Source organism: Marichromatium sp. AB32, assembly GCF_003718675.1.
Lineage (GTDB): Bacteria > Pseudomonadota > Gammaproteobacteria > Chromatiales > Chromatiaceae > Marichromatium > Marichromatium gracile.
The window spans coordinates 1-54,594 of sequence record NZ_RHFJ01000023.1 but is presented as its reverse complement, the minus strand read 5'-3'; the positions used below and the strand labels follow the sequence as shown (position 1 = coordinate 54,594).

The following is a 54,594-nucleotide window of genomic DNA, read 5'->3' as shown; positions in this document are numbered from 1 at the left end:
CGCCCGCCGCTGGTGCTGGCCGGCTGAGCGCGGCCGCACCACGCTGGGGGGCGTCCGTCTATCCCCGCTCGAACCCGATCTCGCAGCTGTCGGGGTGCGCCGGCGGCGCGTCCTCGAGGATGCGCCGCTTGCCTTCCAGCAAGAAGTCGATCGCCCGTTGCAGGTCGGCCTGGGCGACGCGCTGCTCGGACTCGGGACGCATCGCCGCGTAGGAGGCGGCGAGCAGTACCGCGTTCTGGATGTCGCCACCGGCGGCGCCCTCGGAGTGCGCGGCCAGATCCTGATGGTCGACGTCCGCGGCCAGCGGCAGCTCGGCGGGGATGTGTGCGGCCCAGAGACGCGCGCGCTCGTCGGGGCCGGGGAGCCGGAACTCGACATGGGCGAGCATCCGTCGCAGGAAGGCGGTGTCGTAGTTGCCGACCAGGTTGGAGGCGAAGATCACCGCGCCCTCGAAGTTGTCGAGTTCGATCAGGGTGGTGCTGCGCGCGACATTGATGCTGTTGTCGGCCGATTGCGAGATGTCGCGCAGCCGTCGCCCGAGGATCGAGTCGGCCTCGTCGAAGAACAGCAGCGCGCCGCTCTCGCGCGCGCGGGCGAAGGCCGCCTGGATGTTCTTCGGCGTCTCGCCGACATACATCGACTCCAGCTCGGCATAGCTCACCCGCAGGATCGGTCGGTCGAGCAGATCGGCGATGGCATCGGCGGCGAGGGTCTTGCCGGTGCCCGGCGGGCCGTAGAAGTTGAGCGCCAGGCGTCGCCCGGTGCGCGCCACCGCCGCCAGGTTCCAGGTGTCGTAGATCAGCCCCTGGGCGAGCAGCACGTTGGTCGCCTCGCGGATGCGGGTGAGGGTCTCGGGGTCGAGGATGAGTTGGTCGAGGCGGTGACGGGGGCGCTCCGGGGTGATCCAGTCGAGCCGTGGCCTGACCGTGGGGGCGGCGCTTGCCGCCTCGGGCGCGGCCGGTTCGGTCGCGCGCGATTCGGCGAGGGCCTCGGGCTCGGGCGTGAGCCCGGCGGCGCGGGCGATCTCGGGGTCGATCGGCGCACCCTCGGGGTTGGCGTGGGCGCGGCGCGCGAGGGTGGCCTGCCAGGGGTTGAAGTCGATGCGGACCTTGGGGCGCAGCAGTGCGCCGGGGAAGCGGCTGCGCGCGAGGGTGCGCCCGAGCCGCTTGATCAGCGCGTTGGTGGCCGCCGGTTCGGCCTCGATGGTGTAGGGCTCGCCCTGCTCGCGACAGCGCGGGCAGTCGTACATGGGCACGCCCACGGCCTCGATCAGCGGGTGGCCGGGGAGGCGCTTCTCGCCCTGGAGGACGAGTTCGAGCGGGCAGTCGTGGGTCGGGCAGCGTGGGGTTCGGTTGATCAGTGACATGGTCGCGGGTCTGGGCGCCGGCCTGGTGTGGCCGGCGCGACTGTGGGCCGTGGATCAGGGATGGTGGGTGAACACCAGGTTCAGCATGGTCAGCGAGACCACCAGGAACAGCACCGTCATGATACCGCCGGCGCGCAGGAAGTCGGCCACCCGATAACCGCCCGGTCCCATCACCAGGGCGTTGACCTGATGGGTGGGGATGAGGAAGGAGTTGGAGGTGGCGATGGCCACGGTCAGCGCGAACAGCGCCGGATCGGCGCCGACCCCGAGCGCCATGTTGACCGCCAGCGGCACCAGCAGCACGGTGGCGCCGACGTTCGACATCACCAGGGTGAAGGCGGTGGCGAGGATCGCGAGCACCGCCTGCACCACCCACACCGGCACCGTGCCGAGCGCCCCGAGCGCCCCGAGCGCCTGATCGGCGATCCAGGCGGCGGTGCCGCTCTGCTCCACCGCCAGCCCCAGCGGGATCAGCGAGGCGAGCAGGAACACCGTCTTCCAGCTCACCGCCGCGTAGGCCTCCTCGATCGACAGCACCCCGGTGAGCACCATGCCCACGGCGCCGGTGAGCAGTGCGACCGACAGGCGCAGGTCGGTGAACAGGATCAGCCCGAGGGTGAGCACGAACAGCGCCAGCGCCACCGGGACCTTGTGCGGGCGCAGCGCCTCGTGCGGGTACTCGGTGGTGACGACGACGAAGTTGCGGTCGCGCTCGAGCCGCGCCAGATCGGCCCAGGTGGTGTGCACCACCAGCGCGTCGCCGGCGGCGAAGGGGGTGTTGCGCACCCCGCCGGTGGTGTAGTTGATGATGCTGCCGCCGCGATGGATCGCCAGCAGCGACAGCCCGTAGGTCTTGCGCAGCCACAGATCGCGCGCGCTCTTGCCGATCAGCGCCGAGCCCGGCGGCACCACCAGCTCGGCGATCCCCGCCCTGGACTCCGAGACGACCTCGGCGAAGTGGTCGAGTTCGGCACTGCGTTCGAGCCGGTTGGCGGCGACGAAGGCGTCCATCGCCGGTGCGGTGCCGATCAGCGCCAGGCGGGTGTCGGCGGCGATGCCGAGGGCGCGGTTGACCCCGTCGGCGCCGACCCTGAGCCCGTCGCCCTTGTCGAGCGCGACCACCCGCACCGTCCAGGTGCGCTCCATGTCGTCGACGCTGGTACCGACCAGCGGGCTGTCTGCCGGTACCCGCAGCTCGTGGACCGCGCAGCCGTCGAGTTGATAGGTCTCGGCGAGATAGGCGCGGGTGGTCGCGGCCTCGTGCAGCTCGGTCTCGCCGCTCCCGCCGCGCGGCAGCACCAGGCGCCCGGCGATGACGAAATAGAGGATGCCGGTGATCAGCAGGGCGATGCCGATCGGGGCGACGTCGAACAGCGCGAAGGTGCGCAGCGGTGCGCTGTCGGCGGGGAGGGCGTCGTTGGCCTGGAGGATGAGGTCGTTGAGCAGGATCAGCGGGCTCGAGCCGACCATGGTGATGGTGCCGCCGAGGATGGCGCAGAAGCCCATCGGCATCAGCAGTCGCGAGATCGGTAAGCGGGTGCGCGCGGCGATGCGCCCGACCACCGGGATGAACAGCGCCGCGGCGCCGACGTTCTGCATGAAGCTCGAGATCACCCCGACGGTGCCCGAGACCAGCGGGATGATGCGCGTCTCGGTGGCGCCGCCGAGACGCATGATCAGCCCCGCCACCCATGACATGATGCCGGTGCGATCGAGTCCGGCGCCGACGATCATCACCGCGATGATCGAGATCACCGCGTTGCTGGCGAAGCCGTCGAACAGGCGCTCGGGCGCGACCAGTCCCTGTTCGAGTCCGATCCAGGGTGCGACCAGGCTGCTCAGGCCGAGCAGTACCATCACGCTGATCGCGGCGACGTCGACGCTCACCACCTCGAAGGCGAAGAGGAAGACGGTGAGCAGCAACACGGCGCTGACCCAGGCGATCTCGACCGAGGGGACGATCCCGGCGAGATAGATGGCGAGCAGGGTGAAGAGTGCGGCGGCCAGGTGCTCCCTGGGCAGGGCGCGGATGGCGTCGGTCATCGGGGGTCCTCCTCTCGGCGCGGGCGATGGGTGTGAACCGGCGATCGATCATACATTAACGTTTGCTTATATTTTTCGCTTTTTTCGTCGGCCTGTTAGCCTTGCCGCGATGAAGCGACATGCCCTGATGCTGGTGGTGATGGCCGTGCTGGCGAGCGCGGCGGGGGGAGGCGCGCGCGCCGCGCCCGAGGTCGAGGTGGCGAGTGCGCTCACCCGGCTGGCCGCACGGCACGACTTCACGGTGAGCGGGATCGAGCAGGCGCGCGGACGCCACGGGCGGCTGCGCGAGGGCGCGCTGGAGCGACGCCTGCGCCATCTGCTCGCCGGGATCGATCATGTCATCCTGCGCACCGCCGATGGTCGCGTGCAGCGGGTCATCCTGCCCGGCGGTCGGGGGGCGGTCGCGACGGCCTCGGTGGCATTTGCGCCGGCGCCGCGACCGCCGGCGGTGCTGGCGCTGCGCCGCAAGGGCGCGGCACTGGTGGTGGTGCTGACGCTCGAGTCCGCCGAGGGGCGGCCGAGGCCGCAGCCGTTGCTGGTCGATTCGGGGGCCGTGCGCACCCTGCTGCCGGCGCCGCTGTGCGCCGAACTCGGGCTCGACCTGGAAGGGGTGGCGCCGGTCGCGATCGCGCTCGGCGACGCCGAGGTGCGGGCGCTGCCGGGGCGGTTGGCCGCGGTGCGCGCCGGTCCCAGGCGTCTGGTCGAGGTCGAGGTGGGCTGTGTCGAGGGGCGCGCGCTCGGCGGCAACGCATTGCTCGGCGAGGATCTGCTCGGTCGGCTCGGCGCTCGGCTCGATCGCGACGGCGCGCGTCTGGTGCTCGATCCCGCGCCGGGCGACTGAGTGGTCTCAGAGGATGCTCGGTCCCGCCTCGGTCTCGTCCTCGGGATCGAGCGCGACGCGATACTGCTCGACGGCCTCGACCGCGCTCTCCAGGGCGCCGAAGCGGGCGATGTGATAGAGCGCCTCGCCCTCGGTGACCAGCGGCAGGTTGGTGCGACCGATGACGATGCCGCTGCAGGGCGCGCGCACCGGCTCGTCGGCGGGGCGGAAGGGGTCGGTGAGCACCCCCAGGGTGTCGCCGCGCTCGACCTGGGCGCCGAGCGCGGTGAGCGAGAGCAGCACGCCGCTCTGCGGGGCGCGCACCCACAGGCTCGAGCGCGCCACCACCGGGGCGCGCACCCGGGCGCGGCGCCCGCCCGAGGCGCGGATCATCCCCAACCGTCGCATCACCCCGAGGATGCCGCGCACCCCGGCGCGGATCGAGAACTCGTCGAAGCGCAGCGCCTCGCCGGCCTCGAACAGCAACAGCGGGATGTCGTGCTCGGCGGCCACCGCGCGCAAGGAGCCCGGGCGTGGGTCGGCGTCGAGGATCACCGGCGCGGCGAAGGCGCGCGCCAGCTCCGAGGTCTCGGGGCTGGCGTCGAGGGTGGCGCGGATCTGGGGCAGGTTCTCGCGATGCAGCGCACCGGTGTGCAGGTCGATGCCGTGGGTCGCCTTGGTGACCACCTCATTGATCAGGGTGGCGGCCAGGCGCGCGGCCAGCGAGCCGGTGTCCGAGCCGGGGAAGCTGCGGTTGAGATCGCGTCGGTCGGGGAGGTAGCGCGACTGGCGGACATAGCCGTAGACGTTGACCACCGGCACCGCCAGCAGGGTACCGCGCAGGTGACGCAGCGCCGGATGGGCGAGCAACCGGCGGATGATCTCGACGCCGTTGATCTCGTCGCCGTGGATCGCCGCGGTGATGAACAGCCGCGGGCCGTCGCGCCGCCCGCGCAGCACGTGCACCGGCATCGCCACCGGGGTCTGGGTGTAGAGGTTGGGCAGGGTGAGGTCGATGCGGGTGCGCTCGCCCGGCGAGATCTCGTGCCCGGCGATACGCACTGGCTCGGTCATGAGCGCTGCTCAGCCCTGCCCACGGGTGCGGGTCTTGCCGGCGGCGGCGTTCTTCTCGATGAAGGCGATCACCTGGTCGGCGACGTCCTTGCCGGTGGCCGCCTCGATGCCTTCCAGCCCGGGCGAGGAGTTGACCTCCATCACCACCGGGCCGTGGTTGGAGCGGAGGATGTCGACGCCGGCGACGTTGAGCCCCATGATCCGCGCCGCGCGGGTGGCGGTGGAGCGTTCCTCGGGGGTGATGCGGATTAGCGAGGCGCTGCCGCCGCGATGGAGGTTGGAGCGGAACTCGCCGGCCTTGGCCTGACGCTTCATCGCCGCCACCACCTTGTCGCCGATGACGAAGCAACGGATGTCGGCGCCCTTGGCCTCGCGGATGTACTCCTGCACCAGGATGTTGGCCTTGAGTCCCATGAAGGCCTCGATCACGCTCTCGGCGGCCTGCTGGGTCTCGGCGAGCACCACGCCGATGCCCTGGGTGCCCTCGAGGAGCTTGATCACCAGCGGCGCGCCGCCGACCATCTTGATGAGATCGGCGATGTCGTCCGGGGCGTGGGCGAAGCCGGTGATCGGCAGCCCGATGCCCTTGCGCGAGAGCAGCTGCAGCGAGCGCAGCTTGTCGCGCGCGCGGGTGATCGCCACCGACTCGTTGAGCGGGTAGACGCCCATCATCTCGAACTGGCGCAGCACCGCGGTGCCGTAGAAGGTCACCGAGGCGCCGATGCGCGGGATCACCGCGTCGAAGCCGGTCAGCTCCTCGCCCTTGTAGTGGATCGAGGGGGCGTGCGAGGTGATGTTCATGTAGCAGCGCAGCACATCGAGCACCTTGGTCTCGTGGCCGCGCGCGCGCGCCGCCTCCACCAGTCTGCGGGTGGAGTAGAGCGAGGGGTTGCGTGACAGGATTGCAATCTTCATCGCATTCACTGGTCCCTGATGAAGAAAAAGGACCGGGGCGTTGTTCCCCGGGTGGACGACCCTCCCTGGTCGTTGCCGGACACGCCGGCGTCAGTCCAGGTGGCGCGGTTCGGGCTGCTCGAACAGGGTAACGATCAGCAGGATGACGACCCCGATGCTGATCGCGCTGTCGGCGACGTTGAAGGCCGGCCAGGGGTTGAACAGGTCCATCGGCAGGAAGGGCAGATAGACCTGGACGAAGTCGATCACATGACCGAGCACCACCCGGTCGATCAGGTTGCCGAGCGCACCGCCGAGCAGCAGCGCCAGTGCCGCGGCGCTCCAACGCTGGTCGCGGCGCAGCCGCCCCAGCCAGATCACCAGCGCGACGCTGACGGCCACGGCGATCAGCGCGAACAGCCAGCGCTGCCAGCCGCCGGCACCGGCGAGCAGGCTGAAGGCCGCGCCCTCGTTGAACACCAGGGTGAGGTGCAGGGTCTCGGTCAGCGCGATCACCTGGAAGGGATCGAGCAGACCGTAGACCAGCCACTTGCTGGCCTGGTCGAGGACCAGCACCAGCAGCGACAGCCACAGCCAGGAACGGGCGCCGGACTCAGCCATAGCGGCGGGTCTCGCCGGCGCCGGCGACGTTCTCGACGCAGCGTCCGCACAGCTCCGGGTGCTCGGCATCGGCGCCGACGTCGGCGCGGCGGTGCCAGCAGCGCACGCACTTGGGGTGGCTGCTCGGCGCGACCATCACCCGCAGCCCCTCGAGCTCGGTGTCCTGGGCCTCCGCGGGCGCCCGGTCGAGCGGCTCGAGCCGCACCGCCGAGGTGATCAGTACGAAGCGTAGCTCATCCTCCAGCCGCTCCAGGGTGGCCAGCAGCTCGGGCGCGCAGTAGAGGGTGAGTTCGGCGTCGAGGGCGGCGCCGATCGCGCCGTCCTTGCGCGCGGCCTCCAGCGCCGGGCCGGTGGCGGCGCGTACCGCGATCACCTGATCCCAGAAGGCGCGGCCCAGCGGCTCGTCCTCGGCGAGGGTGAACAGCCCCGCATACCACTGCTCGATGAACGGGGTCTCGCCGCGCTCGCCGGGGATGTGGCGCCAGATCTCGTCGGCGGTGAAGCTCAGGATCGGTGCCATCCACCGCGCCATCGCCTCGATGATGTGATACATCGCGCTCTGACAGGAGCGTCGCGCCAGGCTGTCGGCCTGGGTGGTGTACTGACGGTCCTTGATGACGTCGAGATAGAAGCCGCCGAGATCGACCACGCAGAACTGCTGCAGCTTCTGGCAGATCAGGTGGAACTGGTAGTCGTCGTAGGCGGCGACGATCTCCTGCTGGAGACGCGCGGCGCGATCGACCGCCCAGCGGTCGAGGGCGAGCATCTCGGCCGGGTCGATCAGGTCGCTGGCCGGGTCGAAACCGTTGAGGTTGGCGAGCAGGAAGCGCGCGGTGTTGCGGATGCGCCGGTAGCTGTCGGCGGTGCGCTTGAGGATCTCGTCGCTGACGCTCATCTCGCCGCGATAGTCGGTGCCCGCGACCCACAGCCGGATGATGTCGGCACCGAGGTTCTTGACCACCGTCTGCGGGCTGACCACGTTGCCCTTGGACTTCGACATCTTCTCGCCCTTGGCGTCGACGGTGAAGCCGTGGGTGAGCACCTGGCGATAGGGCGCGTGACCGTGGATCGCGGTGGAGGTCATCAGCGAGGACTGGAACCAGCCGCGGTGCTGGTCCGAACCCTCGAGATAGAGATCGGCCGGGCGACCGAGTTCGGCGCGGCGGTCGAGCACGCAGGCGTGGGTCACCCCGGAGTCGAACCAGACGTCGAGGGTGTCGTGCACCTTGTCGTAGTGCGCGGCCTCCTCGGCGCCGAGGAGTTCGGCCGGATCGAGCGCGAACCAGGCCTCGATGCCCTCGCGCTCGACGCGCTCGGCGACCTGCTCGATCAGTTCGGCGGTGCGCGGGTGCAGCGCCGCCGTCTCCTTGTGGACGAACAGCGGGATCGGCACGCCCCAGGTACGCTGGCGCGAGATGCACCAGTCGGGACGGCCCTGGACCATCGCCTCGATGCGGTTGCGACCCCACTCCGGCAGCCACTCGACCTTGGCGATCTCGCCGAGTGCCGCGGCGCGCAGTCCGGCCTGCTCCATGCTGACGAACCACTGCGGGGTGGCGCGGAAGATGATCGGCGTCTTGTGGCGCCAGCAGTGCGGGTAGCTGTGGGTGATGCGGGTCTCGAGCAGCAGCGCGCCGCGCGCCTTGAGCACCTCGAGCACGTGCTCGTTGGCCTTGAACACGTGCTCGCCGGCGAACAGCGCGGTGTCGGGCAGGAAGCGCCCGTCGCCGCCGACCGGATTGTCGACCGGCAGGCCGTAGCGCTGACCGACGAGATAGTCGTCGAGACCGTGGCCGGGGGCGGTGTGTACCGCGCCGGTACCGGCGTCGAGGCTGACGTGCTCGCCGACGATCACCGGCACCTCGCGATCGTAGAAGGGGTGGCGCAGGCGCAGCCCCTCGAGATCGATGCCGCGGGCATAGCCGAGCACCCGGTAGCGCTCGATGCCCCAGCGATCCATGGTGTCCTTGAGCAGGCCCTCGGCGACGATCAGCCGCTCGCGCCCGCCCGGGGCGTCATCGTGCTCGGCCTCGACCACCACGTACTCGAGCTCGGCGTTGAGCGCAACGGCCTGGTTGGCCGGCAGGGTCCAGGGCGTGGTGGTCCAGATCACCACCGCCGCCGGGCCGCTGCCAGCACCGTCGGGGGCGGTGTGACAGCGACCGTCGAGGGCGTCGGGGTCGACCAGCTGGAAGCGCACGTCGATGGCGATCGACTGCTTGTCGGCGTACTCGACCTCGGCCTCGGCCAGCGCCGAGCCGCAGTCGACGCACCAGTGCACCGGCTTGAACCCCTTGTGGACGTGCCCATTGTCGATGATGCGGCCGAGCGCGCGGATGATGTCGGCCTCGAAGCCGTAGTCCATGGTGAGATAGGGGTTGTCCCAGTCGCCGAGCACGCCGAGACGCTTGAAGTCGGTGCGCTGACCGTCGACCTGGCGCGCGGCGTAGTCGCGACAGGCGCGACGGAACTCGGCGGCGCTGATCTTCTGACCCGGCTTGCCCTTCTTCTTCTCGACCTGGAGCTCGATCGGCAGACCGTGACAGTCCCAGCCCGGCACGTAGGGGGCGTCGAATCCGTTCAGGGTGCGCGACTTGACGATGATGTCCTTGAGCACCTTGTTGACCGCGTGGCCGATATGGATGTCGCCGTTGGCGTAGGGCGGGCCGTCGTGCAGCACGAAGCGCTCGGCGCCGGCGCGGGCCTCGCGGATACGCGCGTAGAGATCCATCGATTCCCAGCGTTTGAGCATCTCGGGCTCGCGCTGCGCCAGGTTGGCCTTCATCGCGAAGCCGGTCTTGGGAAGATTGAGCGTCTGTTTATAGTCTGTCACGTCGATCTCAGCGGGTCGGAAAGAGTGGGGCGCGCCGTCCCGGGGCGCGCGTTCGGGGCAAGCTACAAGTCGCCCCGATGATAATCAAGCGGGGGCGTCAACCGTCGGTGGCGCGCCTGGGCCCTGTGTTGACCGCCCGGGTCCCGGTCGCTAGCTTACGGCCACGCCGGAGACCGGCGCAGGTGTGGCGCGCTGTGTGGTGTCGGTGCCGTGCGCGACACGAGATCGTCGGTGAGTCGGCGTGACGCGAGCGGGCCGGTTCGAGTGTCGGGTCCAGTGTCGGTCAATGCAGGTTGCGCCGTGAGCGATAACACACAACACAAACCCAGGCTGCGGATCGGGATGTTCGTGCATCTCGATCTGCCCTGGATGGCGCACCCCTTCTTCACCAGCAGTTTCAAGATCCGCACCCGCAAGCAGCTCGAGACGCTGATGCAGCTCGATCTCGGGCGGGTGCGGGTCGATCTGGCGCGCAGCGACCCGGAGCCGGAGGACCTGCCGGCGGACGACGAGCCCGAGGGCGACGGTGACGCCGAGGTACGCGATCAACTGCGCGCCGATCTCGAGGCCTCCCTGTGGGAGGAGAAGAACGCGCGCATCCGCGTGCTCAAGGAGCGGCGCAAGCGGCTCAACCTCTGCGCCAAGCGCTACCGCCAGTCGGTGGTGCTGGCGCGCAAGCTGATGTCGCACCTGCGCTCGGCCCCGGCGCAGGCGGCCGAGGAGGCCGACGCGCTGGTCTCGCAGATGGTCGAGGACCTGACCGCCGATCACGAGGCCACGGTGCAGCTGGTCAACCTCAAGAGCCAGGACGAGAACACCTATCATCACGCCATCAACGTCATGGCGCTGGCGCTGGTGCTCGGGCGCAAGCTCAAGCTCGATCGCGAGAACCTGCGCCTGCTCGGGCTCGGCGCGCTCTTCCACGACCTCGGGCTGCAGCGCATCCCTTCACAGATCCTGCACAAAAAGGGCGACTGGAACAAGCCGGAACGCGCCCTCTACGAGCAGCACCCGCGCTACGGGGTGGAGATCGCCCAGGCCATCGGCACCCTGCCCGATGCGGTGATCGAGGTCATCGGCCAGCATCACGAGCACCTCGACGGCAGCGGCTACCCGGACGGGCTGAGCGGCAAGGCGCTCGGCGCGCTGACCCGCATCGTCAGCGTGGTCAATCGCTACGACAACCTCTGCAACGGTACCTATAGCGGACGCGGACTGTCGCCGCACCAGGCCGTCTCGAGCATGTATACCAAGGACCGCGCGCGTTACGACCCGCGGGTGCTGACCACCCTGATCACCAATCTCGGGGTCTATCCCCCGGGCACCGTGGTGCGGCTCGAGGACGAGCGCGTCGCGGTGGTGATCTCGATCAACCCCGACGACCTGCTCAGGCCCAACGTGCTGGTCTACTCACCCGAGATCCCCAGCGATCAGGCGCTGATCCTCGATCTCTCGGAGGAGGAGGGCGCGATCCGCGAGAGTCTGCACCAGTCCGAGCTCACCGAGGACATCATCGAGTATCTCAACCTCTCCGACAAGCTGAGCTATTACGTCCAGTCGAGTCCGGCGAAGGGGCGCTGAGCCGTGCTCGGTGGTGCGCGACTCCGGGTTGGCGTAAGTTGAACTCGAACCAGGGGGTCCGCTCAGCGGCGCCGGGCACCTGTCCGGGCGCCCGCGATCTGGCACAATGCGCCGCCTGCGCGTCGGGCCTGCGCCGGTTCGAACCCATCCCGCCCATCGGTCACGGTAACGAGAACATGTCCTATCCGACCATCGAAGACTTCGTCGGCAACACGCCGCTGGTGCGTCTGCAGCGTCTGCCCGGCGAGACCTCCAACCTGATCCTCGCCAAGCTCGAGGGCAACAACCCCGCCGGCTCGGTCAAGGACCGTCCCGCGCTCAACATGATCCGTCGCGCCGAGGAGCGCGGCACCATCCGCCCCGGCGACACCCTGATCGAGGCCACCAGCGGCAACACCGGCATCGCGCTGGCGCTGGCGGCGGCCATCCGCGGCTATCGCATGGTGCTGATCATGCCCGAGAACATGAGCTCCGAGCGCCGCGGGGCGATGCGCAGCTATGGCGCCGAGATCATCCTCACCCCCGCCACCGGTGGCATGGAAGCGGCCATCGATCTCGCCCTGGAGATGGAGGCGCGCGGCGAGGGCGTGCGTCTCGACCAGTTCTCCAACCCCGATAACCCCGAGGCGCACACCCTCGGCACCGGCCCCGAGATCTGGCGCGACACCGAGGGGCGGGTGACCCACTTCGTCAGCTCGATGGGCACCACCGGCACCATCATGGGCACCGGGCGCTATCTCAAGGCGCAGAACCCGGCGGTGCAGGTCGTCGGCGTGCAGCCGGCCGAGGGGGCGAGCATCCCCGGCATCCGCCGCTGGCCCGCAGCCTATCTGCCCAAGGTCTACGATCCGGCCGGGGTCGATCGCATCATCGACGTCACCCAGCAAGAGGCCGAGGAGACGATGCGCGCGCTGGCCGCGCGCGAGGGCATCTTCGCCGGCGTCTCCTCGGGCGGTGCGGTGGCCGCGGCGCTGCGTCTCTCCGCCGAGGTCGAGGACGCGGTGATCGTGGCGATCATCTGCGACCGCGGCGACCGCTATCTGTCGACCGGGGTGTTCCCGGCCTGAACCCAAATCATCCATAAACGAACGAGTATCCAAGTCCGTGTCGAGAAGAAAACGCAAGCCGCTCCCCCAGGACCCGGTCGAGGTCGAGATCGAGAGCCTGACCCACGAGGGTCGGGGCCTCGCCCACCTCGACGGCAAGGCCGTGTTCGTCGACGGCGCCCTGCCCGGCGAGCGCGTCCGCTTCCAGTACACCCGGGTGCAGCGTCGCTACGACGAGGGCCGGGTGGTCGAGGTGCTGCACGCCTCGCCCGAGCGGGTCGAGCCGCGCTGCGCGCACTTCGGGGTGTGCGGCGGCTGCTCGCTGCAGCACCAGGACACGGCGGCGCAGATCCGCGCCAAGCAGGCCAGTCTCGCCGACGTCTTCACCCGCATCGGCAAGGTCGAGCCCGAGCGTTGGCTCGATCCCCTGGTGGCCGATCATTGGGGCTACCGGCGCAAGGCCCGGCTCGGGGTGCGCCGGGTGGAGAAGAAGGGACGCACCCTGGTCGGCTTCCGCGAGCGTGGCAACGCCTTCCTCGCCGATCTCGAACGCTGTCCGGTGCTGCATCCGGCCGTCGGCGAGCGGCTGGTGGAGATCGGCGCGGCGATCGACGCGCTGAGCATCCGCGACCAGGTGCCGCAGATCGAGGTCGCCGTCGGCGACAGGTCGTGCGTGCTGGTGTTCCGCGTGCTGCAGACCCCGACCGACGCCGACCTGGAGGTGCTGCGCGCGCTCGGCGAGCGCGAGGGCTACCACATCTATCTCCAGGAGGGCGGCCCGGAGACGGTGCGCCCGCTGCCCGGGCACGAGATCGACCTGTCCTACAGCCTGCCGCGTCACGGCCTGACCCTGGAGTTCCTGCCCAACGACTTCACCCAGGTCAACCTCGAACTCAACCGCGCGATGATCGACCAGGCGCTCGGTCTGCTCGACGTCCAGCCCGACGAGACCGTGCTCGACCTGTTCTGCGGGCTCGGCAACTTCACCCTGCCGCTGGCGCGCCAGGCCGCCAGCGTGGTCGGGGTCGAGGGTGACGCCGGGCTGGTGGCGCGCGCCGAGCGCAACGCCGCGCGCAACGGCATCGACAACACCCGCTTCCACACCGCCGACCTCTACGGCGAGCTGGAACTCGAGCCGTGGATGCGCGAGCGCTTCGGCAAGGTGCTGCTCGACCCGCCGCGCAGCGGTGCGCTGCAGGTGCTCGACTGGCTGCCGCGGCTCGGTGCCGAGCGTATCGTCTATGTCTCCTGCTACCCCTCGACCCTGGCGCGCGACGCCGATCGCCTGGTCAACGGGCTCGGCTATCGGCTGCGTGCCGCCGGGGTGATGGACATGTTCCCGCACACCGGGCACGTGGAGTCGATGGCGCTGTTCGAGCGCGCCTGAACGGACGCGGCGGGCATTGCCCGCCGTGCATCCTGGAGGTCAGTCATGGCAATCGAGATCGAACGCAAGTTCCTGGTGCGCGACGCCGGCTGGCGCGAGGCGGTCAGCCGCAGCACGCGCATGGTGCAGGGCTATCTGGTGGCCGAGCCGGGGTTGACGCTGCGGGTGCGGATCGCCGGCGAGCAGGCCTTCCTCACCCTCAAGGGGGCGAGCCGCGGCATCGCCCGTGCCGAGTACGAGTACCCCGTCCCGGTGGCTGACGCCGAGGCGATGCTGCGCGATCTGGCCTGCACCGCACTGGTCGAGAAGGTGCGTCATCTGGTGACGGTCGCGGGCCGGGTGTGGGAGGTCGACGAGTTCGCCGGGGCCAATGCCGGGCTGGTGCTCGCCGAGCTCGAACTCGAGGACGAACGGGCCGTCTTCGTCCGTCCCGACTGGCTCGGCGAGGAGGTCAGCGACGACCCGCGCTACTTCAACGCGCGCCTCGCCCGTCACCCCTACCGCGACTGGTGAGCGGCGCGCGGTCGCTCGCGCTCGGCGCCGCCGCCGTGCTCGGCGGCTGCGCCCGGGGGGCGCGCGAGGACGCGGTGATCCGCTTCGCGGTGGCGCGCCCGCCGCGCAACCTCGATCCCCGTCTGGCCACCGACGCCACCTCCGAGCGGGTCAACCGGCTGCTCTATCGCACCCTGGTACGGCTCGACGCGGCCGCCCGGCCGGTGCCCGGGCTGGCGCGCTGGGAGCAGTTGGAGGCGACCCGTTACCGCTTTCGGCTCGGCGAGCAGGGGCGTCTGTTCAGCGACGGCAGCCGGCTCACCGCGCACGACGTCGTCGCCACCCTGGCCTCGATCCGCGCGCCGGGCTCGCGCTCGCCGCACCGTGCCGCGCTCGCCGGCATCGCGGCGCTGCGGGTGCGCGACGACGACACCCTGGAGCTGGTGCTGCACGCGCCCGACGCGGCGCTGCCGAGCCGGCTGGTGCTCGCGGTGCTGCCGGCGGCGGCGATCGCCCGCGACCACCCCTTCGTCACCGCGCCGATCGGCAGCGGGCCGCTGTGTCTGGTCGAGCGACCCGGCCCCGACGCGCTGCTGCTCGAACGACGCGCCGACGGTCAGCGGATCGCGCTGGTGACGGTACGCGACCCCAGCGTGCGGGTGATGAAGCTGTTGCGCGGCGAGGTCGATCTGTTGCAGGGCGATCTGCCGCCCGAGCTGGTCGATCATCTGGCGCGCGCGCCGGGCATCGCGGTGCGCGCCGTGCCCGGCGCCAACCTCTCCTATCTCGGCTTCAATCTCGAAGACCCGCGCACCGGCTCCCTGGCGGTGCGTCGCGCCATCGCCCAGGCGATCGACCGCCCCCTGCTGATCGACACCCTGCTCGGTGGTCGCGCGCGACTCGCCGAGTCGATCCTGCCGCCCGAGCACTGGGCGGGGCGGGGCGATCTCGCGCCCTGGCCTCATGACCCCGAGCGCGCCCGAGCGTTGCTCGCAGGCGCCGGGTTCGGCCCCGGGAACCCGTTGCGCCTGACCCTGAAGACCTCGAGCGATCCCTTCCGGCTGCGCCTGGCCGGGGCGCTGCAGGCGCAGCTCGCCGCGGCCGGGATCGCGCTGGCGGTGCAGGGGCACGACTGGGGGACCTTCTTCGGCGACGTCAAGGCCGGGCGCTTCAGCCTCTATGCGCTGACCTGGGTCGGGGTGCGAAGCCCCGACATCTTCCGCTACGCGCTGCACTCCGAATCGCTGCCGCCGGGGGGCGCCAATCGGGGGCGTTATCGCAACGCCTCGGTCGACCGGCTGATTGCGACCGCGGCGCGCGCGCCCTCGCTTGCCGCCGCGCGCGCGCCCTATGCCGCGCTGCAGGCGATCGTCCATGCCGAGCTGGCGTTGGTGCCGTTGTGGTACGAGGATCAGGTGGCGGCGCAGCGCGCGACCATTCGCGGCTATCGACCGGCCGGCGACGGCAACTATGATGGGCTGGCGCAGGTCGTGCGCGTCCCGGTCGCAGCAGAGGAGGAGTGATGAGCGAGCGCCGTATCCTGATCGATGTCCCTACCCAGACCCTGACCCTGTCGGCCGGCACGCGCGTGCTCGCCCGCTACCCGGTCTCGACCGGGCGCAACGGGGTCGGTGAGCGCAACGGCAGCGGTTGCACCCCGCGCGGGCTGCACCGGGTGCGCGCACGCATCGGCGATGGCTGCGCGCCGGGGACGGTGTTCCGGGGCCGCCGACCCACCGGCGAGATCTGCGACGCGGCGCTGCGCGCCGCCCACCCCGGGCGCGACTGGATCACCACCCGCATCCTCTGGCTCACCGGCTGCGAGCCGGGGCGCAACCGCGGCGGCGAGGTCGACACCCTGCGCCGCTATATCTACATCCACGGCACCCCGCCGAGCGAGCCGCTCGGCGAGCCGCGCTCGCACGGCTGCATCCGCATGCACGACGCGGCGCTGATCGCGCTCTTCGATCAGACCCCGGTCGGTACCCCGGTGGAGATCCGCGGCTGAGATGGGCGCGCTGCTCGGGCGTCTCGGCGAGGCGGCGGCGAGCCTGCTCGGGGTCTGCACCCTGGTGTTCCTGCTCATCCATCTGGTGCCGGGCGATCCGGTGGCGGCGATGCTGGGGGAGGGCGCGCGCGCCGTCGATCAGGTCGAGCTACGCGCCGCGCTGGGGCTCGATCGGCCGCTGTGGACCCAGTACCTGGACTATCTCGGCGGGCTCGCGCGGCTCGATCTCGGGGTCTCGCTGCACAGCGGTCGGGCGGTGACGGCGCTGCTCGCCGAGCGCGCCGGGCCGACCCTGGAGCTGGCCGTGGCCGCGCTCGCCCTGGCGGTGGTGGTGGCGCTGCCGCTCGGGGTGTTGGCGGCGCTGCATCAGGGGGGATGGATCGATCGCGTCGCGATGGGCTTCTCCATGCTCGGCGCGGCGATCCCCAACTTCTGGCTCGGGCCGCTGCTGATCCTGGTCTGCTCGCTGTGGCTCGGGTGGACGCCGGTGAGCGGGCGCGACGGGCCGCTGTCGCTGCTGCTCCCGGCGCTGACCCTGGGCACCGGGCTGGCGGCGGTGCTGGCGCGGATGGTGCGGTCGAGCCTGCTCGAGGTGCTCGGCGAGGACTATGTGCGTACCGCCCGCGCCAAGGGCGCGGGACCGGTGCGGGTGTTGTGGCGCCACGCCCTGCGCAACGCCTGGTTGCCGGTGCTCACCCTGCTCGGGCTGCAGTTCGGCGCGCTGCTCGGCGGTGCGGTGATCACCGAGACGGTGTTCGCCTGGCCGGGGCTCGGCAGCCTGGTGGTGGAGTCGATCCAGGCGCGCGACTACCCGCTGGTGCAGGGCGCGGTGCTGGTGATCGCGCTCGCCTATCTCGTCGTCAACACCCTCACCGACCTGCTCTATCTCGCCCTCGATCCGCGTATCCGCAGCCGTTGATCACTCCGAGTAGCGTCCGCGCGAGTTGGCGTCGCGCACGTCGCGGGCGTAGTAGCTCAGCTGTCCCATCGGCACCACCGTCACCCCGCCGGGGCTGATCTGGAAGCGTTCGGCGTCGCGGTCGCGGTCGAAGCCGATGCTGTCGCCCGGCTCGATCATGTTGTGACGATCGACGATGACGTTGCGCAGCCGGGCGCCGCGCCCGATGCGCACGTAGTCCATGATCACGCAGTTGTCGAGCTCGACGTCCTCCTCGATCACCGTCTCGCGACGGATGATCGAGTCGCGCACCCGCGCCCCCTCGTGGATCACCGTGGCCGCGCCGAGCAGGGTGTTGCGCACCTCGCCGCCGAGCAGCTTGGCCACCGGGCCCTGGTAGTTGCTGGAGAAGATCGGCCACTCGGGGTTGAACATGTCGAAGGCGGGATCGGCGCCGAGCACGTCCTTGTGGGCGTCGAAGTAGGCGTCGATGGTGCCGACGTCGCGCCAGTAGACCTGGTCCTCGTAGGGTTGGATGCCGGGGATGCGGTTGGTCGAGAAGTCGTAGGCGTAGAGCCTGTGGGTACGCAGCAGACGCGGCAGCACGTGCTGGCCGAAATCGGTCTCGCCGGCGTCGCGACAGGCCTTGAGCGCCTCGAGCAGCACCTCGGTGTCGAAGATGTAGTTGCCCATCGAGGCGAAGGCCATCGCCGGGTCGTGGGGCATCGGGGTGGGGGAGGCCGGTTTCTCCTCGAAGCCCTGGATGCGTCCCTCGGGATCGGCGGCGATGACGCCGAAGCTCGCGGCCTCGGCCAGCGGCACCGGCAGCGCGGCGATGGTGACGTCGGCCTGGCGCTCGCGATGGAAGGCGAGCATCTGGCGCACGTCCATGCGATAGATGTGATCGGCGCCGAACACCGCGACCCGGTCGGGGCGGTGTTCCTCGATCAGGTTGATGTTCTGGTTGACCGCGTCGGCGGTGCCCTGGAACCAGTGCTGCCCGGAGAGCATCTGCGGCGGCACCACGGTGACGAACTGGCTCTGCAGCAGCGGCGAGATGGTCCAGGCCTTGCGCACGTGCTCGATGAGCGACTGCGACTTGTACTGCACCAGCAGATAGATGGTCTGGATCTGCGAGTTGACCAGGTTGCTGAGCACGAAGTCGACGATGCGATAGCGCGAGCCGAAGGGCACCGAGGGTTTGGAGCGGGCGGCGGTGAGCGGCTGCAGGCGCGAGCCCTGGCCGCCGGCCATGACGAAGGCGATGATGCGATCGGTGTTCATAGTGTGCTCTCCTCCGGGCCCGTGCCGGGCGGTCTGTTGTCGTGGCGGTGGTGCTGCATCCCGGCCGGACCGATCGGGGCCGGATTCTTGCGCCGATCATAAACCTGTCACCTTAAGGTTTCTTGATGATCGTCATCGATGCGTCCATCTCTGTGCAAAAGGGGGCATGGAGGTCCGGAATCGGGGCGCGACGGGCGATCGACGACCGTCAGCGGTTAAACTAGACGGTTTTCCAGTCGTGTGGACCCATCCCGGTGCCGCGTCCCCACGAACCCGACCGTGTTCCGAGGAGAGAGCGATGAGCGACCCCATGCAGCAACTGCCCCGTCGTCCGGTGATCCTGATCATCCTGGACGGCTTCGGCGTCAACCCGGCCAAGGCCAACAACGCGGTCGCGATCGCCGACACCCCCAACCTCGATCGCTACTTCTCCAGCCATCCGCACACCACGCTGATGGCCTCGGGGCAGGCGGTAGGGCTGCCCGACGGGCAGATGGGCAACTCCGAGGTCGGTCACATGTCGATCGGCTCGGGCTGTGTGGTGCGTCAGGACCTGGTGCTGATCGACGACGCCGTCGCCGACGGCAGCTTCTACGACAACGCCACGCTGATCGCCGCGGCGCGCGCCGCGGCCGCGGCCGAGCGGCCGGTGCAGCTGATGGGACTGGTCTCCGACGGCGGCGTGCACAGTCACGTCAACCACCTCGCGGCGCTGATCGAACTGTGCCGCCGTCAGGGCGCGCGCGCCCAGGTGCATCTGTTCGCCGATGGGCGCGATACCCCGCCGCGCTCGGTGCTCGGCTATCTCGATGCCTTCGAGCCGGCGTTGCGCGAGGCCGGCGGTCAGATCGCCACGGTCAGCGGTCGCTTCTATGCGATGGATCGCGATAACCGCTGGGAGCGCACCGAGCAGGCCTGGCGCGCCATGGTCGACGGCGAGGGGCGGCGCGCGGCCGACGCGCGCGCGGCGATCGCCGCGGCCTATGAGGCCGGCGAGGACGACGAGTTCATCGTGCCGACGGTGCTCGAGGGCGCCGAGCCGATCCGCGACGGCGATCAGGTGATCCACTTCAACTTCCGCAAGGACCGCCCGCGCCAGCTGGTCGCCGCCTTTGCCGATCCCGCGTTCGCCGCATTCGACCGCCGCGGGGTGACCGGCGTGCGGGTCACCGGGATGATGGAATACGACCCCAAGTACGGCCTGCCCGCGGCCTTTGCCAGCGACGCGCCGCGCACCACCCTCGGCGGGGTGCTCGCCGAGGCCGGGCTGGCGCAGTTCCACTGTGCCGAGACCGAGAAGTACGCCCATGTCACCTTCTTCTTCAACGGCGGCGAGAACGAGCCGCTGCCGGGTGAGGAGCGGGTGCTGATCCCCTCGCCCAAGGTTGCCACCTACGACCTGCAGCCGGAGATGAGCGCTCCCGAGGTCGCCGACACCCTGGTCGAGGTGCTCGGGCGGCGCGCCTTCCCCTTCGTCGTCGCCAACTTCGCCAACGGCGACATGGTCGGCCATACCGCGGTGCGCGAGTCGGTGATCCGCGCCGTCGAGACCCTGGACCGCGAGGTCGGGCGGGTGCTCGACGCCGCCGTCGCCGCCGGCTACTCGGTAATCCTCACCGCCGATCACGGTAACTGCGACGAGATGGTCGACCCGGTCACCGGCGCGCCGCACACCCAGCACACCACCTATCCGGTGCCCTGCCTGGTGATCGACGAGCAGCCCTGGCGGTTGTCGCTCAGTGGCGCACTCAAGGATCTTGCGCCGACGGTGCTGGCGCTGATGGGACTCGATCCCGACCCGCGCATGGACGGGCGCTCGCTGCTGCTCGGTCCGGTGGGCTGAGCGATGCGCGTCTATCTTGATTTGCTGCGCGACGTGATCGACAACGGTCACGATCGCGACGACCGTACCGGGGTCGGGACCCGCTCGGTGTTCGGGCGTCAGGTGCGCTTCGATCTCGCCGCGGGCTTCCCGCTGCTCACCACCAAGCGCGTCCACCTCAAGAGCGTGGTCCACGAGCTGCTGTGGTTCCTCTCGGGCTCGACCAATGCCGCCGACCTGCAGCGCCACGGGGTCAGTATCTGGGACGAGTGGGCCGCGCCGGACGGCGACCTGGGGCCGGTCTACGGTGCCCAGTGGCGCAGCTGGCCGGCGCCCGATGGGCGTCGCATCGATCAGCTCGCCGAGCTGCTCGAGGCGATCCGCGAGCGTCCGCACTCGCGTCGGTTGGTGGTCAGCGCCTGGAACCCGGCCGACCTTCCCGACGAGGGGCTCGGGCCGCAGGACAACGTCGCCGCCGGGCGCATGGCGCTCGCCCCCTGTCACTGTCTGTTCCAGTTCCAGGTGGCCGGCGGACGGCTGTCCTGCCAGCTCTACCAGCGCAGCGCCGACCTCTTCCTCGGCGTGCCCTTCAACATCGCCAGCTACGCCCTGCTCACGGCGATGATCGCCCAGCAATGCGATCTCGAGCCCGGCGAGTTCATCCACACCTTCGGCGACCTGCATCTCTACCGCAATCACCTCACCGACGACATCGTCCATGCCCAGCTCGCGCGCGAGCCCCGGGCGCTGCCGCGGTTGCGGCTGCAGCGGGCGCCGAGTCTGTTCGACTACCGCTATGAGGACGTGGTCATCGAGGGCTATGACCCGCACCCGGTGATCCGCGCGCCGATCGCGGTCTGATGTCCTGTCGCCCGTTGCCCGAGGATCCCCCGCGATGCCGCCATTGATGGAGTTGTTGTTCGACTACGGATTGTTTCTCGCCAAGACCCTGACGCTGCTGCTGGCGTTTGCCGCGCTGCTGCTGATCCTGGCGCGTGCCCGCGGTGCCGGAGATGCGTCCTCCCCGGTGCGGCTCGAGGTCGTCGATCTCGGGGCGCGGTTGCGCGAGCAGGCCGCGCGGCTGCGTGAGGCGACCCTCGCGGGCAAGGCGCTGCGCGCGTACCGCAAGGCCGAGCGCAAGCGCGACAAGGCGCGCGCCCAGGAGATCGCGACCCGCCCCCGACTGTTCGTGATCGACTTCAAGGGGGATATCCGCGCCAGCGCGGCCGCCGCGCTGCGCGCCCAGGTCAGCGCTCTGCTGCTCGAGGCGCGGCCCGAGGACGAGGTGCTGGTACGCCTCGACAATGCCGGTGGCATGGTCACCGAGCACGGCCTGGCCGCCTCGCAGCTGGCGCGGCTGCGCGAGCGCGGCATCCGCCTGACGGTGGCGGTCGACAAGGTCGCGGCCAGTGGCGGTTACCTGATGGCCTGTGTCGCCGATCGCATCATCGCCGCGCCCTTCGCGGTGATCGGCTCGATCGGGGTACTCGCCGAAATCCCCAACTTCCACCGTCTGCTCGAGCGCCACGGGGTCGACTTCGAGCTGCACACCGCCGGCGAGCACAAGCGCACCCTGACCCTGTTCGGCGAGAACACCGAGGAGGGACGGCGCAAGCTGCGCGAGCAGCTCGAGGAGACCCATGCGCTGTTCAAGCGTTTCGTCGCCGACTACCGTCCCGCACTCGACCTCGATCGGGTCGCCACCGGCGAGTACTGGCACGGCGCGCGCGCCGTCGAACTGGGCCTGGTCGACGCCATCCAGACCAGCGACGACTATCTGCTCGCCGCGCGCGACAGCCACACACTGCTGGGGCTGCGCTGGCGCGAGCGCAAGGCCCCGCTCGAGCGGCTGATCGAGGGCGGGCGATCCGTGCTCGAACAGGGCGTGGCGCACTGGTGGCGGTCCGGCGGCTGAGTCCTCGGGAGGCGCGCGCACGCGGTGGGGCGGGAGCTGGCACCGACCGTCACAAAGGCGCAAACTAGCGCACATCGGGTCGGGTACCAATGGAGTTCACCGCTCTGACCCCGCAGGGAATAGCCTGGATGATGCGCGAGGAGAGTCACGAGGAACGCCGAGTCAGGGAGGTTGCGGTCAGCGACCGCCGCGGTCGGGGGCGTCTCGCGTCTTTGCCTGTGTGGTGTTGCATGATTGAAATCAGTGTTGGTGGGGACGTCTCGGTCGATGCGGGGCGGCTCGCCCCCGGGTGTCCCGGGCCGTCGCTCGGCGGGGTGGCCGATGTCCGGGGTTGAGGGCGCAAAGGTGCCGGAGCGTCGGCGTCAGCGCCGCACCCCGGTCGATCTCCCCGCCGAGCTCCGTGCCCCTCATCAGCCCCTGCTCGCCTGCCGGGTCCGTAATCTCTGCAGCGGAGGCGCGTTGCTCGACATGGGCGAGCACGAGGCCGAGCTGCGTGTCGGCGCCGGCGAGCGTTGCGAGGTCCGCTTCAGGGTGGCGCTCGATGGCCGGCAACGCACCCTGCAGGCGGTGGTGGTGCTGGTGCATCGGGCCGAGCACGGGCTGGGCGCGCGTTTCATCCACTTCGCCGCCAATGGCCAGATGCATCTGGAGCGTTTTCTCGCCGGCTTGAGTGCGTCGCCACGACGTGGCGCCGAGGCGAACGGTGCGGCGCGGGCGCGAGGGCTGCTCGAGCAGGTCGGTCGCGCGCGGTTGCCGCCGTTGTTCGATGCCTTGCTCGAGACCCTGATCGATGCGCTGTGGATGCACGCGGAGCGTGCCGCGAACGATGCCCAGCGCGCCCGTTTCGTCGGTGAGCTCGGCCAGCTCGGTCGTACCATCCAGGCCGGGAGCCTGGCGCGGGGTCTGACCGACGAGGTGCTCGATGGCTTGATCTTCGCGCCGACGCAGCGGTTGTCCGAGTCCACCGATGAGGCGCCCGGGCAGGCCGCGCTGTCGCTGGTCGAACCACATGAGTTCGAGTTGTGGCTGGCGCGCTCCGAGCTGGTCAACCGACTCGAGCAGGAGCTTGCCGAGGTGCTGCGATCATTGCGCGGGCATCTCGTCGGGGTCTTCGGCGACGCCCAGGTCGCGCTGGAGCCGGAGCCGTTGGTCGAGGCCCTGGCCGGGGCGCTGCGTCGTGGCGGGCTGGAGGACGAGCTGCTCGGACGCGCCCTGCGGCTCGCCGCCACGCCGCTGGTGGGTAACCTCGGCGCCTTCTATCGCGAGTTGTTGCAGCTGTGGCGCGAGCATGGGCTGCCGGCGTGCGCGCCGACGCCATTGCGGTCACCCCCTCGAGAGCGGGAGGCTGCGCCATCGTCTGTCGCCTCGCCGCTGCCGAGGCCAGAAGGGCAGGCGGATGCGACCGGGGCGCCGGCGCGAGCCAGGTCCGCGGGACTCGGCCTTGGCGAGTTGCTGACCCGGTTGCAGACGGGGGGCGTGGATGGCGAGGCCGGAGCCGACCTCGACGCCATGGCGCGATTGCTGGCCGCGCGCACGACTGGGACCGGCGATCCGGGGCGTCTGCGTGCACCGAGGGTGCGCGAGCGGGTCGAGGTGACCGACCAGATGCTCTCGCAGATCCTCGACGACCCGCACGCCCCCCAGGGCATCAAGGCGTTGATCCGGCGGTTGTCGATCCACTTCCTGGCGATGGCGGTCAGTGACCCCGGCCGACCGGGCGAGCATGACACCCACCCGCTGGTCGGGCTGATGGATCAGCTCGAGCAGCTCTCCTCCTTCCTGCTCAATGGCGAGTCCGATGACCGCGCCTTGAGCGGCGAACTCGAGGAGTTCGTCCATCGTCTGGTGATCACCGACGCCGGTGATCTCGACACCCTGCGTGCCATCTCTTCCGGTCTGCAGTCACTGCGCGAGCGTGTCGGGTCGCGTTATCGCGCCAATGTCTCGCGCTGGGTCGGCGCCAACGAGGCGCGCGAGTGCGAGCGGCGCGCCCATGAGCGGGTGCGCCAGCGTCTGCAGTCCAGCTTCGGCGGTGAGCCGGTGCATCCGCTGTTGCCGACCCTGCTCGATGCCGGCTGGCGGATGCTGCTCGAGTCGGTCTGCAACTATGCCGGGATCGACGGCGCGCGCTGGCGTCATTACTGGATGCCGCTGTGGACACTGCACCGTGCCAGTCGTGGCGAGACCGAGGTCGAGGACATCCAGGCGTTGGTGGCGACCCTGTACGAGGGGTTGATCTATATCGGTCACGATCCGTTCGGGGCCGAGTCGCTGGTCGAGCGGGTCGAGCAGGTGCTGCGTCGGGCCGCGCGCGGGGCGCTCGATCGCGAGGACTGGGTGGTGTTCGCCATCGATCCGCCGGAAGAGGCCGAGGCGGCGCTTCAGGAGCCCCCGAGCGGGGTGTCCGAGGCCGACTGGCAGGCGGCCCGTGAGCGGATCGAGCAGCTTGCCCTGGGCTCCGTGGTGTGGCTGACCGAACAGGGTGGCGAGCGCGCCTACCGGCTGATCTGGCGCAGCGAGGACGGGCGCCGTCTGGCGCTGAGCGACCCGATGGGGCGGCGTGTCCGCACCTTCACCCCCGAGCGTCTGGCCGCCGCCCTGGCCGAGTCGCGGGCGCGGGTCGAGGCGCCGCCGCGCCAACCGCTGATGCAGCGCGCCACCGAGGCGACCCTGAGCGAGCTCGGCGAGCAGGTGCGCGCGCAGACCGTGGAGGACTCGCTGACCGGGCTGCCCGGCCAGCGTTGTCTGGTCGGGGTGCTCACCGGGCTGCTGAGCCGCACCGCCGCGCCCTGTCCGCATCTGCTCGGTTTTCTCGAACTCGATCGCTTCGATCTGCTGACCGCAGCCCACGGCTATGCCGCCGGCGAGCGGCTGCTGGCGCTGATGGCCGAGCGGCTGCGGGCGCTGCTGCCCGATGCCCCCTGTCTGGCCTATCTCGGCTGGAACCGCTTCGCGTTGATCGCGCCTGCCGAAGGTGTCGAGGCGGCGCAGGCCAGCGCCGAGCGGATACGCGAGGCGCTCGAGGCGGTCTCGCTCACCTGGCTGGGACGGGTCCTGCAGGTCTCGGTGAGCCTCGGGGTGGCTCTGGTCGATGCTGCGTCGGAGAGCCCGGAAGGGGTGCTCTCCGCGGCCAATGTCGCCTGTCTCGCCGCCCAGCACAGCGGCGGTGGTCGGGTGGTGTGCTATGCCGAGGACGATGTCCAGGTCGCCGCGCAGCTCGAGCGCATGCGTGGCTGGGCCCAGGCCGAGGAGGCGATCAAGTCGGGCCGCAAGCGGTTGCGGTTGCAACCGATCGCGACGGTGGGGGAAGGGCCTGAGCACGGTGCCTTTCATCATGGCGAGGTGTTGCTCAGCGTCTATGACGCCGACGATGCCCCGCTACCGCTGGCGGCCTTTATCGCCGCGGCCGAGGCGATGAACCTGATGCACGAGGTCGACCGTCAGGTGATCGAGGAGACGCTGCGCTGGTTGCACGACAACCCCGAGCTGGCGCGCGCCTACGGCGGCGTGGCGATCAACCTCTCCGGTCAGTCGCTGAGCGATCCCGGGCTCGACGCCTTCATCCGTGGGGCCTTCGCGCGTTGGCAGGTGGCGCCGGGACTGGTCGGCTTCGAGGTCACCGAGACCGCAGCCATCGTCCATCTCGATCAGGCGGTGCGGCTGCTCGAGTCGCTCCAGTCGATGGGCTGTCCGATCTCGCTCGACGACTTCGGCTCGGGGATGTCCTCCTACGGTTATCTCAAGCAGTTGCCGGTCGACTTCGTCAAGATCGACGGCTCCTTCGTCAAGGATATCCTCAGCAACCCGCACGACCGGGCGATCGTCAAGTCGTTCAACGAGATCGCGCACTTCATGGGCAAGGAGACCATCGCCGAGTACGTCGAGAACCAGGAGATCCTGGCGCTGCTGCGCGAACTCGGGGTCGACTACGTCCAGGGCTACGGGATTGCGCGCCCCTGCTTCGTCGACGAGCTCGATCCGCCTGCGGCGGTGTGTGCGACGGCCTGATCCCACCTCTATAGATACAGCCGGTCGATCTCGCGGTCGCTGTCGCTGCGCTCCCACATCTGCATGAAGCTCTCGCGGAGTCGTCGTGCCTCGGGGGTGTCGGCGGCGGCCGCGGTCGCGCGCTGGCCGTCGGCGCGGTGCCGATGGACATAGCCCCGGGCATCGACGACGAGAAAGGCGTCGGTACGCGTGCGGTCGTCATCCCCGCTGCGCCGGATGGCGATCCGTGAGGTGAGGCGACGTGCCAGTTCGATCAGGCGATGCCCCTGCTGGAGCGCGTCGCGGGTCTCGTTGACCAGGATGCGCACCGGGAGGTCGGGGCGTTCGAGCGCGAGTCGTCGTATCGCTTCGAGCAAGGCTGGCTGGTCGTAGAGATCGGGCTCGAGGTGGGGGCCGAAGATCAACAGCTCGCGCCGCGCCTGGGTCGCCAGCGCGATGGCGGCGTCGCGGATCGATGCACGTGTCTCGAGAGGGGAGGGCCCGGTGTTGGCGCTGGTCATGAATGCTGCTCCATGGCGAGGGACGATAGGGTGTTGGTTTCCGGACATTTCCGGCCCCGGGGAGGTCGTGGCGATGCGGCGCCGGCGCTGTCAGTAGCTAGCTGTTGTTTTCTGATGACTTTCGTTGTAAATATGTTGCGGTCGGCGAAAAAAGTTGCACTTTTGCGGCGGCTGTAGGCTAGAATGTCTGTGTCCCGAGTGTGGTCCCTGGGGTTCACGGGGTCTGGATCGGATTGAAAACCCGCGTCGGGGGCCAGACATTCAGCATCTGGTGAGATCAACGCACCACGTTGTTGCTTTTTGCTGACATGTGCTACAGCTTGTTAACCTGTCGCCGATCGGACCACTCACCCACCTGAAACAGGAAACCGTGAAGATGCGCAAATTCAAACAGTCCTCCCGCGCCGCGGCCGCCGCTGCCTCCCTGGCCTTGGTCTTGGGCGCCCCGCTGGCGGCCAATGCCGCCGACATGATGGACCACTTCTGGTCGGCCAAGCCGACCGGGACCGCTTGGGTCACCGGTTACGGCGAGTGCTGGCAGAGCACCCAGGGTCCGAACGACCTCGAGCCCTGCGTCAAGCCGGTGCCGGCCGAGTTCGTGGTGCGTCTGAACTTCGAGTTCGACAAGTACCGTATCGAGAACGTGGTCAACGATACCGAGCTGGCGCGTCTCGACGACTACATCGCCGACGTCAACGCCACCCAGTCGCGCGAGCAGCTCACCCTGGTCGGTCACACCGACGCCAAGGGTTCGGAAGCCTACAACGATACCCTGGGGCTGAACCGCGCCAATGCGGTGCGTGACTACATGGTCTCCAAGGGCATCCCGGCGAGCGATATCGTTTCCGTCGAGAGCCGTGGCGAGCGCGATATGCTGCCCGAGTTCGACGTCTACTCGGTCAAGCAGCGTCGCGTGACCATTCGCTCCGAGGTCGAGGGCTGATTCAGCGCCCTCACCGCGCGCCAGGGATCGGCGCCCGCCGCTCCAAGCCGACACGCCGATACGGCCTCACGGTCGGTCGGCGTGTGTGGCGACCCGCCGCGCACTCCGAACTCCACCGTTTTCAGTCGTTCGTCCGGTCTTGCCGGGCGACGCAAGGGTCCAGTTGAGCCCCACTCCCCCCCGACAGGGGCTTGATGGAAGGCCGGTCACGCTCCCCGCGTGACCGGCCTATTTTTTTCGCTGCCCGAGCCCACCGTGGTCGCGCCAGGCGACCACGGTGATCCCGGGTTCAGCTCTCGCGTGCCAGCCGGACGGCGTCGCCGAGATAGCTCGCCGGGGTCAGCGCCTTGAGCTCGGCCTTGGCCGCCTCGGGGATCTCCAGCCCGTCGACGAACTCGGCCAGCGCCTCGGGGCCGATGCGGTGACCGCGGGTCAGCGCCTTGAGCTTCTCGTAGGGCTTGTCGACGCCATAGCGACGCATCACCGTCTGGATCGGTTCGGCGAGTACCTCCCAGTTGTCGTCGAGGTCAGCGGCCATGCGCTCGGGGTTGGCCTCGAGCTTGCCGATGCCCTTGAGCGCCGACTGCAGCGCAATGGTGACGTGGGCGAAGCCGACGCCGAGGTTGCGCAGTACGGTCGAGTCGGTGAGGTCACGCTGCCAGCGCGAGATCGGCAGCTTGCCGGCGAGGTGCTCGAGGATGGCATTGGCGATGCCGAGGTTGCCCTCGGCGTTCTCGAAGTCGATCGGGTTGACCTTGTGCGGCATGGTCGAGGAGCCGACCTCGCCGGCGACGGTGCGCTGCTTGAAGTAGCCGACCGAGATGTAGCCCCAGACGTCACGGCAGAAGTCGATCAGCACGTTGTCGAAGCGCACCACCGCGTCGAACAGCTCGGCCATGTAGTCGTGCGGCTCGATCTGGATGGTGTAGGGGTTCCAGGTCAGGCCCAGCGACTCGACGAAGCCCTGGGCGAAGCCCGGCCAGTCGACCTCGGGGTAGGCGACACGGTGGGCGTTGTAGTTGCCGACGGCGCCATTGATCTTGCCGAGCAGGGCGACCTCGGCGCAGCGTGCACGCTGCCCCTGCAGGCGCCGTGCGACATTGGCCATCTCCTTGCCCAGGGTGGTGGGCGAGGCCGGCTGGCCGTGGGTGCGCGAGAGCATCGGCTGCTCGGCGTAGCGCTGGGCGAGCTCCTGGATCGCGCCGATGACCTGGTCCATCTCGTCGAGCAGTTGCGCGCGCCCGCGCGCGAGCATCAGCCCGTGGGAGAGGTTGTTGATGTCCTCGGAGGTGCAGGCGAAGTGGATGAACTCACCCACGGCGGCGAGCTCGGGCAGCTCGGCGGTGCGCTCCTTGAGGAAGTACTCGACGGCCTTGACGTCGTGGTTGGTGGTGCGCTCGATGGTCTTGATGCGCTCGGCCTCGGCGAGGCCGAAATCGGCGACGATGGCATCGAGGTGCTGATTGGCCGCGTCCGAGAAGGCGGGGATCTCGGGGATCTGGGGGTGCGCGGCCAGTGCCTGCAGCCAGCGCACCTCGACCTGCACGCGATGGCGGATCAACCCATACTCGCTGAAGATCTCCCGCAGCGCGGTGGTCTTGTTGCCATAGCGGCCGTCGACGGGGGAGATGGCGGTGAGTGAGGATAGCTCCATCGGCATGAGTGACTCCGGGTGGTGATGTTCGGTGTCCGGCTGGCTCTGCGCAGCGACGGACGGGTTGTTGGGTGGGGGCGACGTCGTCAGTGGCGACGTCCTCATCCGTGATGCGCGGCTGACGGGTTGCGGCCCGCGCGCGGCGCTGGCGGCGCCTCGTCGTGGCGCGGTGCTGTGTCCATTATGGCGCGCTCGTCAGCGCAGCGCTCAGGGCGCGCGGCGAATTTCGCCTGCACACAACGCAGATCGCCCGAGCCCCGGACGGGGGACTCGGGCGATCGTGCCGGGGCGCCGCGCGCGGCGCCCGTGGGGTCGGCCTCAGCCTGCGGCCAGCTTGCGCAGCACGTAGTGCAGGATGCCGCCGTTGCGATAGTAATCGACCTCGTTGGGGGTGTCGATCCGCACCTTGGCGGTGAAGCGCTTGACGCTGCCGTCGGCGGCGGTGGCGGTGACCTCGACCTGTTTGGCCTCGCCGTTGTTGAGGCCCTGGATGTCGAAGGTCTCGGTGCCGGTGAGGCCGAGCGACTCGGCGCTGTCGCCGTTGATGAACTCCAGCGGCAGGATGCCCATGCCGACGAGGTTGGAGCGGTGGATGCGCTCGTAGCTCTCGGCGATCACCGCGCGCACCCCGAGCAGACGGGGACCCTTGGCCGCCCAGTCACGCGAGGAACCCGAGCCGTACTCCTTGCCCGCGACCACGATCGCCGGGGTGCCTTCCTCCTGATAGCGCATCGCGGCGTCGAAGATCGACATCTGCTCGCCGCTCGGCTGGTGCAGGGTGACGCCGCCCTCGGTGCCGGGGGCCATCAGGTTGCGCAGGCGGATGTTGGCGAAGGTGCCGCGCATCATCACCTCGTGGTTGCCGCGTCGCGAGCCCAGGCTGTTGAAGTCCTTGGGATCGACGCCCTTCTCGATCAGGTACTTGCCTGCCGGGGAGTCGGGCTTGATGGCGCCGGCCGGGGAGATGTGGTCGGTGGTGATGGAGTTGCCGAGCAGCGCCAGACAGCGCGCGCCGGTGATGTCGCCGACCGGGGCGACGTCGAGCGACATGCCCGCGAAGTAGGGCGGGTTCTTGATGTAGGTCGACTCGGGCCAGTCGTAGGTGTCGGTCTGCGGCGCCTCGAGACCCTGCCAGCGGGCGTCGCCGGAGAACACGTCGGCGTAGGCGGCGGTGAACTCCTCGGCGGTGACGAAGTCGCGGATCGCGCCGCTGACCTCGGCCTCGCTCGGCCAGATGTCCTTGAGATAGACCGGGTTGCCCTTGGCGTCGGTGGCCAGCGGATCGTTGAACGGGTCGATGTCGATGCGTCCGGCGATGGCGTAGGCGACCACCAGCGGCGGGCTGGCGAGGTAGTTCATGCGCACCTCGGCGTGCACCCGGCCCTCGAAGTTACGGTTGCCCGAGAGGATCGAGACGGCGCACAGGTCGTTGTCGGCGATCGCCTTGGAGATCGGCGCCGGCAGCGGGCCGGTGTTGCCGATGCAGACGGTGCAGCCATAGCCGACGTTGTGGAAGCCGAGCGCCTTGAGCGGCTCAGTGAGCCCGGCGCGGTCGAGATAGCGGGTGACCGCCATCGAGCCGGGACCGAAGGCGGTCTTGACCCAGGGGGCGCGCTCGAGACCGAGCGCGGCGGCCTTCTTGGCGACCAGACCGGCGGCGATCAGCACGCTCGGGTTCGAGGTGTTGGTGCAGGAGGTGATGGCGGCGACCACGATGGAGCCGTCGGAGAGTTCGAACTGCTTGCCGTCGAGCTCGACCTTGGCCGGACCCTTGGTGGGGATGCCGCGCTCCTCCTTGAGGGCCGAGAGGGCCTTGGGGAAGTGCTCGGTGATGGTGTCGAGGGCGACGCGGTCCTGCGGGCGCTTGGGGCCGGCGAGCGAGGGCACGACGTCGCCGAGATCCAGCTCGAGGGTCTCGGAATAGTCGGCCTCGGCGGCCTCGGCGGTGTGCCACACGCCCTGCGCCTTGCAGTAGGCCTCGACCAGGGCGATCTGCTCCTCGCTGCGACCGGTCAGGCGCAGGTAGTCGAGGGTGATCTGGTCGATCGGGAAGAGACCGCAGGTGGCGCCGTACTCGGGACCCATGTTGGCGATGGTGTTGCGCTCGCCCATCGGCAGCACGCTGATCGCCGGGCCGTAGAACTCGACGAACTTGCCGACCACGCCGTGCTGGCGCAGCCGCTCGACGATGGTCAGCACCAGATCGGTGGCGGTGACGCCCTCGCGCAGCTTGCCGGTGAGCTTGAAGCCGACGACCTTGGGCACGAGCATCGAGATCGGCTGGCCGAGCATCGAGGCCTCGGCCTCGATGCCGCCGACGCCCCAGCCGAGCACGCCGATGCCGTTGACCATGGTGGTGTGCGAGTCGGTGCCGACACAGGTGTCGAAGTAGGCCTGGGTGGCGCTGCCGGCATCCTTGGCGAAGATCAGGCGCGAGAGGTACTCGACGTTGACCTGGTGGACGATGCCGGTGTCGGGCGGCACCACCTTGAAGCCGTCGAGCGCGTTCTGGCCCCACTTGAGGAACTGGTAGCGCTCGCGGTTGCGCTGGAACTCGAGCTCGGCGTTGAGCGCGAAGGCGTCGTCGGAGCCGAAGTGATCGACCTGCACCGAGTGATCGATGACCAGCTCGGCGGGCTGCTGCGGGGTGATCTTGCTCGGGTCGCCGCCGAGCTTGGCCATGGCGTCGCGCATCGCCGCCAGGTCGACCACCGCGGGCACACCGGTGAAGTCCTGCATCAGCACGCGCGCCGGACGGTACTGGATCTCCTTGGAGGGCTCGGCCTTGGCGTCCCAGTTGGAGAAGAACTCGATGTCCTCGCGGTTGACGGTGACCCCATCCTCATTGCGCAGCAGGTTCTCGAGCAGGATCTTGATCGAGTAGGGCAGGCGCTCGCTGCCGGGGACGGCGTCGAGACGGTAGATCTCGTAGTCCTTGCCGGCAACACTCAGGGTGGACTTGGCGTTGAAGCTGTTGGTCATGCAATGGCTCCGGATGTGGCTATCGTCATTTCGCGCAAACGCGAAATTCTAGCGTCCAGGAGGGCGGCGCGCCATACACTGTGCGCTGACGGGGCGCGGCGGATCCCTCCGGGCGGGTGTTGGCGGGGCGTGTTCAAGCCCCGTCGGATGAAGGCGGTTCAGTCTTCGTGACGGTCGAGATAGGTGCGCGCGTCGTCGAGGATCTGGCGGTTGCGCAGCAGCAGGTGCCAGCGCGAGCCGCCGACCTGGCGCCACAGCATGGCGGCGCGGATGCCGGCGAGCAGCAGCGCGCGTACCCGGCTCTGGTTGTCGGGGTTGCCGAGGTGCAGCTCGTTGCCCTGGACCATGACCCGCGGGGTCAGGGTGCTGATGGTCTCGCTGTAGAGGTCGGCGAAGTGACCGAGGATCGCCGGGTGCAGCAGCGGGAAGTGTTCGAGCTTGTCGCGCGCCGCCTCGATGCCCTCGCCGAGTCGGGCGAGTCGTCCGGGTTCGCGCGCGAGCGCACGCTCGAGTCGGATCAGGGTCACCACGTAGCGGGTCAGCTCGAGGTTGCGCTCGGGTTGTCCGGTGAGCTGGGCGATCACCTGGCGCGCGCCGGGCGCGAGCGCGCCGGGCGCGCCGAAGACCGCGGCGGTGCTCTCGGCATCGACCTGGAGCAGGCTGTAGATGCACGGCTCCATCATCTCCACATCGGCGCTGCCGCGGTGGGCGATGCGGGTGACGCAGGCGGCGGCCTGGTGGAGTCCGGCGAAGGCGATGAGCCGGTCGAGGTTGTCGTAAGGCATGGGGCTGGATTCTCCGGTGCGGCTCAGGGCGCGGCGTGCTCGACCACGGCGCCGCCGAGACAGGCCTCGCCCTGATAGAAGACGATCGACTGGCCCGGGGTCACCGCGCGCTGCGGTTCGGCGAAGCGCACCCGGCAGCCCTCGGGGCCGAGGGTCTCGACGGTGCAGCGCTGCAGCGGCTGACGGTGACGCAGTCGCGCCAGACAGTCGAAGGGGGCGGCGGCGGGGGGCTCCCCGGCGATCCAGTGTGGTGGCTGGGCGTGCAGCGATCCGGCCATCAGCAGCGGATGGTGCTTGCCCTGGACGACGATCAGGCGGTTGTGCTCCGGGTCCTTGGCGGCGACGAACCAGGGGGCCTCGTCGCCCCCGGCGATGCCGCCGATGCCGAGCCCCTGACGCTGGCCGATGGTGTAGTAGGCCAGTCCGTGATGCTCGCCGAGCACCTGCCCCTCGGGGGTCTCGATCGGCCCCGGGGTGCGATCGACATAGCGCGCGAGGAACTCGCCGAAGCGCCGCTCGCCGATGAAGCAGATCCCGGTGCTGTCCTTCTTCGCTGCGTTGGCCAGGCCGAGCCGGCGGGCGATGGCACGCACCTCGGGCTTGCTGAGATCGTGCAGCGGGAAGCGGGTGTGGGCGAGTTGGTGCTGGTCGAGCAGATGGAGGAAGTAGGTCTGGTCCTTGTTGGCGTCGGCGCACAGACAGAGTCGATGGCCGCTCGCGCCGTGCTCGACCCGGGCATAGTGGCCGGTGGCGATGGCCTCGGCGCCGAGGTCCAGGGCGTGTTCGAGGAAGGCGGCGAACTTGATCTCGCGGTTACACAGGATGTCGGGATTGGGGGTGCGCAGCGCGCGGTACTCGGCGAGGAAGTGCTCGAACACCCGATCCCAGTACTCGGTGGCGAAGTTGACGGTGTGCAGGCGGATGCCGAGCCGTTCGGCGACGGCGCGCGCATCGGCCAGGTCCTCGGCGGCGGCGCAATAGCCGCCGTGCGGGTCGTCGTCCTCTTCCCAGTTCTTCATGAACAGCGCCTCGACCTGATGGCCCTGTTCGAGCAGACGGTGGGCGGCGACGGCCGAGTCGACACCGCCGGAGAGGCCGATGATGATGCGTTCTGGGCGAGATCGGGCGGCGCGGACGTTCATGGCGCTATCAGGGGTAAGAGGACGGATGGGGCGTGCGTCGGACACGTCCCGTCGGCCTGGGCGACGGCGGGACGCGCTGCCGATGTGGCATCGGGTCTGCGCAACGAGTAAACGAGGATGGTAGCATATTCCTTTTTGATCACCCGATAGAGAAAACTGCTCATGGCCTACGACAAGATTTCTGTCCCCAACGGCGAGAAGATTCAGGTCAACGCCGATCTGTCGCTCAATGTGCCCGACCGTCCCATCATCCCCTTCATCGAGGGTGACGGCATCGGTGTCGACGTCACCCCGGTGATGCGCTCGGTGGTCGACGCTGCCGTCGAGAAGGCCTACGGCGGCGCGCGCAAGATCGAGTGGATGGAGATCTACGCCGGCGAGAAGTCGACCCGCACCTATGGCGAGGACGTGTGGCTGCCGGAGGAGACCCTGGCGGCGGTCAAGGAGTTCGTGGTCTCGATCAAGGGGCCGCTCACCACGCCGGTCGGCGGCGGTATCCGCTCGCTCAACGTCGCCCTGCGCCAGCAGCTCGATCTCTATGTCTGCCTGCGCCCGGTGCGCTACTTCAACGGCACCCCGAGCCCGCTGAAGAAGCCCGAGGACACCGATATGGTGATCTTCCGCGAGAACTCGGAGGACATCTATGCCGGCATCGAGTGGCAGCAGGGCAGCGCCGAGGCCGAGCGTCTGGTCGGCTTCCTGCGCGAGCAGATGGGGGTGACCAAGATCCGCTTCCCCGAGACCTCCGGCATCGGCATCAAGCCGGTCTCGAAGGAGGGCACCGAGCGTCTGGTGCGTCAGGCCATCCAGTACGCGATCGACAACGATCGTCCGTCGGTGACCCTGGTGCACAAGGGCAACATCATGAAGTTCACCGAGGGTGCCTTCAAGGACTGGGGCTATGCCCTGGCCAAGGCCGAGTTCGGTGCCACCGAGCTCGACGGCGGTCCCTGGTGCAGCTTCAAGAACCCCAAGACCGGTCGCGAGATCGTGATCAAGGACGTCATCGCCGACGCCTTCCTGCAGCAGATCCTGCTGCGTCCGAAGGAGTACTCGGTGATCGCCACCCTCAACCTCAACGGCGACTACATCTCCGATGCGCTGGCCGCGCAGGTCGGTGGTATCGGCATGGCGCCGGGTGCCAACCTCTCGGACTCGGTGGCGATGTTCGAGGCGACCCACGGTACCGCGCCGAAGTACGCCGGCAAGGACCAGGTCAACCCCAGCTCGCTGATCCTCTCGGCCGAGATGATGCTGCGCCACCTCGGCTGGACCGAGGCCGCCGACCTGATCATCAAGGGTGTCGAGGGCGCGATCGAGGCCAAGCAGGTCACCTATGACCTGGACCGACTGATGGAAGGCGCCACCAAGCTCAGCTGCTCGGGCTTTGGCCGGGCCGTGATCGAGCGCATGTAAGGCGTGAAACGTGCGAGGGGCGCGACCCTGACGGATCGCGCCCCTCGGCATGATGGTCCGGGGCACGGCGGCTCCGGACCGTGATCAGGTGTCAGCTGAGACGATGCACCTTGGCCGCGTGCAGGCCCTTCGGCCCCTGGTTCAACTCGAATTGCACCTTCTGTCCCTCCCTGAGCGTCTTGTAGCCCTCCATGTCGATCGCCGAGAAGTGGACAAAGACGTCTTCGTCTCGCCCATCGGGTTGCACGAACCCGTAGCCCTTTGCGTTATTGAACCATTTAACGACTCCGGTGATCATTGGCGCAGTCCTCCAGGGTTTGCGGGTCTTGCCTTGGTGGTCGATCATCGCTTTTTGTTGTCAGGCGCCATTGCCTTGAATCGGCTCCCTGGCACCCTAGTTCGCTAGTATAGTGAACTGTTTTCGTTGGTCAAACAGGGCGTCGCGCGGTTCCGCGCCGCCGTTGATCGGTCCCCTCGGGGCGCGCATGTGCAGTGCGTTGACCGGCCTGACGCCCCCTCAATCCTTTGTCTAGAATCCGCAATCATGAGTGACGATATTCCGAGCGAGGACGGCGAGTCCGGGCTGACGTTGCAGGAGGCCCGCCCGCAGTTGCGCCGTCCCCCACAGTTCAAGGTCCTGCTGCTCAACGACGACTACACCCCGATGGACTTCGTGGTCGAGGTGCTCGAGGGCTTCTTCGGTATGAATCGCGAGAAGGCGACCCAAGTTATGCTCCAGGTGCATACGCGTGGGGTCGGGGTCTGCGGCGTCTACACCAAGGATATCGCCGAGACCAAGGTCGCCCAGGTCAACGACTACGCCCGTACCAACCAGCATCCGCTGATGTGCACCATGGAAGAGGCTTGAAATCGGCGCCGCGCGCGCGCATGGCGGCACTCAACCACCACGGTTTTCTCAACCCCCTGCTTGGAACAGGTCGATGCTGAGCAAAGAACTCGAATTTTCGCTGAACCGGGCCTTCAAGGAGGCGCGCGAGAAGCATCATGAATACATGACCGTCGAGCACATGCTGCTGTCGTTGCTCGACAATCCCACCGCCGCGCGCGTGCTCAGGGCCTGTGGCGCGGATGCCGAGCGGTTGCGTCGCGAGATCTCGTCGTTCATCGACGAGACCACGCCGCTGATCCCCGAGCACGAGGATCGCGACACCCAGCCGACGCTCGGCTTCCAGCGGGTGTTGCAGCGCGCGGTGTTCCACGTCCAGTCGGCGGGCAAGAAGGAGGTCACCGGGGCCAACGTGCTGGTGGCGCTGTTCAGCGAGCAGGACTCGCAGGCGGTCTATCTGCTCAACCAGCAGGACATCACCCGCCTCGATGTCGTCAACTTCATCTCCCACGGCATCTCCAAGGTCCCCGGCGAGACCCAGGAGGACGAGGTGCCGGGCGAGGTCGACGAGTCGCGCGCCGAGGACAAGGAGAACGCCAGCCCGCTCGAGAGCTTTGCGACCAACCTCAACGAGCTGGCGCGTCAGGGGCGGATCGATCCGCTGATCGGTCGCGCCGCCGAGGTCGAGCGCACGGTGCAGATCCTCTGCCGGCGGCGCAAGAACAACCCGCTGTTCGTCGGCGAGGCCGGCGTCGGCAAGACCGCCATCGCCGAGGGGCTGGCGAAGAAGATCGTCGATGGTGACGTGCCCGAGGTGCTGGAGTCGGCGGTGATCTACTCCCTCGATCTCGGCGGCCTGGTGGCCGGCACCAAGTATCGCGGCGACTTCGAGAAGCGACTCAAGTCGGTGCTCGCCCAGCTCAAGCGTCAGCCGCACGCGATCCTCTTCATCGACGAGATCCACACCATCATCGGCGCCGGCTCGGCCTCGGGCGGGGTGATGGACGCCTCCAACCTGATCAAGCCGGTGCTCGCCTCGGGCGATCTGCGCTGCATCGGCTCGACCACCTATCAGGAGTATCGTGGCATCTTCGAGAAGGACCGCGCGCTGGCGCGCCGCTTCCAGAAGATCGACGTGCCCGAACCGAGTGTCGAGGAGACGGTGGAGATCCTCAAGGGGCTGAAGTCGCGCTTCGAGCAGCACCACCAGGTGACCTACACCAGTACCGCGCTGCGCGCCGCGGCCGAATTGGCCAACCGTCATATCAACGATCGTCATCTGCCCGACAAGGCGATCGACGTCATCGACGAGGCCGGGGCCAACGTCCAGCTCAAGAGTGGCGCCAAGCGGCGCAAGCGCATCGACGTCGCCGATGTCGAGGCGATCGTCGCCAAGATCGCGCGCATCCCGCCGAAGCGGGTCTCGGCCTCCGACGCCGAGGCGCTGAAGAACCTCGATCGCGATCTCAAGATGGTGGTCTATGGCCAGGATCCGGCCATCGAGGTGCTGACCTCCTCGATCCGCATGAACCGCTCCGGGCTCGGCAGTCTCGAGCGCCCGATCGGCTCCTTCCTGTTCACCGGTCCGACCGGCGTCGGCAAGACCGAGGTCACCCGTCAGCTCGCACGCATCCTCGGCATGGAGCTGATCCGCTTCGATATGTCCGAGTACATGGAGCGTCACACCGTCTCGCGGCTGATCGGCGCGCCGCCGGGCTATGTCGGCTTCGATCAGGGCGGGCTGCTCACCGAGGAGGTCAACAAGCATCCGCACGCGGTGCTGTTGCTCGACGAGATCGAGAAGGCCCACCCCGATGTCTTCAACCTGCTGTTGCAGGTGATGGACCACGGCAGCCTCACCGACAACAACGGGCGCAAGGCCGACTTCCGTAACGTGGTGCTGGTGATGACCACCAACGCCGGCGCCGAGGAGACGGCGCGGCGCTCGATCGGCTTCACCGAGCAGGATCACTCGAGCGACGGGCTGGAGGCGCTCAAGCGCTATTTCTCGCCGGAGTTCCGCAACCGTCTCGACGCCGTGGTGCAGTTCTCGCCGCTGGCCGAATCGACCGTCGCCAACGTGGTCGACAAGTTCATCTTCGAACTCGAGCAGCAGCTCGAGGAGAAGAAGGTGGCGCTCAGTGTGGATCAGGACGCCCGTGCCTGGCTCGGTGCCAAGGGCTACGATCCGCAGATGGGTGCACGCCCGATGGCGCGGGTGATCCAGAACCACATCAAGAAGCCGCTCGCCAGCGAGCTGCTGTTCGGCACGCTTGCCAATGGCGGTCAGGTGCGGGTGGGGGTGCGCGACGACGCGCTCGCCTTCGAGATCAACGGCGAGTGGCGTGAGCTATAGGTGCTGGTCGATGGGGTGACGTGGCGGCGAGCAGGTCCCTCGCCGTGGCGGCGCCGTCAGTCTCGGCGATGACCAACCGCGACGCGCAGCCCCGCCGTGCCGACTCGGCCCGATGGCGAGCGGCGAGGTCGCGTGTGACGGTTCGCGCGGTTGCGCGATGAGTCCGGGCGCTCGGCGAGAGCCGGCGCGCGCATGCCCGACGGGCAGGCGTGATCAGCGGGCGCGGTAGACGATGCGGCCCTTGGTGAGGTCGTAAGGGGTCAGCTCGACGGTGACCTTGTCGCCGGTGAGGATGCGGATGTAGTGCTTGCGCATCTTGCCGGAGATATGGGCGGTCACGGTGTGGCCGTTCTCGAGCTCGACCCGAAACACGGTATTGGGCAGGGTCTCGGTGACCGTGCCTTCCATTTGAATGACGTCGTCTTTTGCCATAGTCGAATTACTGAAGACAGCTCCGTTTTTAAAGCCGCCGGATTATACCATATCCATTGTGTCGATCACCGTCGATGCATCGATCCTGTGTTACCTTCCCGCGCACAGGCGAGACCGGCCTCATGGTTGGCGTAGTACGGCGCCGCGCGCGAGCTGTCTCCAGGCGCGCCCATCCCAGGCCTCGAGCGGGCGAAAGCGCGCCTTGTAGGTCATCTTCTCGCAGCCCTCGACCCAGTAACCGAGATAGAGATAGGGCAGTCCGAGCCGCCGTGCCAGCTCGATCTGGGCGAGGATCGCGAAGGTGCCGGGGCCGAGTACGGCGAGCGCCGGATCGTAGAAGGTGTAGACCGCCGAGAGCCCCTGCTCGAGGCGGTCGGTCACCGCGACCCCGAGCAGTCTCTCCTCATCGAGCCAGAACTCGATGAACAGACAGGGGCCACCCCAGGGGTCGACGAGGAAGCGCCGATAACTCTCCTCGCTGGCATCGTCGGCCATGGGCCCGTCGCCATGACGTCCCAGCAGATAGTCGCGATAGAGCGCATAGTGCGCCGGCTCGAAACTGGCGGGGCGCTCGCGCAGTGTGATGCGTGGGGCGTTACGCTGCCAGTTGCGTCGTTGCGAGCGGTTGGGGAGAAAGTCCGCGACCGGGATGCGGAGCGGCACGCAGCGGGTACAGCCACGGCAGGCCGGTCGATAGATGTGGCTGCCGCTGCGGCGAAAGCCAAGGTCGATCAGCAGCTGATAGGTGGCGGTATCGATCCGGGCGTTGGGGTCGACGAACAGGGTGCGCGCGCGCGTGTCCTCGAGATAGGAGCAGTCGTGCTCGCCGGTGAGATAGAGCGCCAGATGGCGTCCCGGCCGGGTGATGTCGTCCTGGTTCATCGGTTGTGCGTCTCGTCGTCCCAGCTGTGATCATGGCCGGGCAGGGCGCAGAACCGCTCGAGCCGAGCGATGAAGTCACGCCGGGGGATCTCCTCCGCGCCCATCCGCTGGAGATGATGGGTGTGCATCTGGCAGTCGATCAGCCCGAAGCCCCACTCGGCGAGGCGTCGGCACAGCTGTACCAGGGCGATCTTGGAGCCGTCGCTGGCGCGGCTGAACATGGACTCGCCGAAGAACGCCTTGCCCACCGCCACCCCGTAGAGCCCGCCGATCAGCTCATCGTCGCGCCACACCTCGACCGAGTGGGCGAGGCCCTGGGCGTGCAGTCGCTCGTAGGCATCGATCATCTCCGGGACCAGCCAGGTGCCGGCCTCGTCGGCGCGTGGCGCGGCGCAGGCGCGGATGACCGCGGCGAAGTCGCGATCGAAGGTGACCCGATGATCGGCGCGCCGCAGCCGCTTGGCGAGGCTGCGCGAGACGTGCACCTGCTCGGGTATGAGCACGCTGCGCGGGTCGGGCGACCACCACAGGATGGGATCGCCCTCGCTGTACCAGGGGAAGATGCCGTGACGATAGGCCTGGCGCAGCCGCGTGGTGCTGAGGTCGCCGCCGACGGCGAGCAATCCGTTGGGCTCGCGCATCGCCTGCGAGACGTCGGGGAAGTGGATGCGGTCTTGCGGATCGAGCAGGGTGAGCATGTCCGGGCTAGTCCGAGGGTGACGGTGACGGCCTGCGGTACGGGCTGTGGTCCTGCATCCGGCGCAGATACTCGCGCATTCCCAGGGTCTCGCGCTCGAGCGCACGGGCGATCGCCGCGCGCAACTCGGGGTCGGCGATCCAGTGCGAGGACCAGGTCGGTGTCGGCAGGAAGCCGCGGCTGACCTTGTGCTCGCCCTGGGCGCCGGGCTGGAAGTGGTCCAGCCCGGTGGCGATGCAGTGCTCCAGGCCCTGATAGTAGCAGGCCTCGAAGTGGAGACTGTGGAAGGCGTCGCTGCATCCCCAGTGGCGGCCGTAGAGGGTTCGGGCGCCGACCAGGTTGAAGGCTGCGGCGACGATTCGCGCTCCCTGATAACAGAATACCACCAGCAGCGACTCACCCATGGTCTCGCCGAGCGCGGTGAAAAACGCCAGCGACAGGGTGGGGACGCCGCCGCGTCGTTCGAAGGTGTCGCAGTAGAGCCGGTGGAGACTGGCCCACTCGGCGGCGTTGAGCTGGTCGCCGCGCAGTCGTGCGATGCGCAGACCGGCCTCGGCCACGCGTCGGCGCTCGCGTCGCACCTGCTTGCGCTTGGCCGAGGTGAACCGTGCGAGCAGGCCGTCGAAGTCGCGCTCGTCGCCACGGCGCCAGTGGAACTGACAGCCGAGTCGTGGCAGCAACCCCTGGCTCGCGAGCGCCTCGCCCTCCTGCTCGGTGTGGAACAGCCAGTGCATCGATGAGACCCCGAGCCGTTCGGCGAGGTGTCGCGCGCCCTCGATCAGCGCTCGGGCGTGGCGTGGGCGCTCGGCGTCGTCGGCGCTGAGGATGCGCGGTGCGACCGCCGGGGTGTAGGGGGCGGCGATCACCAGCTTGGGGTAATAGTGGAGTCCGCGACGGTGGTGCGCCTCGGCCCAGGCCCAGTCGAAGACGAACTCGCCATAGCCGTTGGTCTTGAGGTAGCAGGGCGCGGCGGCGCGCAGCACGCCGTCGGCGTCGCGCAGCGCCAGGTGCAGCGGGATCCAGCCGAACGTTTCGCCGACGCAGCCGTGTCGCTCCAGGGCGGCGAGGAAGCGGTGGTCGAGGAAGGGGGCGTCGTCGCCGACCAGTCGATTCCAGTCCGTGGCGGGGATCTCGTCGATCGCGCCGTGGGTGGTGAGTCTGAGCAAGGGGGGAGATGCATCGTGCATGTCCCCTCAGGTTGGGGCGGGTGGTGACGGCGCAAGCCGGTTGCGCGGTCACCGTCCCGGGGTCAGGACTGGGCCTGCTCCAGGGCCAGGGCGTCGAGATACTTCTCGGCGTCGAGCGCGGCCATGCAGCCGGTGCCGGCGGAGGTGATCGCCTGACGGTAGATCTGGTCCATGACGTCGCCGGCGGCGAACACCCCGGGGACCGAGGCGGCGGTGGCGTTGCCCTGCAGCCCGCTGGCGACGCGGATATAGCCGTTGTCCATCTCCAGCTGCCCGGTGAACAGCTCGGTGTTGGGCTTGTGACCAATGGCGACGAACACCCCGGTGAGGGCGAGTTCGCGGGTGCGGGCGTCCTTGGTGCTCTTGACGCGGATGCCGGTCACCCCGCTGGCGTCACCGAGCACCTCGTCGAGGGTGTGGTCCCAGAGGATCTCGATGTTGCCGTGCTCGGCCTTCTCGAACAGCTGGCGCTGGAGGATCTTCTCCGCGCGCAGGCTGTCGCGGCGATGGATCAGGGTGACCTTGGCGGCGATGTTGGACAGATACAGCGCCTCCTCGACGGCGGTGTTGCCACCGCCGATCACTGCGACCTCCTGGTTGCGGTAGAAGAAGCCGTCGCAGGTGGCGCAGGCCGAGACCCCGCGACCGCGGAAGGACTGCTCCGAGGGCAGGCCGAGATACATGGCGCTGGCGCCGGTGGCGATGATCAGGGCATCGCAGGTGTAGGTCGCCGAGTCGCCCTCGAGGGTGAAGGGGCGGTTGCCGAGGTCGGCGGAGTGGATGTGGTCGAAGATGATCTCGGTCTCGAAGCGTTCGGCATGGCGGCGCATCCGCTCCATCAGTTCGGGGCCCTGGACGCCGTCCGGGTCGCCGGCCCAGTTGTCGACCTCGGTGGTGGTCATCAGCTGGCCGCCCTGCTCGAGGCCGGTGACCAGCACCGGGTCGAGGTTGGCGCGCGCGGCATAGACCGCTGCGGTATAGCCGGCGGGGCCGGAGCCCAGGATCAGCAGCCGGCAGTGCTTGGTGTCGCTCATGTCGATGGTCACTCCAAAGGGGATGGGTCGCCGTGTCTGCGGGGTGTGCGACAACGGGCGCGAAAACAGTGGCGGCCGGGGCTGGCCCCAGGCCGGTGATGAGTCGCCGTAGACTGTAAGGGCTGGTTTGGGGCGCGTAAAGCAGCGTGCTGGCAGGGGGCGTGATCGGGGGCGCTGCGCGGCGCCTCGCGGGTTGTCGGCGAGGTGCTGTCGAGGAGCGCCCCGGTGCCTTCGGGGCGGCGTGTCGAGCGCTACGCGCCGGCCAGCTTGACAAGCATGTCCGGCTTTTCTAGATGTATGTCATACAGCATCTTAGAAGCGATTGTTGCAATCGACTATGAGAAATAAAGCGATCTCTGCCGGTGTGTTCGCCGGGGCCCTCGTGGCGTTCGTGTCGCTCGCTGGCTGTGCGACCACGGGAGGGGCGCGCCAGCAGGTGGTCGAGGCCGGGCTCGCCCAGCTCGGGACGCCTTATCGTTACGGTGGCGAGGATCCGCGGACCGGGGTCGACTGCAGCGGCCTGACCTATTACGCCCATCATGTCGCGGGGATCGACATCCCGCGTGTCTCGGTGGCGCAGCTCGCCCGCGCCCGCCCGCTCGCCAAGGCGCGCGCGCGCGCCGGCGATCTGGTGTTCTTCCGCACCGGGCCGGGGGTGCACCATGTCGGCCTGATGGTCGATGACGAACGCTTCGTGCACGCCTCGACCTCGCGCCGCGAGGTCCGTCTGGCCCGGCTCGACGCGCCCTATTGGCGGGCGCGCTACCTCGGCGCCGGCACCTATCTCGACTGAGCCGGTCCGTCTCGGCGGTCTCTTGCACTCGCCTTTTAGGGACTCATGTTGCACAATGATCGGCGGCCTCCGGGTTTTCCGGGGGTGTCGAGATCACCAAGTGTGCCTTTTTGAAGGAGTTGATCCCATGTCCGATAAGCCAATTTGCAAGAGCCGTCGTGACGCCGTCAAAGTGATGCTGGGTACCGCTGCCGCAGTCCCGGTGATCAACCTCGTTGGCTTCGGTACCGCGCGTGCCGAGGTTCCTGCAAACGCTGTGACCGAGAGCGATCCCACCGCGGTTGCGCTGAAGTATCACCGTGATGCGGCTCAGTCCGAGCGCGTTGCCGCCGCTCGCCCGGGTCTGCCGCCCGAGGAGCAGCACTGCGAGAACTGCCAGTTCATGCTGCCCGACCAGGGTGCTGACGAGTGGCGCGGCTGCAGCCTGTTCCCCGGCAAGCTGATCAACCTCAACGGCTGGTGCGCTTCCTGGACCCTGCGCGCAGGCTGATCCGGGTTGACGTTCCCCTCCGGGGGTGCACTGACGGGGCCGCATGGCCCCGTTTGTCGTTTCAGGACCGCCACTCGTCGGCGACATCTGGGTCCCGGTTCACGTGGGCGCGCTGACATCCCTGCTTTAATCCAGAGACGGCGACCGTATTCTCTGACGGAAGCACGCTCGCGATCGGGTTCCTGCCTCTTGCCCGATCCACTCCAGGCAGCAACAGCGGTAACCCGGTCATGTCTCTATCCCGCCCCCAAGTCTTCTCCTCCCATTATTGCGATGTTCGCGTCCACGACCGCCTCGAGCCCGCGGTGAGTCGTCATGGGGTGCGCTGGCGACTGCTGTTTCTGCGCACCATCGTCTGGTGTCTGATCGGGCTGATCCATGCCCCGCTGTTCATCGGGCTGGTCGAGTTGCTGCGCGTGCACGGCTGGTCGCATTGGGCCTATGTGCCGGCCGCGGCCCTGGCCGGCGCGATCGGCGCGGTGCTCTACGGTGCGCGCGAGATCTCGCTGATGGCCACGGCCATCGGCGGCGTGGTCGGGGTCGGGGCCTTGATCGCGCTCAACGGCACGCTCGGCTTCATCGAGTCGGCGCTGCTCGCCGCCGTGCTGGCCGCGGTGGTCGGGGCGCTGGTGCCCTTCCGCGCGCGCTGTTCGCGCCATGTGCCGGGCAAGACCCTGGCCGGTCTCATGACCGGCGCGCTGGTGGGTACCGCGGTGGCCCTTGCCGATTCACTGCAGCCTGGTGGTTTTGCGGTGTTCGCGGTGTTGCTGTTTCTGGTCAGCGTCAACGGTGTGCTCTATGTCTCGACGGTGCGCGGCTGGGTCTGTCTGTCGCGCCGGTTGCTGCTCGAGTCACGCCCCTGTCAGCTCATCGAGGCACTGGTGATGGCGCTGCTCGCCGGGGTCGCGGCCGGTAGTGTCTGGCTGATCAGCGGGCCGCTGATCGCCGTCGAGCAGGGTTGGTGGATGCAGGCGAGTCTGGCGCTGCACCAGGATCTCGCCCAGGCGGTGGTGGGCGCCGTACTCGGCGGCGCGCTGGCGGGGATGCTGCTCGAACTCTTCCGTTTTCCCTGGGTCCACGAGTTCTGAGCGCGCCTCGATCGGCTCGGCCGGGCGCGCCGGCCATCCCCGGGCTGTGGTTCAATAGCGCATCCATGCGCGCGGATCCCCCGTGCCGCACCAGTCCACCGGTTTTTCGATCCATGGCAAGAAGCAAGTCCAGTCGTCGCTGGCTCGACCGTCACGTCGGCGACCCCTTCGTCAAGCAGGCGCAGCAGGACGGTTACCGTTCGCGCGCCGCCTACAAGCTGCTCGAACTTCAGGAGCGCGACCGTCTGCTCGCCCCGGGGATGCGGGTGGTCGATCTCGGCGCCGCGCCCGGGAGCTGGTCGCAGGTGGCCGCGCGCCTGGTCGGCAAGCAGGGGCGGGTGGTCGCGCTCGACCTGTTGCCGATCGACCCGTTGCCGGGCGTCGAGATCCTCCAGGGCGACTTCCGCGAGCAGGCGGTGCTCGAGCAGCTCGAGGCGGCGCTCGAGGCCGCACCGCTCGACGTGGTGCTCTCGGATATGGCGCCGAACATCACCGGGACCGCGGTGGTCGACCAGGCGCGAGTGATGTATCTGGTCGAACTCGCCCTGGAACTGGCCCGGGCCCGGCTCAAGCCCGGCGGTGCGCTCGCGGTCAAGGTGTTCCAGGGCAGTGGCTTCGACGACTATCTGCGTACCCTGCGTCAGTCCTTCTCGCGGGTGGTCACGCGCAAGCCGAAGTCCTCCAGATCGGCGAGCCGCGAGGTCTATCTGGTGGCCAAAGGCTTTAATCCTTGAGCGGTCGATGCTAGTTTCATCGGCTTGAGTGACGACATTGCCGCGCCGGCAACCAACCAGACTAAGGGCACCAGGCCGTGAGTGACATGGCGAAAAATATACTTCTTTGGGTGGTCATCGCCATCGTGCTGATGTCCGTGTTCAACAACTTCACCACCACCCAATCGACCTCGAGCAAGCTCGACTACTCGACCTTCATCGAGCAGGTCAAACAGGGCGACGTCAAGGAGGTGACCATCCAGGGTCGGCAGATCGAGGGTCTGACCGCCTCCGGGCAGCGCTTCACCACCTTCAGCCCGGGCGATGACGGTCTGGTCGGCGACCTGCTCAACAATGACGTGGTGATCAAGGCCGCGCCGCCCGAACAGCAGTCGGTGCTGATGCAGGTGCTGATCAACTGGTTCCCGCTGTTGATCCTGGTCGGGCTGTGGATCTTCTTCCTGCGCCAGATGCAGGGCGGCGGCGGTGGTCGTGGGGCGATGTCCTTCGGCAAGAGCCGCGCGCGCATGCTCTCCGAGGACCAGATCAAGGTCACCTTCCAGGATGTCGCCGGGGCCGAGGAGGCCAAGGAAGAGGTCGTCGAGATGGTCGACTTCCTCCGCGATCCGGGTAAGTTCCAGAAGCTCGGCGGCAAGATCCCCAAGGGCGTGCTGATGGTCGGCCCCCCGGGCACCGGCAAGACGCTGCTGGCGCGTGCCATCGCCGGCGAGGCGCGGGTGCCCTTCTTCACCATCTCCGGTTCGGACTTCGTCGAGATGTTCGTCGGTGTCGGCGCCTCGCGGGTGCGCGACATGTTCGAGCAGGCGAAGAAGCATGCCCCCTGCATCATCTTCATCGACGAGATCGACGCCGTCGGTCGCCATCGTGGCGCCGGGCTTGGCGGCGGGCACGACGAGCGCGAGCAGACCCTCAACCAGCTGCTCGTCGAGATGGACGGCTTCGAGGGCACCGAGGGGGTGATCGTGATCGCCGCCACCAACCGTCCCGACGTGCTCGACCCGGCGTTGTTGCGCCCGGGCCGCTTCGACCGTCAGGTGGTGGTGCCGCTGCCCGATGTGCGCGGGCGCGAGCAGATCCTCAAGGTGCACATGCGCAAGATCCCCGCCGCCGAGGACGTCCAGGCCTCGGTGCTGGCGCGCGGCACGCCCGGCTTCTCCGGTGCCGACCTGGCCAATCTGGTCAACGAGGCGGCGCTGTTCGCCGCGCGGCGCAACAAGAAGCTCGTCGACATGGACGACATGGAGCAGGCCAAGGACAAGATCATGATGGGTGCCGAGCGGCGCTCGATGGTGATGACCGAGGACGAGAAGCGGTTGACCGCCTATCACGAGTCGGGGCATGCCATCGTCGGCCGACTGGTGCCCGATCACGACCCGGTGCACAAGGTCAGCATCATCCCGCGCGGTCGCGCGCTCGGCGTCACCCTGTTCCTGCCCGAGGACGATCGCTTCAGCTACAGCAGGCAGCGGCTCGAGAGCAGTATCTCGAGCCTGTTCGGCGGGCGTGTCGCCGAGGAGCTGGTGTTCGGTACCGAGAGTGTCACCACCGGCGCGCAGAACGACATCCAGCGCGCCACCGAGATCGCTCGCAACATGGTCACCAAGTGGGGGCTGTCCGATCGTCTCGGGCCGCTGACCTACGGCGAGGACGAGCAGGAGGTCTTCCTCGGTCACTCGGTCACCCAGCACAAGAACGTCTCCGACGAGACCAGCCATCTCATCGACGAGGAGATCCGCGACGTCATCGAGCGCAACTATGCGCGCGCCCGCGAGATCCTCGAGACCCATCGCGACAAGCTCGAGGCGATGACCGCAGCGCTGATGAAGTTCGAGACCATCGATTCGGGTCAGATCGACGACATCATGTCCGGCCGCCCGCCGCGTCCTCCGCGCGACTGGGAGGACGATCAGCCGCAGCGTCCGACCGGACCGGATGCTGCGAATCAGGCCGAGGAGGGGCACGTCGGCGGACCGGCGGGTGAGCACTGAATGCGTAGATACTTCGGAACCGACGGCATCCGTGGGCGGGTCGGCGAGGGCATCGTCACCCCCGACTTCGTGCTCAAGCTCGGCTGGGCGGCCGGGCGGGTACTCGGCAATGGCGGTGGCGGCAAGATCCTGATCGGCAAGGACACCCGCATCTCGGGCTATATGTTCGAGTCGGCGCTCGAGGCCGGGCTGGTGGCCGCCGGGGTCGACATCCGCCTGCTCGGGCCGATGACCACCCCGGCGGTGGCCTATCTCACCCGCACCTTCCGCGCCGATGCCGGGATCGTCATCACCGCCTCGCACAATCCCTATCAGGACAACGGCATCAAGTTCTTCTCGTCCGAGGGCGACAAGCTCCCCGACGCCCTGGAGGCGGCGATCGAGGCCGAACTCGAGCAGCCGCTGCGCACGGTCGACTCCAGCGCCCTGGGCAAGGTGGTGCGGGTGGGGGATGCCGGTGGTCGTTACATCGAGTTCTGCAAGGGCACCATCCCGTCGTCGATCAATTTCCGCGGGCTGAAAATCGTCGTCGATTGTGCCAACGGGGCGACCTATAATACCGCCCCCCATGTCTTCGAGGAGCTTGGCGCCAGCGTGGTACGTCTGGGTGTCGAGCCCAATGGGTTCAATATCAATCGCGACGTTGGATCGACCCGGCCCGAGGCGCTGTGCGAGGCGGTGCTGCGAGAGGGTGCGGACCTCGGTATCGCCTTCGACGGTGACGGCGACCGGGTGCTGATGGTCGATTCGCGAGGTGAGCTGGTCGACGGCGACCAGCTGCTCTACATCATTGCCAAGTCCAGGCTCGCGGCCGGTGCGATGCGCGGCGAGGTGGTCGGTACGCTGATGAGCAACCTCGGTCTGGAGCATGCGCTGGCGCGGCTCGGTACCGGGTTCGTCCGCACCAAGGTGGGCGATCGCTACATCATGGAGGCGCTCAAGCAGGCCGATGGCATCCTCGGCGGCGAGCCCTCGGGCCACATCATCTGCCGCGATCGCACCACCACCGGCGATGGGATCGTCTCGGCACTGCAGGTGCTGGCCGCGCTCAACCGGCTCGACTGCTCGCTCGACGGGCTGTGTGCCGAGGTCGAGCGTTATCCGCAGGTGCTGATCAACGTGCGTCTCGACCGACGTCGGGATCTCGGTGAGCTGCCGCGGGTGCGCGAAGCGGTCGCCGAGGCCGAGCGCGAGCTCGACGGCGGCGGCCGGGTGCTGCTGCGGATGTCGGGGACCGAGCCGCTGGTGCGAGTGATGGTCGAGGGAACCGACGAGGGGCAGGTGCGCCGTGTGTGCGAGCGGCTCGCGGACGTCGTACGCGAACAGATCGCAGTTTAGGAGTTTCGACACATGGCCGTCACTTCCATCCATGGGATGTGGTCCACACGTCTCGCCTTCATCCTTGCGGCCAGCGGTTCGGCCGTCGGTCTGGGCAACATCTGGCGTTTCCCCTATGCCGCCGGCGAGTACGGTGGCGGGGCATTCGTCCTGGTCTATCTGATCTGCGTCGCCGCCATCGGCATCCCGATCATGATGGCCGAGATCATGCTCGGTCGGCGCGGACGCCAGAGCCCGATCAACACCATGCGCACCCTGACCGCGCAGGAGGGGCGCGCCGGTAGCTGGCAGGTGGTCGGCTGGATGGGCATCGTCACCGCCTTCCTGATCCTGTCCTTCTACAGCGTGATCGCCGGCTGGGCGCTGGCCTATGTCTTCCGCGCCGCCGCCGGTGCCTTCAACGGCATCGACGGCGTCGCCGCCGGCGAGATCTTCGCGTCGCTGGTGGGCGATGCCGAGCGTCTGCTCGCCTGGCACACCATCTTCATGGCGATGGTGGTGCTGGTGGTCTCGCGCGGGGTCGCCAGTGGACTCGAGAAGGCGGTGCGCTATCTGATGCCCGCGCTGTTCGTGCTGCTGGTGGTGATGGTGATCTATGCCGCCAGCGCCGGTGACTTCGCCGGGGCGGTCGACTATCTGTTCGCGCCCGACTTCGAGAAGTTCAAGGGGCATGCCGGCGAGGCCATCCTCAGCGCCATGGGCCAGGCCTTCTTCAGTCTCAGTCTCGGCATGGGCGCGATCATGATCTACGGCTCCTATCTCGGTCGCGACGCCTCGATCGCCCGCAACTCGGTGATCGTCGCCTCGATGGATACCCTGGTTGCCCTGCTCGCCGGTCTGGCGATCTTCCCGGTGGTGTTCGCCAACGGTCTGGCGCCCGACAGTGGTCCGGGACTGATCTTCCAGACCCTGCCGATCGCCTTCGGCGAGATGCCGGGCGGGCAGCTGTTCGGCGCGCTGTTCTTCGTGCTGTTGGTGTTCGCGGCCTGGACCTCGGCGATCTCGCTGCTCGAGCCGCTGGTCGCCTGGCTGGTGGAGAACCTCAGCTTCAGTCGGGTGCGCGCCTCGATCCTCGCCGGGCTCACCGTCTGGCTGCTCGGTATCGCCTGTCTGCTCTCGCTCAACGAGTGGTCCGGCTTCACCGTCTTCGGTAAGGGGATCCTCGACCTCTTCGACTTCCTCACGGCCAACATCCTGTTGCCGCTCGGCGGGATCCTCATCGCGATCTTCGCCGGCTGGAAGATGGCTCGCGCCTCCTCACTCGACGAGCTGCGCCTCGGCGAAGGTCTTGTCTATCGGGCGTGGCGGATGCTGATCCGTTATGTCGCGCCGACGGCGGTGATGCTCGTCATGCTCAATGCCCTGGGCATCCTCAAATTGATTGGTCTTGATTAGTTGTGGCTACAGTCAGAAAAAGCGCCCTGGTGCCGTACTCCGCGGCCCAGATGTTCGATCTCGTCTATGATGTCGGCTCCTATCCGCAGTTCCTGCCCTGGTGCAAGAGCGCCCGGGTGATCTCGGAGAGCGCCGAGCAGATCTGCGGTCAGATCGAGGTGTCGCGGATGGGGATCCATCAGACCTTCAGTACCTGCAACCGCTACGAGCGGCCCGCGCGCATGAGCATCAACCTGCTCGACGGTCCCTTCCGCAAGCTCGTCGGTGGTTGGCGTTTCACCGAATTGCGCGAGGACGCCTCCAAGGTCGAGCTGGAGCTGGACTTCGAGTTCTCCGGGCGGTTGATCGACAAGGCCTTCGGCACCGTCTTCAACCAGATCGCCAACACCCTGGTCGACGCCTTCTGCAAGCGTGCCGACGAGGTGTATCGTGACTGATTACCTGCAGGTCTCGGTGGCCTATGTCGGCGAGCAGGGACAGATGCTGCGTGCCATCGAGGTGGCACGCGGTACCCGGCTCGAGGAGGCGCTGCATCAGTCCGGGGTGCTCGAGCGTTTCCCCGAGATCGATCTGGCGCGCAACAAGGTGGGGGTCTTCGGCAAGCTTGCCAAGCTCGATCAGGCGCTCGAGGACGGTGATCGGATCGAGATCTATCGACCGCTGATCGCCGACCCCAAGGCGGCGCGCAAGCGCCGCGCGGCGGGGGCGGGCTGAGTGCCCGTCGCGCCTACTCCTCGGGGTCCAGTCCGACGGCCTTGAGGCCGCGTTCGACCAGCCCCTTGCGTCCCTCGTGGTCGGGCACCTTGACCAGGATCTCCCTGGGCTCGCGTGACTCGGCCCGGGCGGGGTCGGGTTTGATGTCCCCTTCGATCCGCACTAGGCTGTCCTCCGCGAAGTACAGCGTCAGATAGCGGATCTCCATCGGCTGGTGTCCACGCTTGATGGTATAGGTGTAATCCCAGCGATCGTTATGGAAGAAATCGGTCAGCAGCGGGGTGCCGAGCAGGTACTGCACCTGCCGTCTGGTCATGCCCGGCTGGAGCTGATCGATCATCTCCTCGGTGATGATATTGCCTTGCTGCACCGTCATCTTGTAGACGAATGGCAGGTTCTCCAGCATGGAGGATCGGTACTCGTCGGGCCGCTTGTCCCGCGAACAACCGCTCGCGACGATAATCAACAAAGAACCGAGGATCGAAAACGTGAGAATCTTTCGCATTGTTTTGCGTCGATGACTGTGCGAATAACCGTGGCATGATACAGCAGCGCCGGATCCCGATCACCGGGCGGCGCGTGAGCAACGCAGTCCGGGCGGTCGCCGACGCCCCCGGGCTAGACGGGGAGAGCGGTTTTGGAAAATCAACAGATCAAACGTGCGGGCCTCAAGGTCACGGCCCCGCGGGTCAAGATATTGGGCATCCTCGAGAAGAGCCGCAAGCGCCATCTCAGTGCCGAGGACGTCTACAAGCAGTTGCTGAGCCAGGACGAGGAGGTCGGGCTGGCGACCGTCTACCGGGTGCTCACCCAGTTCGAGAGCGCCGGGCTGGTGTGCCGACGCAACTTCGAGGGCGGGCAGTCGGTGTTCGAGCTCAACAGCGGAGACCATCACGATCACCTGGTGTGCGTCAAGTGCGGCAAGGTGGTCGAGTTCGTCGATACCCTGATCGAGGAGCGTCAGTCGCAGATCGCCGCGGACAAGGGCTTCCGTATCCAGGACCACTCGCTGGTGATCTACGGCGTCTGCCCGGGCTGTCAGTCGCAGGACTGAGGCCCGCTCAACGGCCCTCGCCGGTGAGCCGCTCGACGAGCTGTTCGACCTGGCGCAGACGCTGCTCGGGTTCGGGCATCTCGCGATAGAACCTGAGCGTGTCGCCGCCATCGAGTCGATAGACCTTGGGTTGCTCCTGGATCAGCCCGATCAGTCGGGCCGGATCGATCCGCGGGTTGTCCTCGAAGCAGATCCGGCCACTGCCGGCCCCCACCTCGATCTTGACGATCCCCCACGGCTGGACCCGCAGCTTCAGCGCGGTGATCTCCAGCAAACGCTTGGCCGGTTCGGGCAGCAGCCCGAAGCGGTCGATCATCTCCACCTGTAGCTCCCGCAATGCCTCCTTGCTGGTGGCGCTGGCGATGCGCTTGTACATCACCAGTCGGGCGTGCACGTCGGGCAGATAGTCGCTCGGCAGCAGCGCCGGGACCCCGAGGTCGATCTCGGCGCCGTGGCTGAGCGGTCGATCGAGTTCCGGGGTGCGCCCGGCCTTGAGCGCCTCGACCGCGCGCTCGAGCAGCTCCATGTAGAGCGAGAAGCCGACCTCGGCGATCTGTCCCGACTGGTCGTCGCCGAGCAGTTCGCCGGCGCCACGGATCTCGAGGTCGTGGGTCGCGAGGGTGAAGCCCGCGCCGAGGTCCTCCATCGACTCGATCGCCTCGAGGCGCTTGATCGCGTCCGGGGTCATCGCCTTGGTCGGCGGGGTGATCAGATAGGCATAGGCGCGGTGGTGCGAGCGCCCGACCCGGCCACGCAGCTGATGGAGCTGGGCCAGGCCGAGCTTGTCGGCGCGATTGATGATGATGGTATTGGCGCTGGGCACGTCGATGCCGCTCTCGACGATGGTGGTGCACACCAGCAGGTTGAAGCGCTGGTGGTAGAAGTCGCGCATGATCCGTTCGAGCTCGCGCTCGCGCATCTGACCGTGGGCGACCTGGACGCGCGCGCTCGGGATCAGCGCCTCGAGCTTCTGTGCCTGGTTCTCGATGGTCTCGACCTCGTTGTGGAGGAAGTAGACCTGACCGCCGCGTTTGAGCTCGCGCTGTACCGCCTCTTGCACCAGACCGTCGTTCCACGGGCTGACGAAGGTCTTGATCGGGTGGCGCTCGACCGGCGCGGTGGCGATGATCGACAGATCGCGCAGTCCCGACATCGCCATGTTGAGGGTGCGCGGGATCGGCGTGGCGGTGAGGGTGAGGATGTCGACCTCGCTACGCAGCTGTTTGAGCCGCTCCTTGTGACGCACCCCGAAGCGATGCTCCTCGTCGACGATCACCAGCCCCAGGTCGTGGAAGTCGATGCCCGGTTGGAGCAGCTTGTGGGTACCGACGACGATGTCGATGGTGCCATCGGCCAGCCCGGCGAATACCTGCTTCTGCTCGCGCGCGGTGCGAAAGCGCGACAGGCTCTCGACCTTGATCGGCCAGTCGGCGAAGCGGTCGGAGAAGTTCTCGAAGTGCTGCTGGGCGAGCAGGGTGGTGGGCACCAGCACCACCACCTGTCGCCCGCCGTTGGCGGCGACGAAGGCCGCGCGCATCGCCACCTCGGTCTTGCCGAAACCGACGTCGCCACACACCACCCGGTCCATCGGCTTGGTGTCGGCCATGTCGGCGAGCACGCTGTCGATCGCGCGCAGCTGGTCCGGGGTCTCCTCGAAGGGGAAGGCGGCGGCGAAGGCGCCATAGTCGGTATCGGGCGCGGGACTGGCCACGCCCTGACGGGCGGCGCGTCGGGCGTAGACGTCGAGCAGTTCGGCGGCGACGTCGCAGGCCTTCTGCGCCGCCTTGCGCTTGATCCGCTCCCATTGCTCGCCGCCGAGTCGGTGCAGCGGTGCCTGCTCGGGGGTGGCGCCGGTATAGCGCGAGATCAGGTGCAGCGAGCTGACCGGGACATAGAGCTTGTCACCCTTGGCATAGCCGAGGGTGAGGAACTCGGTGCTGCTGCCGCCGACCTCGAGCGTCTGCAGCCCCAGGTAGCGCCCGACGCCGTGCTCCTCGTGGACCACCGGGGCGCCCTCGGTCAGTTCGGTGAGGTTGCGCACCACCGCGTCG

Annotated in this window: 46 protein-coding genes; 26 read left to right on the top strand and 20 right to left on the bottom strand. The window is 68.4% G+C overall.

Annotated elements, in window-relative coordinates; all coding sequences use genetic code 11:
- Window positions 1–58: 58 nt before the first annotated feature.
- Window positions 59–1,366, bottom strand: coding sequence for an ATP-binding protein (locus EBL85_RS09050; protein WP_123142733.1), 1,308 nt, complete (start codon window positions 1,364–1,366; stop codon window positions 59–61).
- 54 nt (window positions 1,367–1,420) lie between these two features.
- Window positions 1,421–3,409, bottom strand: a complete 1,989-nt coding sequence (locus EBL85_RS09045) for an SLC13 family permease (protein WP_123142732.1) — start codon at window positions 3,407–3,409, stop codon at window positions 1,421–1,423.
- Window positions 3,410–3,518: 109 nt separating this feature from the next.
- Between EBL85_RS09045 and EBL85_RS09040 the strand changes: the two genes are divergently transcribed.
- A complete protein-coding gene (locus tag EBL85_RS09040; RefSeq protein WP_190288060.1) occupies window positions 3,519–4,250 on the top strand; it encodes a retroviral-like aspartic protease family protein in 732 nt (243 codons plus the stop codon).
- 6 nt (window positions 4,251–4,256) lie between these two features.
- Here EBL85_RS09040 and EBL85_RS09035 read toward each other — a convergent pair whose 3' ends face one another.
- The 4 genes from EBL85_RS09035 to ileS form a co-directional block, all read right to left on the bottom strand.
- On the bottom strand, window positions 4,257–5,303 hold the full coding sequence (locus EBL85_RS09035) for a succinylglutamate desuccinylase/aspartoacylase family protein (RefSeq protein WP_123141298.1): 1,047 nt from the start codon (window positions 5,301–5,303) through the stop codon (window positions 4,257–4,259).
- 9 nt (window positions 5,304–5,312) lie between these two features.
- A complete protein-coding gene (rimK, locus tag EBL85_RS09030) occupies window positions 5,313–6,218 on the bottom strand; it encodes a 30S ribosomal protein S6--L-glutamate ligase (RefSeq protein ID WP_062273506.1) in 906 nt (301 codons plus the stop codon).
- A 90-nt stretch (window positions 6,219–6,308) separates the two neighbouring features.
- Window positions 6,309–6,818: a signal peptidase II gene (gene lspA / locus EBL85_RS09025; protein ID WP_123141297.1), complete on the bottom strand. Its 510-nt coding sequence runs from the start codon at window positions 6,816–6,818 to the stop codon at window positions 6,309–6,311.
- Window positions 6,811–9,651, bottom strand: coding sequence for an isoleucine--tRNA ligase (gene ileS / locus EBL85_RS09020; protein WP_123142731.1), 2,841 nt, complete (start codon window positions 9,649–9,651; stop codon window positions 6,811–6,813). The genes lspA and ileS overlap by 8 nt, the downstream gene beginning before the upstream one ends.
- Window positions 9,652–9,951: 300 nt before the next feature.
- Here ileS and EBL85_RS09015 point away from each other — a divergent pair, with 300 nt between their 5' ends.
- The 7 genes from EBL85_RS09015 (at window position 9,952) to nikB (ending at window position 17,084) form a co-directional block, all read left to right on the top strand.
- Window positions 9,952–11,232, top strand: a complete 1,281-nt coding sequence (locus EBL85_RS09015) for an HD-GYP domain-containing protein (RefSeq protein ID WP_223806105.1) — start codon at window positions 9,952–9,954, stop codon at window positions 11,230–11,232.
- A 176-nt stretch (window positions 11,233–11,408) separates the two neighbouring features.
- On the top strand, window positions 11,409–12,299 hold the full coding sequence (gene cysM, locus EBL85_RS09010; RefSeq protein ID WP_123142729.1) for a cysteine synthase CysM: 891 nt from the start codon (window positions 11,409–11,411) through the stop codon (window positions 12,297–12,299).
- A 37-nt stretch (window positions 12,300–12,336) separates the two neighbouring features.
- Window positions 12,337–13,665 (top strand): 23S rRNA (uracil(1939)-C(5))-methyltransferase RlmD, encoded by a 1,329-nt coding sequence (gene rlmD / locus EBL85_RS09005; protein WP_123141293.1) that lies wholly within the window; start codon window positions 12,337–12,339, stop codon window positions 13,663–13,665.
- Window positions 13,666–13,710: 45 nt separating this feature from the next.
- Window positions 13,711–14,178, top strand: a complete 468-nt coding sequence (locus EBL85_RS09000; RefSeq protein ID WP_123141292.1) for a CYTH domain-containing protein — start codon at window positions 13,711–13,713, stop codon at window positions 14,176–14,178.
- The gene (locus EBL85_RS08995; protein ID WP_123142728.1) at window positions 14,175–15,680 is read left to right on the top strand and encodes an ABC transporter substrate-binding protein; all 1,506 of its coding nucleotides are present in this window, start codon (window positions 14,175–14,177) and stop codon (window positions 15,678–15,680) included. The genes EBL85_RS09000 and EBL85_RS08995 overlap by 4 nt, the downstream gene beginning before the upstream one ends.
- A complete protein-coding gene (locus EBL85_RS08990) occupies window positions 15,680–16,165 on the top strand; it encodes a L,D-transpeptidase (protein WP_123141290.1) in 486 nt (161 codons plus the stop codon). Before EBL85_RS08995 ends, EBL85_RS08990 begins: the two co-directional genes overlap by 1 nt.
- 1 nt (window position 16,166) lies before the next feature.
- Entirely contained in the window at window positions 16,167–17,084 is a 918-nt protein-coding gene (gene nikB / locus EBL85_RS08985; RefSeq protein ID WP_123142727.1) for a nickel ABC transporter permease, read from the top strand.
- Here the strand turns inward: nikB and EBL85_RS08980 are convergent, their stop codons facing one another.
- Window positions 17,085–18,347 (bottom strand): glucose-1-phosphate adenylyltransferase, encoded by a 1,263-nt coding sequence (locus EBL85_RS08980; protein WP_123142726.1) that lies wholly within the window; start codon window positions 18,345–18,347, stop codon window positions 17,085–17,087. It lies immediately after the preceding gene.
- Between the two features lie 298 nt (window positions 18,348–18,645).
- Between EBL85_RS08980 and gpmI the strand changes: the two genes are divergently transcribed.
- The 4 genes from gpmI to EBL85_RS08960 all read left to right on the top strand — a co-directional run bounded on the left by gpmI (window position 18,646) and on the right by EBL85_RS08960 (window position 26,092).
- Window positions 18,646–20,190, top strand: a complete 1,545-nt coding sequence (gpmI, locus tag EBL85_RS08975) for a 2,3-bisphosphoglycerate-independent phosphoglycerate mutase (RefSeq protein WP_123141287.1) — start codon at window positions 18,646–18,648, stop codon at window positions 20,188–20,190.
- 3 nt (window positions 20,191–20,193) lie between these two features.
- Window positions 20,194–21,030, top strand: a complete 837-nt coding sequence (locus tag EBL85_RS08970; protein WP_123142725.1) for a thymidylate synthase — start codon at window positions 20,194–20,196, stop codon at window positions 21,028–21,030.
- Window positions 21,031–21,064: 34 nt separating this feature from the next.
- Window positions 21,065–22,084, top strand: coding sequence for a protease SohB (sohB, locus tag EBL85_RS08965; RefSeq protein ID WP_123142724.1), 1,020 nt, complete (start codon window positions 21,065–21,067; stop codon window positions 22,082–22,084).
- 321 nt (window positions 22,085–22,405) lie between these two features.
- The gene (locus EBL85_RS08960; RefSeq protein ID WP_190288059.1) at window positions 22,406–26,092 is read left to right on the top strand and encodes a DUF1631 family protein; all 3,687 of its coding nucleotides are present in this window, start codon (window positions 22,406–22,408) and stop codon (window positions 26,090–26,092) included.
- 8 nt (window positions 26,093–26,100) lie between these two features.
- Here EBL85_RS08960 and EBL85_RS08955 read toward each other — a convergent pair whose 3' ends face one another.
- A complete protein-coding gene (locus EBL85_RS08955; RefSeq protein ID WP_123141283.1) occupies window positions 26,101–26,592 on the bottom strand; it encodes a hypothetical protein in 492 nt (163 codons plus the stop codon).
- Window positions 26,593–26,968: 376 nt separating this feature from the next.
- Between EBL85_RS08955 and EBL85_RS08950 the strand changes: the two genes are divergently transcribed.
- A complete protein-coding gene (locus tag EBL85_RS08950; RefSeq protein WP_123141282.1) occupies window positions 26,969–27,535 on the top strand; it encodes an OmpA family protein in 567 nt (188 codons plus the stop codon).
- 289 nt (window positions 27,536–27,824) lie between these two features.
- On the opposite strand, the gene purB is transcribed toward EBL85_RS08950, so the two are convergent.
- The 4 genes from purB to mnmA form a co-directional block, all read right to left on the bottom strand.
- Window positions 27,825–29,189, bottom strand: a complete 1,365-nt coding sequence (gene purB / locus EBL85_RS08945; protein ID WP_123141302.1) for an adenylosuccinate lyase — start codon at window positions 29,187–29,189, stop codon at window positions 27,825–27,827.
- Window positions 29,190–29,507: 318 nt separating this feature from the next.
- Window positions 29,508–32,171, bottom strand: coding sequence for an aconitate hydratase AcnA (acnA, locus tag EBL85_RS08940; RefSeq protein WP_123142722.1), 2,664 nt, complete (start codon window positions 32,169–32,171; stop codon window positions 29,508–29,510).
- A gap of 158 nt (window positions 32,172–32,329) precedes the next feature.
- Window positions 32,330–32,956 (bottom strand): high frequency lysogenization protein HflD, encoded by a 627-nt coding sequence (hflD, locus tag EBL85_RS08935; protein ID WP_123141280.1) that lies wholly within the window; start codon window positions 32,954–32,956, stop codon window positions 32,330–32,332.
- 23 nt (window positions 32,957–32,979) lie between these two features.
- On the bottom strand, window positions 32,980–34,098 hold the full coding sequence (gene mnmA / locus EBL85_RS08930) for a tRNA 2-thiouridine(34) synthase MnmA (RefSeq protein ID WP_123142721.1): 1,119 nt from the start codon (window positions 34,096–34,098) through the stop codon (window positions 32,980–32,982).
- 162 nt (window positions 34,099–34,260) lie between these two features.
- Here mnmA and icd point away from each other — a divergent pair, with 162 nt between their 5' ends.
- Complete coding sequence (icd, locus tag EBL85_RS08925) at window positions 34,261–35,514, top strand: NADP-dependent isocitrate dehydrogenase (protein ID WP_123141278.1); 1,254 nt, start codon at window positions 34,261–34,263, stop codon at window positions 35,512–35,514.
- 91 nt (window positions 35,515–35,605) lie between these two features.
- Here the strand turns inward: icd and EBL85_RS08920 are convergent, their stop codons facing one another.
- Window positions 35,606–35,812: a cold-shock protein gene (locus EBL85_RS08920; RefSeq protein ID WP_005223619.1), complete on the bottom strand. Its 207-nt coding sequence runs from the start codon at window positions 35,810–35,812 to the stop codon at window positions 35,606–35,608.
- 246 nt (window positions 35,813–36,058) lie between these two features.
- Between EBL85_RS08920 and clpS the strand changes: the two genes are divergently transcribed.
- On the top strand, window positions 36,059–36,382 hold the full coding sequence (gene clpS / locus EBL85_RS08915; protein WP_123141277.1) for an ATP-dependent Clp protease adapter ClpS: 324 nt from the start codon (window positions 36,059–36,061) through the stop codon (window positions 36,380–36,382).
- Window positions 36,383–36,455: 73 nt separating this feature from the next.
- Entirely contained in the window at window positions 36,456–38,717 is a 2,262-nt protein-coding gene (clpA, locus tag EBL85_RS08910; RefSeq protein WP_123142720.1) for an ATP-dependent Clp protease ATP-binding subunit ClpA, read from the top strand.
- Window positions 38,718–38,930: 213 nt separating this feature from the next.
- Here clpA and infA read toward each other — a convergent pair whose 3' ends face one another.
- The 5 genes from infA to trxB form a co-directional block, all read right to left on the bottom strand.
- Window positions 38,931–39,149 carry a translation initiation factor IF-1 gene (infA, locus tag EBL85_RS08905; protein WP_005223622.1) on the bottom strand — a complete coding sequence of 73 codons (219 nt, stop codon included), beginning with the start codon at window positions 39,147–39,149 and terminating at the stop codon, window positions 38,931–38,933.
- A gap of 120 nt (window positions 39,150–39,269) precedes the next feature.
- The gene (locus EBL85_RS08900; RefSeq protein ID WP_123142719.1) at window positions 39,270–40,031 is read right to left on the bottom strand and encodes an arginyltransferase; all 762 of its coding nucleotides are present in this window, start codon (window positions 40,029–40,031) and stop codon (window positions 39,270–39,272) included.
- Window positions 40,028–40,729 (bottom strand): leucyl/phenylalanyl-tRNA--protein transferase, encoded by a 702-nt coding sequence (gene aat / locus EBL85_RS08895; RefSeq protein WP_123142718.1) that lies wholly within the window; start codon window positions 40,727–40,729, stop codon window positions 40,028–40,030. The genes EBL85_RS08900 and aat overlap by 4 nt, the downstream gene beginning before the upstream one ends.
- A 7-nt stretch (window positions 40,730–40,736) precedes the next feature.
- On the bottom strand, window positions 40,737–41,915 hold the full coding sequence (locus tag EBL85_RS08890; RefSeq protein WP_123141273.1) for a GNAT family N-acetyltransferase: 1,179 nt from the start codon (window positions 41,913–41,915) through the stop codon (window positions 40,737–40,739).
- A 62-nt stretch (window positions 41,916–41,977) separates the two neighbouring features.
- On the bottom strand, window positions 41,978–42,949 hold the full coding sequence (gene trxB / locus EBL85_RS08885) for a thioredoxin-disulfide reductase (RefSeq protein ID WP_123142734.1): 972 nt from the start codon (window positions 42,947–42,949) through the stop codon (window positions 41,978–41,980).
- 391 nt (window positions 42,950–43,340) lie between these two features.
- Here trxB and EBL85_RS08880 point away from each other — a divergent pair, with 391 nt between their 5' ends.
- The 9 genes from EBL85_RS08880 to EBL85_RS08840 all read left to right on the top strand — a co-directional run bounded on the left by EBL85_RS08880 (window position 43,341) and on the right by EBL85_RS08840 (window position 51,489).
- A complete protein-coding gene (locus EBL85_RS08880; RefSeq protein ID WP_369613930.1) occupies window positions 43,341–43,742 on the top strand; it encodes a C40 family peptidase in 402 nt (133 codons plus the stop codon).
- A 127-nt stretch (window positions 43,743–43,869) separates the two neighbouring features.
- Entirely contained in the window at window positions 43,870–44,232 is a 363-nt protein-coding gene (locus tag EBL85_RS08875) for a high-potential iron-sulfur protein (RefSeq protein ID WP_062273554.1), read from the top strand.
- Between the two features lie 305 nt (window positions 44,233–44,537).
- Window positions 44,538–45,320 carry a hypothetical protein gene (locus tag EBL85_RS08870; RefSeq protein ID WP_223806104.1) on the top strand — a complete coding sequence of 261 codons (783 nt, stop codon included), beginning with the start codon at window positions 44,538–44,540 and terminating at the stop codon, window positions 45,318–45,320.
- 113 nt (window positions 45,321–45,433) lie between these two features.
- The gene (gene rlmE / locus EBL85_RS08865; RefSeq protein ID WP_062273555.1) at window positions 45,434–46,054 is read left to right on the top strand and encodes a 23S rRNA (uridine(2552)-2'-O)-methyltransferase RlmE; all 621 of its coding nucleotides are present in this window, start codon (window positions 45,434–45,436) and stop codon (window positions 46,052–46,054) included.
- An 86-nt stretch (window positions 46,055–46,140) separates the two neighbouring features.
- Window positions 46,141–48,042: an ATP-dependent zinc metalloprotease FtsH gene (gene ftsH, locus EBL85_RS08860; RefSeq protein WP_190287972.1), complete on the top strand. Its 1,902-nt coding sequence runs from the start codon at window positions 46,141–46,143 to the stop codon at window positions 48,040–48,042.
- The gene (gene glmM, locus EBL85_RS08855) at window positions 48,043–49,380 is read left to right on the top strand and encodes a phosphoglucosamine mutase (protein ID WP_123141269.1); all 1,338 of its coding nucleotides are present in this window, start codon (window positions 48,043–48,045) and stop codon (window positions 49,378–49,380) included.
- A gap of 12 nt (window positions 49,381–49,392) precedes the next feature.
- Window positions 49,393–50,775, top strand: a complete 1,383-nt coding sequence (locus tag EBL85_RS08850) for a sodium-dependent transporter (RefSeq protein WP_123141268.1) — start codon at window positions 49,393–49,395, stop codon at window positions 50,773–50,775.
- Window positions 50,776–50,777: 2 nt separating this feature from the next.
- Entirely contained in the window at window positions 50,778–51,212 is a 435-nt protein-coding gene (locus EBL85_RS08845) for a type II toxin-antitoxin system RatA family toxin (RefSeq protein ID WP_123141267.1), read from the top strand.
- Window positions 51,205–51,489: an RnfH family protein gene (locus EBL85_RS08840; protein ID WP_123141266.1), complete on the top strand. Its 285-nt coding sequence runs from the start codon at window positions 51,205–51,207 to the stop codon at window positions 51,487–51,489. The genes EBL85_RS08845 and EBL85_RS08840 overlap by 8 nt, the downstream gene beginning before the upstream one ends.
- A gap of 13 nt (window positions 51,490–51,502) precedes the next feature.
- On the opposite strand, the gene EBL85_RS08835 is transcribed toward EBL85_RS08840, so the two are convergent.
- On the bottom strand, window positions 51,503–51,994 hold the full coding sequence (locus EBL85_RS08835) for an outer membrane protein assembly factor BamE (RefSeq protein ID WP_062273567.1): 492 nt from the start codon (window positions 51,992–51,994) through the stop codon (window positions 51,503–51,505).
- Window positions 51,995–52,126: 132 nt separating this feature from the next.
- Here EBL85_RS08835 and fur point away from each other — a divergent pair, with 132 nt between their 5' ends.
- The gene (fur, locus tag EBL85_RS08830) at window positions 52,127–52,543 is read left to right on the top strand and encodes a ferric iron uptake transcriptional regulator (protein ID WP_062273570.1); all 417 of its coding nucleotides are present in this window, start codon (window positions 52,127–52,129) and stop codon (window positions 52,541–52,543) included.
- Between the two features lie 7 nt (window positions 52,544–52,550).
- On the opposite strand, the gene mfd is transcribed toward fur, so the two are convergent.
- The coding region (gene mfd, locus EBL85_RS08825) for a transcription-repair coupling factor (protein WP_123142716.1) at window positions 52,551–54,594 on the bottom strand (2,044 nt) is incomplete at its 5' end.

What these genes read in the sequence shown, in the direction of transcription:
- EBL85_RS09050 (WP_123142733.1), bottom strand. Translation starts at nt 1,366, where the DNA reads ATGTCACTGATCAACCGAACCCCACGCTGCCCGACCCACGACTGCCCG.
- EBL85_RS09045 (WP_123142732.1), bottom strand. Translation starts at nt 3,409, where the DNA reads ATGACCGACGCCATCCGCGCCCTGCCCAGGGAGCACCTGGCCGCCGCA.
- EBL85_RS09040 (WP_190288060.1), top strand. Translation starts at nt 3,519, where the DNA reads ATGAAGCGACATGCCCTGATGCTGGTGGTGATGGCCGTGCTGGCGAGC.
- EBL85_RS09035 (WP_123141298.1), bottom strand. Translation starts at nt 5,303, where the DNA reads ATGACCGAGCCAGTGCGTATCGCCGGGCACGAGATCTCGCCGGGCGAG.
- rimK (WP_062273506.1), bottom strand. Translation starts at nt 6,218, where the DNA reads ATGAAGATTGCAATCCTGTCACGCAACCCCTCGCTCTACTCCACCCGC.
- lspA (WP_123141297.1), bottom strand. Translation starts at nt 6,818, where the DNA reads ATGGCTGAGTCCGGCGCCCGTTCCTGGCTGTGGCTGTCGCTGCTGGTG.
- cysM (WP_123142729.1), top strand. Translation starts at nt 11,409, where the DNA reads ATGTCCTATCCGACCATCGAAGACTTCGTCGGCAACACGCCGCTGGTG.
- EBL85_RS09000 (WP_123141292.1), top strand. Translation starts at nt 13,711, where the DNA reads ATGGCAATCGAGATCGAACGCAAGTTCCTGGTGCGCGACGCCGGCTGG.
- EBL85_RS08990 (WP_123141290.1), top strand. Translation starts at nt 15,680, where the DNA reads ATGAGCGAGCGCCGTATCCTGATCGATGTCCCTACCCAGACCCTGACC.
- nikB (WP_123142727.1), top strand. Translation starts at nt 16,167, where the DNA reads ATGGGCGCGCTGCTCGGGCGTCTCGGCGAGGCGGCGGCGAGCCTGCTC.
- EBL85_RS08980 (WP_123142726.1), bottom strand. Translation starts at nt 18,347, where the DNA reads ATGAACACCGATCGCATCATCGCCTTCGTCATGGCCGGCGGCCAGGGC.
- gpmI (WP_123141287.1), top strand. Translation starts at nt 18,646, where the DNA reads ATGAGCGACCCCATGCAGCAACTGCCCCGTCGTCCGGTGATCCTGATC.
- EBL85_RS08970 (WP_123142725.1), top strand. Translation starts at nt 20,194, where the DNA reads ATGCGCGTCTATCTTGATTTGCTGCGCGACGTGATCGACAACGGTCAC.
- sohB (WP_123142724.1), top strand. Translation starts at nt 21,065, where the DNA reads ATGCCGCCATTGATGGAGTTGTTGTTCGACTACGGATTGTTTCTCGCC.
- EBL85_RS08960 (WP_190288059.1), top strand. Translation starts at nt 22,406, where the DNA reads ATGTCCGGGGTTGAGGGCGCAAAGGTGCCGGAGCGTCGGCGTCAGCGC.
- EBL85_RS08955 (WP_123141283.1), bottom strand. Translation starts at nt 26,592, where the DNA reads ATGACCAGCGCCAACACCGGGCCCTCCCCTCTCGAGACACGTGCATCG.
- EBL85_RS08950 (WP_123141282.1), top strand. Translation starts at nt 26,969, where the DNA reads ATGCGCAAATTCAAACAGTCCTCCCGCGCCGCGGCCGCCGCTGCCTCC.
- purB (WP_123141302.1), bottom strand. Translation starts at nt 29,189, where the DNA reads ATGGAGCTATCCTCACTCACCGCCATCTCCCCCGTCGACGGCCGCTAT.
- acnA (WP_123142722.1), bottom strand. Translation starts at nt 32,171, where the DNA reads ATGACCAACAGCTTCAACGCCAAGTCCACCCTGAGTGTTGCCGGCAAG.
- hflD (WP_123141280.1), bottom strand. Translation starts at nt 32,956, where the DNA reads ATGCCTTACGACAACCTCGACCGGCTCATCGCCTTCGCCGGACTCCAC.
- mnmA (WP_123142721.1), bottom strand. Translation starts at nt 34,098, where the DNA reads ATGAACGTCCGCGCCGCCCGATCTCGCCCAGAACGCATCATCATCGGC.
- icd (WP_123141278.1), top strand. Translation starts at nt 34,261, where the DNA reads ATGGCCTACGACAAGATTTCTGTCCCCAACGGCGAGAAGATTCAGGTC.
- EBL85_RS08920 (WP_005223619.1), bottom strand. Translation starts at nt 35,812, where the DNA reads ATGATCACCGGAGTCGTTAAATGGTTCAATAACGCAAAGGGCTACGGG.
- clpS (WP_123141277.1), top strand. Translation starts at nt 36,059, where the DNA reads ATGAGTGACGATATTCCGAGCGAGGACGGCGAGTCCGGGCTGACGTTG.
- clpA (WP_123142720.1), top strand. Translation starts at nt 36,456, where the DNA reads ATGCTGAGCAAAGAACTCGAATTTTCGCTGAACCGGGCCTTCAAGGAG.
- infA (WP_005223622.1), bottom strand. Translation starts at nt 39,149, where the DNA reads ATGGCAAAAGACGACGTCATTCAAATGGAAGGCACGGTCACCGAGACC.
- EBL85_RS08900 (WP_123142719.1), bottom strand. Translation starts at nt 40,031, where the DNA reads ATGAACCAGGACGACATCACCCGGCCGGGACGCCATCTGGCGCTCTAT.
- aat (WP_123142718.1), bottom strand. Translation starts at nt 40,729, where the DNA reads ATGCTCACCCTGCTCGATCCGCAAGACCGCATCCACTTCCCCGACGTC.
- EBL85_RS08890 (WP_123141273.1), bottom strand. Translation starts at nt 41,915, where the DNA reads ATGCACGATGCATCTCCCCCCTTGCTCAGACTCACCACCCACGGCGCG.
- trxB (WP_123142734.1), bottom strand. Translation starts at nt 42,949, where the DNA reads ATGAGCGACACCAAGCACTGCCGGCTGCTGATCCTGGGCTCCGGCCCC.
- EBL85_RS08875 (WP_062273554.1), top strand. Translation starts at nt 43,870, where the DNA reads ATGTCCGATAAGCCAATTTGCAAGAGCCGTCGTGACGCCGTCAAAGTG.
- rlmE (WP_062273555.1), top strand. Translation starts at nt 45,434, where the DNA reads ATGGCAAGAAGCAAGTCCAGTCGTCGCTGGCTCGACCGTCACGTCGGC.
- ftsH (WP_190287972.1), top strand. Translation starts at nt 46,141, where the DNA reads ATGGCGAAAAATATACTTCTTTGGGTGGTCATCGCCATCGTGCTGATG.
- glmM (WP_123141269.1), top strand. Translation starts at nt 48,043, where the DNA reads ATGCGTAGATACTTCGGAACCGACGGCATCCGTGGGCGGGTCGGCGAG.
- EBL85_RS08850 (WP_123141268.1), top strand. Translation starts at nt 49,393, where the DNA reads ATGGCCGTCACTTCCATCCATGGGATGTGGTCCACACGTCTCGCCTTC.
- EBL85_RS08835 (WP_062273567.1), bottom strand. Translation starts at nt 51,994, where the DNA reads ATGCGAAAGATTCTCACGTTTTCGATCCTCGGTTCTTTGTTGATTATC.